Source organism: Ligilactobacillus ruminis DSM 20403 = NBRC 102161 (genome assembly GCF_900113455.1).
GTDB classification, from domain to species: domain Bacteria; phylum Bacillota; class Bacilli; order Lactobacillales; family Lactobacillaceae; genus Ligilactobacillus; species Ligilactobacillus ruminis.
Genome location: NZ_FOPI01000004.1, coordinates 26,150 through 83,820 on the forward strand (window position 1 = coordinate 26,150; position 57,671 = coordinate 83,820).

The following is a 57,671-nucleotide window of genomic DNA, read 5'->3' on the forward strand; positions in this document are numbered from 1 at the left end:
TCACTCACTCACTCACTCACTCACTCACTCACTCACTCTGATTATTTAGACCGAGTCTTATTTGTCAAGACTTTTTTTGGTAATTTAATAAAAATTAAAGAGAATTCGCTTATACAGAGGGTAAGTGGATTCTTTTTTTCATCTTTAAAAAAAGAAGGTGTTTGGGCATGAAAACGGATAATGAAAAATATAATGAATCTGTCCAGCCCAACACCTTCTTTCTTGAAAATTTGAAAAGCAAGCTGCCGGATTTTTTCAGTAAAGACGGAAAATTTGACTTGGATAAATTCAAGTCACAATTGCAGGAACACAACATTGATGAATTAAAGGACGGATATCAGCTAAACTTTATCGGTAAAGACTATGCTCGCCGACAAGCCGGGGAAATGCCTAGCACGGTAATTGTTCCTGATGAAATTCAAAATAATGGCGAGGGGAAAAACAGCAAAAACTTGTTCTTTACTGGAGACAATTTGGAAGTGTTGCGTCACTTGCAAACGAATTATGCGGGTAAAGTGGATGTTATTTATATTGATCCGCCATATAACACTGGACAAGATGACTTTGCATATCCAGATTCTTTTGAATATTCTGACGATAAATTAAAAGATATGTTTGGTTTAGATGATGAGCAGGTTGAAAGGTTAAAGAGTATTCAAGGAAAATCAAGTCATTCTGCTTGGTTGACTTTTATGTATCCACGGTTGCAACTTGCTAAGAGAATGTTAAAACGCGATGGAGTTATCTTTATTTCTGTTGACGACAACGAAGATGGCAATTTAAAAGAAATCTGTGACGAGATTTTTGGTGAAAGCAATTTCTTGGCTCAAGTAGTTTGGGAAAGAGCATATGCGCCAATTAATTTGAAAAAGAATTTTTCGCCTAGTCACGATTACATGCTGGTTTATGGACGAGATGCTAATGTAATTGAGACAAATGGTATTGCAAGAAATAATACGAGTGACGATAGGTATCAGAATCCCGATAACGATCCACGAGGTCCATGGAGTTCCAGTGATATATCTGTCGGCCCCGCAATTCAGGCTAATATTTACCCTGTCACGACTCCCTCAGGTAGGGTGGTGGAGCCTCCAGCAGGAAGAAGCTGGAGGCTCTCGCAAAAAGCGTTTTACGAGAGACTCGCAGATAATCGCATATGGTTTGGATCTGATGGTAACGGAGTACCTCGAATCAAGAGGTTTAAATCTGAATTGAAAAAGACTGGAATCACTCCAATGACTATTTGGAAGTACAAAGATGTTGGACACAGTCAGGAGGCCACCCAAAAACTACAAGAATTGATGGGTGGAAAAAAGTATTTTACTTATCCCAAGCCGGTAAAATTAGTGCAACGTGCTATTCAGCTATATTCAAATGAAGATTCGATAATTTTGGATTTCTTTGCAGGATCTGCTACGACGGCAGAAGCAGTTATGAAACAAAATATGGATGATGGGGGTCATCGCCGTTTCATCATGGTTCAATTGCCAGAGAAAACATACAAGACAAACGAAGATGGCGCTCCTAAATTGAAAGATGGTCGAATGATTCCCACTAAAGGTGGACGTAGTGCACTTGAAGATGGTTACATGGGAATCGATGAAATATCTCGTGAACGTATCAGGCGTGCAGCGGCAAAAATTCGAGAAGACAATAATCTTTCTGAAGACTTTGATGGCAGCTTTAAACACTATCGAGTAGTGGAACCAACCAGGCAAACCCTAGAAGAAATTGAAGATTTTGATATAAATAACACAGATTTGTTTAATGATATGGTTTCGTCATTTTCTAGTGATGCATTGAATGTTTTAGGGAATGCCAGTGGCGAACAAACCATCCGTACTACCTGGTTAGCAAAGGACGGTTATTCATTTGACGCGGATGTCAAGAAGGTTGATTTTGCTGGTTATGAAGCAAGTTTGGTGGAAGGCAGTCGTCTGTACTTAATTAATGACGGATGGACCAGTAAAAATACTGAAGATCTGCTAAATAAGCTTGGTACGCATCAATTGACAGTTCAAACCATTGTCTTGTTTGGATATTCCTTTAATATTGCAGAATTGAGGGAATTAGAAATTGGTTTAAAGCAGCTTGATGTAAACATCAACTTGCTGAAGAGGTACTAATATGAAAATTCAACTAGAACGATTGCCTCATCAAGTGGCTGCGATTGATGCCATTAATCAGGCATTTAAAGGTGTCGATGTCAATACTAAAAATCCGGACGCTGGCTATATATATGCTAATCCGATTTTAAATTACGCCGGCAATGAAAAGTCCTACATCGATATTAAGATGGAAACCGGGACTGGGAAGACTTTCGTTTACACTCAAATGATGTATGAAATGCACAAACAAGGAATCTTTAAGTTTGTGATTGTTGTTCCCACTCCAAGCATTAAGGAAGGAACTAAGAATTTTATTACCAGTGATTATGCTCGGCAGTATTTCTCCGGGGTTCCAGGCTATGAAAATGTCAAAATTCAGTTAAATACCATTAATGCTGGTGATTTCAAGAATAAGAGAGGGAGGAGAAACTTTCCTGCACAATTGTCTGAATTTGTCGAAGCAACCAGGCAAAATGTTAATCAAATCCAAGTTCTTTTGATTAATTCAGGGATGCTTAGTAAGAATTCCGGAATGCACAAGAGTGACTATGATCAAACTCTGCTTGGCGGTGAAACAAATCCGATTAAGGCGATTGCAGCAACGAGACCCGTTATCATCATTGATGAACCGCACCGTTTTCCACGGAATAAGGTTACTTACAAGGCTATCGAAGAAATGAAACCGCAATTGATTGTTCGTTTCGGGGCTACTTTCCCGCAGACTATGACCGGAAAAGGAAAGAATAAACGGACGATTATCGATTACTACCGTGGCGAGCCTCAATTCACTTTGAATGCCATTGACAGCTTTAACCAAGGATTGGTCAAAGCTATTGATATCAATTATCCTGAGATTACCGAAGAAGAAGCGAGTCGTTTATACAAGGTTAAGAGTGTTAAGGCTAAGCAATTGGTCTTATCACGTAATGGCAAAGACTATCCTGTAAATGTAAATGAAAACCTGGCTGATGTAGATGAAGGTTTTGCCGGAGAAATTACCTATGCTGGGGGCAAGAAGCTTTCCAACGAACTTGAACTTCAACCTGATATGAAATTGATTCCGGGAACGTTCTCGCAAAACTATCAGGATGAAATTATTCAACAAGCAATTGATCGGCATTTTGAAGCTGAAGTGCGAAACTTCATGCGGTCGGAAAGCGGAGGCAATGCCCCTAAGATTAAAACTCTTTCGCTTTTCTTTATTGACAGCATCGCTAGTTTCCGCGGACCTGAACATACCAAGGGGTGGTTGGCTAAGCACTTTGAAAAAATGCTGACTAAAAAATTAAAGCAGCTTATCAAAAAATATGAAATGTCCATTGAGTCTCGGGAAAAGGAATACTGTGAATTTTTGCAGGCAACTTTACGTGATTTGAATGCAGAACATCAACAAGTTTATGCCGGCTATTTTAGCGAGGATCGTGGCAGCGGGGATGAAGCAATTCAAGCTGAAGTTGATGATATCCTGAAAAATAAGGAAAAATTATTGAGTTTCAAAGATAAAGACGGTAATTGGATCACTCGTCGTTTCTTATTTTCCAAATGGACATTGCGTGAAGGTTGGGATAACCCTAACGTTTTTGTCATTGCCAAATTGCGGACTTCTGGATCAGAAATCAGCAAGATACAAGAAGTAGGTCGTGGGTTACGGCTGCCGGTCGATGAGACCGGGCATCGGGTACAACAAGATGAATTCGAGAGCCGCTTAGCCTTTCTGATTGGTTATGATGAACGTGACTTTGCTCAAACGTTGGTCAATCAGATTAATGAAGATGCACCAATTGAACTGAACCATGATGAATTGACGGATGCAATGATTAAGTTAATCGTTGAGGAACGCCAAAAATCAGATAAGTCATTTGACAAAGATAAGTTGCTTAAAGATTTGGATGCCCATAACGTCATTACTCGTTCCAATGAGTTTAAGCCGGATGTTGAGATAGACGGAAGTAAAATGTCAGGATATGAAGCTTTGATTTATTTTTATCCGGAAGTGGAACATCGGACTAAAGTCTCTTCTGAAAAGGTTAGAGATCATAAGCACCATCCGACTACAAAAGTCAAGTTGCGTAAGTCTAACTGGAAACAGTTGGAAGAACTATGGAAACAATTATCCAAACGACAAATGATTAAGTTTGATAATGATGTTAACGATTTGGCACAGACGGTTGCGGAAGAAATTTTCAAAGATAATGAAAATAAAATCTTTGTTCGTCAGCGTCCGCAGATGATTAAGCAAAAAGTCGTTACTAAGAATAATCAAGCTGTAATTCAGGAATCTCCAACTGATTATGAAAATAACTATTTAACGATGAAGTACGGATCATTTCTGAAAAAATTAGCAACTCAGACTGATTTGCCGGTCAACTTCTTACATCAGCAAATGATTTCAGCAATCAAACGTTTAAATGGCAATAAAGATTATATCAATGAAAAAACGCTAGGTAATCTGGTTCGTGAATTTAATAAGCGTTTCAATGAACGAATCAAAAATTCGTATAGTTATGAACCGTTGAAATTTGCTGCGTCCACATCAATTTATGATGCTAAAAAGAAGGAATTTGTTGACGAGATTTCTGCTAATGATTTGGGTGTTTACAGTGATGAGAGAGCAACTAACGATGACAAGTACCTGTATGACCGGCCGCCATTGCGTTATGACAGTGCTAATCCGGAACTCAAAATTTTAAAACGTACTTACGACAATAAAATTGTTGCCTTCGGAAAGTTGCCTAAGCGAGCTATTAAAATTCCGCGCTATGACAACGGAACAACGACACCGGACTTCATCTTCAAGATTGAACGTGAACGCAAACCAATCTATTTGGTGATTGAAACCAAGGCAGCGAATATGCGCCTGGGTGATGAAACGATTAGGGTTATTCAGAAAACTTATTTTGATAAGCTTAAGGAAAGCGGTGTTTACTACCAAATGGCCACGAGCGAACAGGAAGTACACGACTTAATTAATAAGCTTGAAAATGGAGAAGAGGACATAAATGATATCACTGATTAAACTGGCTCAAGAAGGCAAAATTGAAACGACAGGTGCTAAACCTAAACTGCCGATTAAGGTTGACGGTGTAAGTTCAGAAACTTTGGATGTATACAAGATTCCCTTGGAATACCTGTATTACAATGACCAAAATGGACGGATTACGACTGGAATTGCTGAGTATGGGGAAGAAATTCATCCAGCTTATGATAATGAAAATCCTGAATATAACGAAACCATAGCAAAGATCATTGAAAACGGCAGTGCTTCTGACTTAAAAAGAACTCAAAAGTCGATTGAAGAATCCGGTCAGCAAGTATACGGCTGGGTTTTAGATGATGGTCGTGTAATTGATGGCAATCGTCGTTTCACTGCTTTGCGCAATATTCAAAAGAAAACAGGTCAGACTATTTATTTTGAAGCTGTTTTATTACCTTTTTCATATAAGAATAAAAGTGAGCGTGTTAAGATTAAACAGCTTGAATTAGCTTTACAGATGGGGGTCGAAGAACGTGAAGATTACGATCCGGTAGACCTTGCTATTGATATTTACCAAACTACAGGCGGAAAAAATCCAATTATGACTCTGGCTGATTATGGTAAAAATTCACGGATGAGCAAAGCAAAGCTCCATGAATACTATCTTGGCGCAGTGTATGTTAAGAAGTTTTTAGAGTTTATAGGAGCACCTGAAACCAGCTATAATATTGTCAAGGAAAGCAAGACGTGGACGCAATTTCAAGTTATGGGCAAAGTCTTAAACAATGAATTTGGCGATGATGCTGAAGCACAAGTTAAGAAGAATGAAACAATGCAGTCTTACTTTGGAATTATTCTTCATCAAATGCACGTTGGAGTTACCGGCAATACGGCTAGAAATCAGGTTCGTGATTTTGGCAAGTATATTGTCAAATCATCCGGAAACAACGATTTCAACGATGAAGTGATGTACGTTGTTGATGATTTATCAGATGCAATTCAAGATGCTCATGTTAAAAATTACACGGAATTAAGCAAAGAACTTTCTAATAAAAACAACTTGATTAAAGAGTTTGGAGAAAGTTACGATGCACATATGCGGGCTGCCAAGAACGGGGAGTCAGTTGATAAGTTCATTAAATCGGTCAAGGATATTGTCAAAGAGATAAGGACAATCAACGATAATAACGGTTTAACGGGAAGTTTGCGCTATAATGAAGTGTCTAATTCCCAACTTAAGGAATTACAGTCATATATGCGTGATTTGAGTCTTACAAGCAAGGAGCTATTTGAAAAATATGGAAGTGAAGTTCGATAATCCAAAAATCATCAAAAATGAAGATGGATTTTTTCAGCTGGTTGACGATAGCCGAAAAACTTTGCAGACTAAGTATGCTCGACGCGGCTTAAAGATATTTGAACCTTATTTCCTGGATTCAGCTCAAATGATATTTAAGTCTGAATTGACTTATGTCCAGTTGGTAAATATGGTTGATAAACTAAATCATAAGCTTGCAAGAAAAGGCTTGCCAGAGGTTGAAACTAGCAATGATTTTGATGAATTTGTTGAAGAAAGGCAATATTACATCAAAGAACAGAGTGAAGCGGGTTTGACGATCAAAAATAGCGATCCTCGATGGCAAAACGAATTTGATGAATTTAGACAAGCGGTAAGCAGAGAGCTTAGTCGTCCTTTAAAAACGGAACAAGAAAAGGCAAGCTTCTTTTTGGCGACTATGAAACGGGCCGCCAACTTCTCCGTTCCTGGTGCAGGGAAGACAGCGATGATGTATGGAACCTTTGCTTATCTATCAAGTCCGGAACAGGATAAAGTTGATAAACTGTTGGTCATTTCACCATTGAACGCTTTTGCGGCTTGGAGGACTGAGTTTGAAAAGGTCTTTGGTTCTAAGCGTCAATTGCACTATATGAATTTACGGGATAACAAGTATAATAATGATCCCGGTTCTATTAAGCATGATTGGGTACGATCAGACGTGATAACAATCAACTATGAAGCATTGAAGAGCAAAATTTCAGTCTTAAATGATTTGATTGACAGCAAGACCATGTTAGTATTTGATGAAGTTCATCGAATTAAAGGTATTGGCGGTCAAAGGGCAAGGGCGGCACTGGAATTAAGTAAAGCACCGCACTATCGCTATGTTTTGACTGGAACTCCAATTCCGAATGGCTTTCGGGACATTTATAATTTTTTGCATTTGATGTATCCGGACGAATACTCGACTTTCTTTGCTTGGGATTTAAATGAGTTGAATAGTATCGATCCAGAGGATGTTAACCGCAAGATGGCACCGTTCTTTTGGAGAACCAATAAAGAAGACCTCCATGTGCCAAAACCTGATCCGGATAATATTATTAAAGTTGAACCATCAGAAAAACAAGAAATTTTGGCTGACGCTATCTATGAAAATGAAAATGGTGCTTTAGCATTGTTTATTCGTTTGTTGCAGGCGTCTACTAATCCGGAATTATTGAAGTACAATATCAACTATCGAGAATTAGGTTTGGTTGACGGTGATTCATATACATGGAGCCAAGACGAAGCTAAGATCAAAAAAGCAAATCAAAGTGATGTCAAAGCATATGAGCGCTTTTCTTTAAAAGATATCGAAACTCCTAAATTCGATCACGGGATAAATCTGATTACTGACTTGGTTGCGGAAGGCAAGAAAGTTTTAGTCTGGGGAATGTTTGTCGGGACGATGCATAAAATTAAGCGATGTCTTGAGGAAAAAGGATTAAAGACAATTCTTGTATATGGCGAAACGCCTAAGAAGGATCGCGAAGGATTGATTAATGAATTTCGCGATGGTTCTGCTCAGGTATTGATTTCAAATCCAAACACATTGGGTGAATCAATTTCCCTTCACCAAACCGTGCACGATGCTGTTTATTTTGAATACAACTTCAATTTGACTTTTATGCTGCAATCTCGTGATAGAATTAATCGTCTAGGGTTACCCGATGATCAGTACACAAGGTACCACTATTTGATGACGGAAGGTGATTCTGCTCATCAAGGATTCATTGATGAAAAGGTTTATCGCCGGTTAAAGGAAAAGGAACAAGTAATGATGGATGCTATTGAAGGACCGATGCTTGTTCCCGAATATGAAGATGACTATCTTGAGGAAGTTAAGAAAATCGTGTTAGGATAAGATTTTCAAGATTAGTAACGGTTTTTAGATTGCTTGAAATTTTTCCAAAACATGACATCATCGCGTTGTAAAGGGTGGTTGTAAAATGTAGGAAATCGGCGGTTTAAAATTGTCGGTTTTCCTGCATTTTTTTGTATACTCACTTTATTAATCTTTTGAGAAAGTGATGAGCATGCGTAAGCGGTCGTTAAATAAGCGTTCTTCATAAACCTCCGATATCTTGGTATGCTTTAGACATCAAGTATATCGGAGGTTTAAATATGAAATTGGATGACGTCGTGGAAGTCAACCTTGTTGACCGAAGCCCTAAGAAAACATATCGACCGGTCAGGGAAATGGCTGCGAAAACTATTATGGAAGATGTTGAAATTCGAATTTACAACGGAGCTTCGAGAGAGATTTTTAAAAATTTGAATAACTATCCTTGGTATCATGATCAAAATGTTTCCAAATATAATTCAATTCATGCATACGGAACGGAGGTGAACGAGATGGACGAAAAAGATAAGCGTATCAAAGAGCTGGAACAACAAGTCGCTGAACTGAATGAACGAATTGCTTTTGATTGCCGCGTTTACTCACAGTGACGGAAGTTCATCCGAGACGGCCAAACTTAATCAGTTGGATCCTGAAAAATACTTGAGAAAAGTATTAACGGAGATGACCAACATTGAGGTATTTGATCCTGAAAGGTTCCGCCATCTTATCCCATGGAACATCGAGATTGTCTCATAAATGAGAAAATAAAAACGATGCATACGCAATATCCTGAGATAATGATGCTATCTCAGGATATTTGTGTACACATCGCTGTTTTAACGACTGCTTACATCGGGATTGCACCTCTTTGGCCATAATCTTCGAAGGGACGCATAGGATATTAAGAAGTTTGCAAACTAACCTGCTGGTACGGCAAGCCAGACAAATACGATGCCAAAATGCGGTGCGCAAATCAAAGCAACCGACAGGCGGATCGCCAGGTTCACCATATTTGCATAAGGAACGGGCGCATGATTCCAAGACCACGAAGAACCCCATCGGTTGCCATTTTGATTTCCATAAAGATGTAGAAGTAACCGAGCCATCTCATATAACCCTCGGATACCTGATAAGCCAGGGCAGTTCCATCTTTGCCAAGGAACAGTGAGGAAATTTGAGTATGTAATGTTTCAATGACTATAAAGGCAAGAACTGCAAAACATACGTCTAACACCAGTGCAGCGTGATATCATTTTTTGATCCGTTCAATTTTCTTTGCACCAAGATTTTGGGAAACATATGGGGAAACCGCATTGCCGATGGATACGAAAATCAATGAAAAAACATTCTCTACCCGCATCGTTGCCGAATACATCGCAAGTGCCTGTGTACCGAAAGGATTTACGGAACGGGCGAAATGTTGGACGAAAGAAAATACGGGAAAATCAGACGTCGGCGCAATGAACTGATTTTTTGCAGCGTCACGTTTGGAGAATACGGTCATCAGTATTGGTACCTTGCAGATGAAGACATTTTTGAGCCGGGCGATTTTGTCATTATTCCAGTTGGAGAAGACAGGCATGAAGAGATTGCCAGAATCGAATCGATTGAGTATCATGTCAAAGAAGAGGCACCGTACCCGTTTGATAAGATCAAGCATATTCTGAGAAAATTCGATCGGAAGACTGATGAAGGGCTTTTGAGATAAAAAAGACAAGAAATTTAGAACGATCAATCAGATTCTCGCTGCGCTTTGACGCGGTGAGAATTTTTTGTGCTGCAATGACTCTCAAGCGAAGAGGTCGATGATGGTTGCCAAACGCTTATGAGAAAAAAGCAGTACTGGATGGAGGCTCGACTTGTACCAATCATGGTCTTTGCTGCAATCGTGACTTTCTTTGATATCCGGTTCAAGGTATGCAGCAATGAGAGCAATCAGTGCAAATATTGACAAAAACTAGTTTTTGGTATATAATATATATCGTAAATCAGATTCTTTTCGGTCTGTTGTTTTTGTGCTTGTTCCGAAAAGACCTCGATAGGATCTTGAAGAAAGAATCTGTTGCTCAGCTCAAGACTGAGCTCTGCGAAGACGACGTTGCGGAAATGCGACGATTGCAAAATCAATATCTTAAAAAAGAAGGGTTGGTGTTTATCATCGAATTACGATTAAAAGAATTAAGGCTTAAAAATCTTTACACCATTAAAGAAATCGCAGGCGTATTGGGATGTACGGCGTCTCTCGTGAGCCGATACGAAAACGGTTCGCGCATGCCAAGGGCCGATTACCTTGTAAAACTTGCGGATTTTTACGATGTTTCAGTGGATTATCTTTTAGGGCTTACCGAAGACAAAGAACGCCATTGATTAAAAGCAAAAATTACTCTGATCGGAGCAGTTGAAACGTTGCGTCTTGCACGATTTGGATGAAAGCGCGCGGAAAGGATTGTCAGAAATGTCAAAGCAAGAATGGCGAATGATTGAAGAATATGAAGGAATTTATGAAATCTCAAATGACGGTCGAATAAGAAGCATCAGAAGACTGGTCAACGGTGTTCCTCGAGGCGGGAAAGAGTTAAAGGTTTCCAAAATGAAAAGCGGAATATATTGCATCAGGCTTAAAGGACTTGACGGAAAATTGCATTTTGAACTGATTACGCGGTTGGTTGCAAAAGCGTTCATAAAAAATCGTTATCCGGATAAGGCTAAGTTTGTCACATACATCGACGATTCGCTTTCAGTTGAAGAAGGACTCAACAGTGCGGACAACCTCGCATGGGTATCGTTCAGGGCAAGATCGATCGAAAAGAGCAAGGTTCCGATATCAGCATTCGACCCCAAAGAAGGCATTCAGGAAAAGTTTGCAAATGTTGAAGACGCCAAAGAGAAATTGAAGCTTCCGGCCGTCAGAGACATCTGTGAGTGCCTTGCTCATCGGCGAGATGAAGCATACGGATATTCATGGACTTTTTTGAAAAAAGGGCCAAAGGATGTTTACGTTTTTTCAGAATTAAAAGAGGTTTGACTTTCAGCAAACATGGATATGCCAAAACCTTAGAACAAAATTTTTTTATTGCGACAGTCTCTTTTTTCTGGTCAGAACCGGCAACATAATTTGTCGTAGAGGCGCTTTTTTGAACGTAATGCCAAATTCAGAGCGGGGCGTCAATTTGCTTCCCGTCCTTCTTTTCCGTTTGTTTCATGCAAAAAGACTCGTTCCCGAAAAAATGAAGGGAACGGGTTATTTTTTCTGTGATGAAATTCTCATTTTGAGCAGCTTTTTGTTCTTCGAGATCGTCGTTCAACGGATTTGATTTACGTTTGCGAGAACAGCGTAAGAGTATTTGGTCGAAACGAATGCGATCAAAAAAGGAACGAAGGCACTGTTTGTTGGTTTAAACGTCATCGCCGAGAATAATCAGCGGCTTGATTTAGGGTGATTTACGTAAAGAATAAAGATTAATTTTTTTGCGGATTTGTGTAAACTTGACAAAAAAGTCACAAAGTTGTATAATGAAATCATAAAAATCAAAAAGGCGATGTTAAAATGCTGCCAAAAGAATACTTTGAGGACCCGCTTACCGAAGGCGTGGCATTCGGAGCATTCGAACACGTGTTGGACAACAGGTTCACGCTGCTCAAACTCCCCGTCGGCTACGGCAAGACGGTTATTGCGATGCAGGTTGCTGAGTTGATACGGTCACGAACTACATAATCAGACCCGAAAAGGAGTCTGGAACGACGAACGTTTTGGTGCCATATGCCAAAAGGCAGTACGATCGCATCATATCAAAGAACAAATGGAACAAGGTTTTTGAGGAGATTTTCGTAATGCGTTGGGGAAAATATGACGAAAGAATTTTTGAGAAGGGAAGAACAAAATGAAAGAATACAATATTACGTTCGACGAAGGCGGAAAAAATGAACGCACTATGACGTTCAGATACGTTCCAAGCAAACAGCAGGTGCAGAACATGAGCGGAAATTTTGCTTATGAAATGACGGCAAAAGAGAACTTTAAAGTAAGAATTTCAGAAGTTCAAGCCGACAATCGCCCGAATGGCGAAGGAGAGTCGGAAAGATACGTGTACGACGTGAAAACAGGACAAGCAACGAAAGCATGATAAATCAGATTCTCACTGCAATTTGGCGCAGTGAGAATTTTTTTGCGCGAATTGCTGCAAGGTGTCTTCATGCGAATAAAATAAAATTTAAGAAAATACGGCCTCAGTATTTTGAAGAGAGCATACATCCAGGAAAGAAATAACAAGCGAAAGAGCGATGAGGTGTACGTGGCATTTGATCGTGACAAGATGAGTGATAATGAAGTTGCTAAGTGCGTGAACTATGCTGAAAAAATTTGATACAAGCTCCTTTTTTCGTCGATTAGTTTTGAGGTATGGATTCTGCTGCATTTTGAGGAGGTCAACAGGCAGTACACAAATGAGCAGCTAAAAAGAAAACTCTCGGGAAAAGACTATTTTAATACGAACTACAACAAATTCAAGGGAAATAATTATGATGATTTTCTTTATGATCGAGTGGCGGATGCGAAGAATAACGGGGATAAATTGTTGAAGTCAAACAATGATATCATAAAAGATAATCCGTATATGAATATTAGCAGGGAAATCGGGAAGATATTTCGAACCGAAGTATTTTAAATATAATCCTATTGACGCCGCTCGTTTTGATTCGAACGAGCGGTTTTTTTAACGTTAGTCGAACGTGCATTCGTAATATTTGTGTGATATAATTATTGAAAATCATATTTTGAAAGAATTTAAAACAGGCAGCCTGATTTCGGTAGAAAAATCCGCTTAAGTGGGGGGATTTTGATGAACAGGGATGATTTTGAAAAGTTCGTCATCCAAAACGACGATGCAAGTTTTGATTATCCATGGAAGAAATCGCCTAAAAACGAGGTCTTCAGGCATAAAGACAGCAAAAAATGGTTTGCGTTGGTGATGAACGTTCAAAAAAAGGGTTAGGGTCAGACGAAGACGGGATGGTTGATGTTGTCAATTTCAAATGTGACAAGAAAACCGATCAACAGGAAATCTTCGAGGAAGTCATCGGCTTGCTTCATTCCTTTTCAATGCGTATGTATTCTGGCAGACGCAAGAAGATTAAGGAGGCTCTAAGTAATAATGAGGAAAGCGAGGTGGAATTGCATGGCACAAAAAACGAAAAAGAATAAGCTGCTTCGTTATCAGCGTATTCATCAAAATCTGACTGAACAGCAGTATGACTACTTGACAGAACGTCATGTGATTCGCCCGACTCACCCGAAATACGCTGTTTTAGACCATTTTAGCCACCTGGCTAACAACGTCTACAATCAAGGTTTGTATCGGGCTAGGCAGGCTTTGTTTAAGGGTTCGTGGTTGTCTTATAACAAGTTAGACGCATCATTAAAGCAATCTAAGCGCCAAAAGGACAGCATGATTTATAGCTCAATGAATAACGTGCACTTGGTCCAACAACAACTCAAGTTGGTCGCTCGCAGCATGGATTCATGGAACAAGGCTCGGAAAGCTTACGCCAAGAATCCTAGCAAGTTCACGGGTCGGCCTAAATTGCCAAAGTATCGGACAAAGGGTGGTTTGAGCACTATTATCGTTGACAATCAGACTGTCAAGTTACGGCAGAATGGTTACGTTGAGATTCCTTGCATGGACAAGTTTAAGGTTAAATTAGCGCACCCGGAAACAACGTCGATTCAAGAGGTGCGAATTGTCCCACAGAACCGCCGTTTTATCGTTGAGGTGGTCTATAAAACTAACCAGATCACTCAATACAAGCCGGACAATGGGCGTTACCTAGGAATTGATCCGGGCGTTAATAACGCTTTTACTTTGGCAACCAACGTACCGGGAATTACGCCGGTAATCGTCAACGGCAAGCCAATTAAGTCAATTAACCAGTTCTACAACAAACAGCGAGCTCGACTGACCAGCTTGCATGACCGGCTAGGTCAAAATCGTTCCAGCCATCAGCTGGCTAGTCTTGACTTTTACCGAAACCAAAAGATGAGTCGTTTTGCTCATGAAGCAAGTAAGCGTATTGTTGATTTTGCGCTAAGCCATGAGCTAAACACGATTATCATTGGAAAAAACAAGGGGCAAAAACAGCGTTCCCGCATGAGTAAGCAGAATAATCAAAACTTCATTGGAATTCCACATCAAGTCATGATCAATTTGATTAAATATAAGGCGAACTTAGCAGGCATTGTAGTTATTCAGCATAGCGAATCCTATACTAGTCAAACATCTTTCTTAGATAAGGAAGAACCCATTCGAGAGAATGGGAACAAGGCCCGACAGCGCAAAGGCTTGTCGCCAATTAAACGTCGATTAAAGCGTGGCTTGTACAAAGCAAATACTGGTCAATTAATTAACGCCGATGTTAACGGTGCTTTACAAATCATCAAGAAAGTAGTCCCGAATGCTTTTGCGGATGGGATAGAGGGCATCGGATTGTGCCCAGTCAAATGGTCTTTGCGATTTTAGGGTAGACCATTTCCGAAAGATTCCGAAACAAATTCAACTGCCGAACTGACTGTAAAGTTGTCCCGGAGAAAGGCACTGCTTGGTGCTGGACGTTCGTCTTGGCGTGGATGGGTTGGTCAAATTAGGTTGAGAATAAGGGTTGCCTAAGCCGTGAGCTGGTATTGCTTCATATGGTATGATTTAATATCAACTCAGCAGGAATCTATTATCTGATCTGGCTTCAGGAAAGTAAAACGTTTTTGAAAAAGTGACAGGAAATTCAGGAAAAGGTGCGTCAGAGCACTGCATTTTTAGGGGGAATCAGAATGGAAAATGATTTTGAAACGCATCGTCCGCTTGAAGGCAAAATCAAGAAAGTCACGCTTTATTCGAGAAAGAAGAGAAGCACGATTTTTGAGCAGATTCTGGAATTGAATGATGAAAAGGCAACGATCGAAATCGTCAATCACAATCCGCCCGGCATGGGGGACGAGTATCTTTTTCCGAATCCTGCTTTTGACGGGGTCATGGGAGATTTGAAAGACGTTTACGAAACTTTTTTTGAAAAATCAAGTCGTGACGACTGGAAGCTCGTTTTCGTAAATGAAGCAGGAGAAGAGTTCGAAACGCACGGGGCACTGCAAAAAAGCGGACGACTCTCGTCCATCTCTGATATGATTCGCTCCATGTTCAAGCGAGATGATCTGCTGGTGTTTGACGGAAATCCCGACAAAGTCGACAGAATCGAGCTTTTGTTTAACCGGTGCCTGAATTTTTCAGACGAAGAAATCGTCGATTCAAGCGAAAGAATCGTGATTGAGCGTGCATCCGAGTCAATCGTCGTGCAAAGAAACACGTTTGATCGTCTAAAGGTGAGAAGCAACGTGCAGCTTGCTGGCATCGTATCTAACTTTTTGGATGATGTTTCAGTGAATGCTTTTTCAAGGGTTGAAGGCAATCCCGCTGACGTTTGCGAAAATCCTGCCGGAGAGCAAAATTATCTGATCAGACTTGAAACAAAATTCGGCAGAAAAAAAGAGGTCAAGGGCAGTTTTGACAAGCGCGGTCTGCCCGTCGATTGGCCGAAGTTTGCTGAAAAATTGAATTATCTGCTTTATTATTACGGAGTCGCCGGCGAAATTCTCAACCCGTTCAACTATGAGAAGGTGCTGCGCTGCAAGGACGAGCTGATTTTTTGCAACGTCTGTTTTGATGACAGCGGCTCGGCAATCATGTGCCTTGCAGATGAGGATCAATACGAATTCGGTGATTGCGTTTATGTCGAAGGAATTGATGAAATCGGACAGATCGAGTCCGTCGAATACCATAAAAAAGAAGATGCACCCGTATCCTTGCAGAAAGTCAGACATATTCTCGGCAAATGTGATGATTTTTGAGAAAGCATACCTTGTTACTTTAACTAGTGTTTATGAATCATTAAATTTCGATTTCGGTAAAAGGCGAAATATGCCATAATAGTGTATAATTAGAATAGATATTTCGGATGGGGGTTTTCTGATGATTGAAGTTGCATGCAAACATGCGGGAGAGTATCCCGTTTTGGAGCTCAATGACAGCAATTTGCGAGATGAATCGCTGCCGCTCGCGTTCTTTTACCATGGTTGGGAAGGCTGCAAAGAAAAAGTTTTGACGCAAGGCTATGAAATAGCCAAACGTGGTTTCAGAGTGGTCATGCCTGATGCTCAATACCACGGAGAGCGCATGATTGGTGGCCCTGCTAAAACGCATTTTCTGGAATTCTGGCAGATTATTGCTGATTCGGTTGCTGAATTTCCAAAGATTGTCGATTATTATGAGGAAACGACCGGAATCAAAGATGATTTTATCGGTGTCAGCGGCCTTTCAATGGGAGGCATCACAACATGCGCATTAATGGCTTCTTACGATTGGATTTCTTCTGCAGTTTGCCTGATGGGATCCCCGTGTCCTGTCGAATTTGCGAAAAAGCTGATTGCTTCGATGCCGGAGGTCAAAAACGTTCCGCAGCAATACGTTGATTCGCAGCTTCAGGCTTTGCGTGCGATTGATTTGTCGCTTGCGCCTGAAAAGATTGCCGCACGCCCGTTCCATTTTTGGCACGGAACGGCCGATCAGATAGTACCGTATAAGCCGACAAAGGCTTTTTACGATCGGATCAAGGATGAAGATTACGCTCAAAAGACGACTTTTACGACGACGGAGAATGCCGTGCACAAGGTCTCATATGAAACGACGGTTGAGATGGCTGAAAAATTTGCTGAATATTACGAAAACAGATAAGCGAGGTAAATCAAATGTCAGAACGTACGAATGAACAAATCAAGGAAGAAATTTTGGATCGATTGGAAATGGTGACCGACCCGGAGCTTGGCGTCGACATCGTAAACTTGGGCCTTGTCTATGCGATAGATCTTACTGAAGACGGAATATGCGTCGTTTCCATGACTTTGACTACGATGGGGTGTCCTTTGACCGATCTTTTAGCCGATCTTGTGACGAATGCTTTAGGAGACGTTGAAGAAATTAAAAAAGTCGATGTCAAGTTCATTTGGGAACCGGCCTGGACGACGGACCGCATGACGAGTTATGCCAAAATGGCATTGGGCATCCACTAACGGAAGGATTGGCAGATTTTGTTTAAAAAGCGCATCTACGTATTTTTCTATATCTTTTTAGTCGCGTTTTTTTCGGTTTATCTGTGTTTTAAGATTCAGGAACGAGACATGATCATTCAGCTTAATAATCATAATCTTTCACCGAACACGTATCACGTGACGCTGAAGCAGAACGTGACCTTGTATGATCTTAACCAAAAAATCGAAAAAACTGATTTGTTGAACAACGTTCAGGTTCATTACCAGGATTGTGAAAACAAGAACGTGACCTATTTTTACGGCAAGGGCAGCTTCACCGCTCCACCGATGCTTTCAGGGCACTTTTTTTCGGACAGCGACTTTGAATCAAACGTAGCGACGGTGGTTGTAGGTAAAAATTGGCAAAACAAGCTGTATCGTCCAAAAGACCAGGCTTATTTGAAGTGGAACGATAAATATGTTTCCGTAATCGGCATTATGGGCGACAACTATAATTCTGAGCTCGATAACCAGGTGTTCATTTCTCTTTCGACTGCTCAGCTTCAAGATGCATATTCGAATAATTATCGCATCCTGCTCGACAGCTCGCAAGACTTGAAACCAAGCGAGATCAAGACGGCCCTTGATGCCAATTCAGTCAAGCGTCAGGTCACAAATCACTTTATCGTCTCTGATGAATCGTGGATTGCTTCGCACTGGGCACAAGCCTTAGGGATTGTTTTGGTCATCGTTTTGATGATCGGCGAAATCGTCTTTTGGATTATTTCTTCCAAGCGAAACTACGATGAAACGATGTTTTTAAAGTTTGACGTTCCTCGTTTTATTTTTGCCGAATGGAGAGCATTCAGCATCTGCATTGCACTCGGATTGATTTTGGGCGGTCTTGCCGGAACGCTCTTCTACAATCTTAATTCTTATGTTTTGGTGCTTTGCTTCCTGGGCGGACTCTTTGTTTGCTCAAGCGGCCTGTTTTACTGGATGTTGAAGTGCCAGATGAAAAAAGACTAGAAGAGGTTGTTGATCATGAATCTACCTGATGAGTTTATTGAAAAATACACGAAACTGCTTGGAGATGAGGCCGAATCCTTTTTTGAAAGTTTTGACACCGAACCTCAAAAGGGCTTTCGATTGAATCCGCTGAAATCAAATTATCAAAACGTTGCTTTGAATCTGGAACACCCGGTTGATTATTCTGCAGTCGGGTATGTCGGCTCCGTCAGCGGCAACTCGCTTGAGCATCAAACCGGATATGTCTACAGTCAGGATTTGAGCGCAATGTACGTCGGTGAAGTCTGCGGTCCAAGGCCGGGCGAAAAAATTCTTGACCTGTGTGCGGCGCCGGGCGGAAAATCCAGTCACCTGGCATCTTTGATGAACAATGAAGGCTTGTTGGTTTCAAACGAAATCAACAGGAAACGTGCGCTGATTTTAGCTGAAAACATGGAGCGAATCGGGGCAAGAAACGTTATCGTCACCAACGAAGATCCGACCGGACTTTTAAAAACGTTCGAGCAGTTTTTCGATAAAATCGTTGTCGATGCGCCATGCTCGGGCGAAGGGATGTTCAGAAAGGACCATGCTGCGACCAAATACTGGCATAAGGACTATCCAAATGAATGCGCCGCAAGGCAAAAGCTGATTTTGGCCGATGCCATGAAGATGCTGAAACAAGGCGGTACGCTTGTTTACTCGACTTGTACGTTTGCACCGGAAGAAGATGAGCAGATAATAACGTGGCTTTTGAACGAATACCCGTATCTGGAACTCGTTCCGATTAAAAAGTACTCCGGAATGGATGAGGGACGCCCTGCATTTTCTGACGGAAATGAGGAGCTCAGAGGCTGCGTAAGGCTGATGATGCACCATTTTAAGGGCGAAGGGCATTTTATTGCCAAGCTGAAGGATATGCGTCCTGTGGGTGAAAACGTTTCTAAAAAGAAGAAGGGCAAGAAAAAACACGGCAAAAAGGCTGCCATGAGTTCGGAACAAGTCGAGCTTTGGCAAAACTTTGCCAAAGAATTCGAACTGGAAGGATTTTCGCTAAGCAATCTGAAGGTCTTGGGCGATCATCTGTATCTTTATCAAGAATCTTGGCCCGACATTTCGCGTTTGAAATTCATTCGTCCGGGATTTTTGCTCGGAACGTTCAAGAAAAAGCGCTTTGAGCCTTCTTATGGACTTGCGCTTGCGCTTGATCCAACGAAATGTCAGCGAAAACTTGCCGTTGAAAAAGAAGACTGGCAAAAATACGTTGCCGGAAACGTCATTTCGTTAAAAGAACGACCTGCGCAAGGAAACGGCTGGTATTTGCTTGAATGCGAAGACAAGGCCTTTGCATTCGGAAAAGTCGTTGATTTGACGGTCAAGAATTTCTTTCCGAAAGGACTTCGAATATTTTGATTCATGACCTCGAAAACTTCACTTCAGAAATGGAGTGGAGTTTTTTTGTTCCCGTCGGTTTCTCCTGTGTTTTTTCAAATTATAGCATTGCGAAGATATTTTGTGAATACAAAAAATGGTGTTGAAAAATCATCATCAACACCATTTAGTATAGACCCCAAAACGGCCTGACCGCAGAACAGTTCCGCAATCAAGCCGTATCTTGTTAGTTAAAATTTTATATTTGAACTGTATACTTGACAGGACATAGTATAGTCTTAAGACGACCGTCCTTGTTCGGCATTTTATTTAATTCAAATTAGAAACGGGATTTTTTTACAGCTGATCCACCGTGTTTTTCAATTCAAGATCCAAAATTCTTTGGACGTCTTTCAGTTCGGAAATTTTGCGGCATCCGAGCAGCGCCATCAAAGCTCTGATACCTGTTTTGAGATCTTCGATTTTTGCAGCCAGTCCGTCCTCGCCGTCTTTTAGCAAAACGTGAAGGAACATGCCGGAGATGCCGACGTTTTCTGCTCCCAGGACCAGGCACTTGACGATGTCTTGAGCATCGCGGATGCCGCCTGAGGCCGTCAACTTAAGTCTGCCAAGCTCACTGCGATGTTTTTGAGCACCCAAAAGCGATTCGGCAGTCGTCAGGCCGAGTTCTTGCATGAAAGCGAGCGTTTCCTTGTTTTTGCGACGCTCATTTTCAATTGCGGCAAAGTTTGTTCCGCCCGCACCGGCCAGGTCGACGTAAGAAACGCCGTTTTCGGCCAGGAGTTTCAGCGTTTGCGGCGTCATGCCCGTTCCGACTTCTTTGACGAGCATGGGAACATGCAGTTTTTCGTTTAAGCGTTTGAGATTTTCAAGCCAATAAAATTCAGTATCACCTTCAGGCATTACGAGTTCCTGAGCCGCATTCAGATGAATCTCAATGATATCGGCATCAATCATGCTGCAAGCCCGCTCTGCATTTTCAAAAGGGTGGTTTGCGCCAAGATTGGCCAGCATGATTCCGTTCGGATTCAACCGGCGAAGCTTTTCAAAACCTTTGGCATAAGCCGCGTTTTTGACGGCAACGCTCTGAGATCCGACGGCCATGGCAACCCCGGTCTTGTTTGCAACCCTTGCCAGACTTTCGTTCAGCGAATCTGTCGTTTGGCTTCCGCCTGTAATGGCATTGATGAAAAAGGGAGCTTCAAGCTTTTTTCCGGCCAAAGTCGTCGAAAGACTGATCTCATCCAATGATATTTCCGGCAGATTGGCCGGAATGAGGCGAATGTGTTCCAACCCGTTTGTGCTTTTTTGGCGGTAAAGCTTTTCTGCAATCATGACGTGCTCGTCTTTTCTGTGCGAATGAAGATTCATTTTGGCCTCCTTGGACATATCAGTCGTTGTAATGGATGCTCAAATCAAGCGGGATGATGTCGTGTTTCGTCCATTCATCGAGCAGGGAAGTCGTGTCGATCGAAGAATCAATCAAAACGATGCCGCAATCGCCGCCGCCAGCACCGGACGTTTTAGCGGCACCGCCGAAACGCTCAGCGCTTTCGATCAAATACTTCAATGTCGGCGTTTCAATTTCGACGCCGGTAATTTCATGCAGATTTTCCAAAAGTTTGCGGTTTTTGCGCAGACATTGCTGAATGCCTGGCAAATCGTGTTTTTGAAATGATGCTTCCATTTGTTCAACGCATTTGCTGCTTTCATGCACGAATTCCAGGTATTTTTTGCGGCGTTCTTCTTTTGAAAGTTCGACTTTATCGACCAGATTCGAGGTTGAAGCAGGCGATCCCGTCCAGCCGATGAGTAGGTTCAGTTTGTCAAATACAGGGAGGGACATGATTTTGAGACCTGGCCAGGTTTTAGCGAGCAGTTCGCTCAAAGAATAGTTGTGACGGGCCGCTTTGAGCCACTGACGGTCAAACGAATGATATTCGAGCCAGCCGCCGAAAACGCTGGTGGCGATGTCTCCCAAGGATCCGTTCCCCTGGACTTCGAAGTGAGCAATGGCAGCAAGTTTGAAAAGCTGATCCAAGGTCACGTTCAGACCGTAGTATTGACAAAGAGCTTTAACGGTTGCAACGGTGACTGCCGCAGATGATCCGAGACCGTATTTTTTGCCGCTCTGACTGTCAAGTTCGCTGTCGATTTTCAAATCGTAGCAGCGCATTTTTTTGCCGAGTTCCTGTGCATACTGTTCAGTGATTCTGATGCCTGACAGGATATATTCAAAAGGATTGTCGCGATTGTCGATCACCATGTGTTCGCCGCGTCTTTTCCAAACGACGGTCGAATTTTCGTATTGTTTTGAAATGATCGTGCCAAAATCCTTGCTGTCTTCGATTGAAACGTAGACGTATTTGTTGAGCCCGACCAAAATTGCGGGGCATCCGGTTTCAACGACCGCATATTCGCCTGCAATATAAAGTTTTCCAGGTGCTTTGACCTTAATCAATTTTTTCAAATCCTTTCAATGATTAATGATTAAAAAGTCCCCCTTGATTCAGCGGGAACCATCGAGAAATCAGATAAGTCTTGCGCCGGGTCCGGGGTTTGCGACCAAAAGATTTTCTTTTGCGAATAATTTTGATAATTCGTCAATGATGAAAGCAACGTTTTGCTTTTCGCAGATGACTTTGACGTTTGGACCCGCATCCATCGTGTAATAGCAGGGAATGTTCTGACTTCGTAATTCTTCGATTTTTTGCATCGCAAGGATGCTTTCCGGCATAAAATATGAAAAATGCGGTTTGGCGCTCATGTTCAAAGCGTGCATCTTCATGGCGCTTGCTTCGGAAACTTCGCCGAGCAAGCTGAAATCTCTGTTTTTGATGGCCTGTTTGACCAGTTTGAGATCTTCTTCGGCCGTTTTGACCCATTCGTGGTAGTAGGGGGAAGTCTTGACGACTTGCTGCATTCCGTGTCTGGAACTGATCTTTTTTTCATGACCGTTGATGACGATGGCAATCATGCAGATTTCCCAGTCCGTTTCTTCTTCAATCGGCTCGGCAAAAGACGTCAGGTCGTCTGTGCCTTTGTGCCATTCGACGAACCCCCCAAAGATCGAGCGCGTGGCAGACCCTGATCCGCGTCTTGCGAGTCTTGAAAGGTCTTTTCTTGTCAAATTCAGTCCGGCGGCGCTGGTGGCGGAAAGCGCAAGGGCAGCATAGGCCGATGCGGAAGAGGCCAGTCCGGCAGCGGTCGGTACGTGATTGATCGAATCGATTCTTGCAAAAGTTTCTTTTTTTGCCAAGTTTCTGACCAGATTCATGAATTTGGCTACTTTGGGGTCGTGCTTTTGTTTGCCGTCAAGACAAAAAATGTCTTCCGTCAAGGCAGGATCAAATTCGACCGTCGTATCCGTATAAAAGTGATCCAGCGTTAGCGAAACGGACCCATTCATAGGGATGATCAGTTCTTCATCTGCTTTGCCCCAGTATTTGACAAGCGCAATGTTCGTGTGAGCTCTTGCTGTTTTTTTCATAAAACGTTTTTCTCCTCCTTGTCAGCGAGCGGTTCGATCCATGTTTGTCTTACCCCGGTCAAACTAAGTTTTTGAGCCAATTCGTTTGCTTGCGCTGCATTTTTCGTCAGACAGATGAAGCATCCGCCGCGTCCGCCTCCGGTCAGCTTGGCACCAAGCGCGCCGTTGTCTTTGGCGACGGAAATATACTCGTCAAGTTCGTCGCAGCTTACGCCAAGCGTCTTGAGCACGCTTTGTGCGGCATCAAACGTCTGACCCAAGCCGAGCAGATCGTTTTTTGCCAACTGTTTTTTGGCGGCAAGAGTCAGCTCTTGCAGCTTGTCAAACAGGGCATTTGTTTCTTTTGCAGCGCTTCCGAGCCGCTTTTTAACGGCAGCGATTGCTTCAGAAGTCTGTCCCTTGATGCCGGTATCGCAGATTAAAAGGCAGCCGTCCAAGTTGATCGGGATGCGCTTGATTTTGCCGGCCATCATCCAAATCGGCGTGTTTGACGCGCAGGTTGCGGCATCAAGCCCGCTCGGGTTGGTGTGCGTGGCAACTTCTTCGATATTTGCCGCCGCAAGCAGTTCTTTTTCGCTGAAATGCAGAGAAAAGAAACTGAACAACGCACGTGCCAAAGCAACGGCGACGCATGCCGAAGATCCCATTCCTCGTGCGATTGGCACCATGCTTTTAAGAGTTGCTTCAAGTCCTTTTTGGTAATTTTGTTTTCTGACAGCATCCAGAATCAATTTTTTGATTCCCGTCATATCGGACGGAGCATCAGCCAACAAACCGTCGAAACGTTCGCTGTGAATGATGATCTGCCCGTCTTCTCGAGATTTTATCGTGGATGTTGCCTTAATTGTTTTGAGCGGAATCGCAATTGCTGGTCTTCCATAGACTACGGAATGTTCACCGATTAAGATGACTTTCGCGTGGCTTTCACCGAAGCCGAAACGTGATTCTTCTTCCAAATATATTGCTTCCTTTCCGTTCCGTGTTTTTGCAATCAGACTAATTATACTAGTATTTGTTTTTGCCTACAAGTAGGGAAGTTTAATCAGGCAATAAGATGTGGTAAACTTAAAGGTAAGCAATCAGAAACGAAATGCAGAGCATCGCCTCGAATTTTTGGGCGATTCGGCAAATTTTAAAACGAAATTGGTGAAAAAAATGTCTAATTTGCAAACATATGCTGTCGTCGATCTCGAGATGACGGGCACCAATCCGAACGGCAGTGAGCGCTTGATACAGTTTTCCTGCGTTTTTACGGAAGGAAACAAAATCGTCAATACGTTCTCGACTTTAATCAATCCGCTGAGAAAAATTCCGGAAGACGTACAGAATTTAACAAACATCACGGATAAGGACGTTAAAAATGCTCCGACGTTTGATGAAGTCGCTGGGACGATTTATGCGCTTTTAAGCGACACGGTTTTTGTTGCGCACAATATTGAACTTGATTACCGTTTTTTGAACAGCGAATTTGAACGCATCGGATTTCCGAAACTTGACCTTGAAGGGATCGACACCGTCCAGCTTGCGCAAATCGCGTTCCCGACGCTTGCTTCATACCGTTTGGGAGATCTTGCACATTTTTTGGGATTCAAGCACAAGCATCCTCATCATGCGGACAGCGATGCTTTCGTAACGGCCGAACTTTTCATCCTGTTGCAAAAGAAACTTGCTTCAATGCCGGAAGCCTTGCTGAAAAGTCTGCTCAAGCTCTCTGATGCGCTCCTTTATGAAACGAAGCAGTGCATTTTGCAGGCATATGAAAATAAGCGAAAACAATATGAAATGTTGGACAAAGAGCACATCGAAGTTGAGGGAATCGTGCTCAGACGACCTCGTTTTGAGGTCAAAAAGGGCTTTAACGATAAATTTCCGAAAACTGAGGCTGAGCAGTCCCGGCTTTTTTCGGGAGTTATCGACTGGAGAAAAGAACAAGCAAAAATGATGAACGATATCTACGAGCACTTCAACGATGATGAAAAGATGCTTTTGGTTCAAGCTCCGACGGGCATGGGCAAGACGCTCGGGTATCTCGTGCCGGGCGCATATCAGGCTCAAGAAGGAGATTCAACCGTGGTTTCAACGTCGACGACTGCTTTGCTGGATCAGATTGTCAAGGAATCCGTGCCGCTGCTTAAAAAGATCGTTCCGTTCGATTTCACGTATGAAGTCATGAAAGGCAGCGGACATTATATCGATCTTGAAAAATTCAGTCATACGCTCAAGATTCCGATGAACAATCAGACGCGTTTGCTTCAGATGCGCATTTTGTCTTGGCTTTGGCAAACGACGACCGGTGATATGGATGAACTTCGTCTGACGACCTATCGAGCTCAGTTGTTTAAAATGATTAAACATGCGGGAGTCGGGTCATTGTCCGATAAAAGCGCATTTTACGGGCTTGATTTTGTGAGGCTGAGGGACGTCAGAGTCAAATTTGCGGATTTCGTCTTTACCAATCATTCTTATTTGGTGCGCCATGCCGAAGAAATCGGCAAGGAAAAGGCCAATCTGATTTTGGATGAGGCCCAAAATATTCCGAGCGTTGCAATGGAACAGAGCGGGTCCGTTTTTGATTTTGATTTGGTCAAAATTTATTCAGATACGCTGCTCGTTTCGATGGAGTCGCGCATTTCATTTTCGTTTGAAGGACTGATCAGGCAGCATTTTCTGACGAAAAACGAATATCGAACGATTTTGCGCAATATTCAGATAATCGACCATTCCGTGCCGTTCATCAGAGAGAAGTTTTGGGAACGATACGTCAGAACAAAGGGCGGATCAAAAAAAGAATTCGTTGAAACGTTGCTTTCTCCAAATAAAGTTTTAGGCCTTTTAAAAGGAAATTTTGCGATTTTTTTGAAGACGACCAAGGCGTATACCGAACTTTTAGGGCAGATGACGGAAATGAAGCAGCGCTTTTTCAGAGCACTTGATGCCGGGACGCTTGATCACGAGGCCGTAAATCTTCTGACTGATTGGTTTATTGATTGCGAAAAGCTTGTCGAATCAATGGAGAAGTGGCATTTGCTGGAATTTTCCGAACTCGAAAAAATGGACGAAACAACGCTGGTTTGGATGAAATACTCGCCAAATAATCCTAAAACGCATTTGCGCCTGTGCTTTTCAAGACTTGAAGCCGGAAAATATCTTGAAGAAAGAGTTTACGGATATTTTAAGCATATCGTGATGTGCGGGGCGCTTTTATTCACGAAGAAGACCGAAGATTATACGAAGGATCAGCTCAGGCTGGATAACGACGTTTTGACAAAACGATATCAAAGCGCATTTGACTATGCTCATCAGGCAAGAGCAGTCTTTGCGACGGACTCGCCCGATCTTTCGTCAATGCTCAGCAAGGCTGAATATCATGCATATTTAACGGATGCGTTGGCAGACATTATTGAAAAAACCTCTTTGCAAACGTTGGTTCTGTTTAATTCTTTGGAGGATATCGAAGCGGTTTACAATGGACTTTCGGTTCGCGGACTGAATAAGAAAAGAGAGATTTTGGCTCAGGGAGTGAACGGAACTCCCGAAAAATTGAAGAAACGGTTCGTTTTGACGTCTTCAAAAAGCATTTTGCTTGGAGCGGGAAGTTTCTGGGAAGGAATCGATCTTCCGGAAGAAAAGCTTGAACTGTTGGTAATTACGCGTCTGCCATTTCAGTCTCCTGATTCATTGATCAACAAGGTGCGTTATCGTAACGTTCAAGCCAAAGGACACAATCCTTTTTCGGCCGTTTCGCTTCCCGAAGCAGCTTTAAAGTTCAGGCAGGGTTTTGGAAGGCTGATCAGAACAAAAGACGATCACGGCATTTTGGCAGTGTTGGATTCGCGCATCGTCAATAAGCGTTATGCTCATGAGTTTACCGACACGTTGCCGAAAAATTTGCGAATTGATCGCGTCGAAATGAAAGACATTCCCGAAATTATTCGTGATGCCGAAAAAGATTTTGGGTTTTAGGTGCCGCTGACGAGAAAAGACTGGTATAATAAAGCATGTGTTTTATTGTCAGTCGATTCTGCACGATGCATGAAGGGAGTTTTTAATTAAATGCAAAAAAAGCAGCATGGCAAGCTGTATCTTTTTATGGGAGTTTTGCTGGCAATAGTTGCTGTTTTAGGGATTTTCTTTAAATCAGTGCAGCCAGAAAATGAAGCCCACAAAGAAGCGGTGCGCCTGGCGAAAAAATATGCGCATCTCAAAAAAGAGGATGCTTTTTATCGTTATAGCAGAGATAAGACTTTTTATACTGTTTTCGGAACGAATGCGGACAATCAAAAAATTTACGCCGTTGTTTCGAAAAACGGCAAAAAAATCAACATCTACGGTCAAGAAGACGGCATCTCTGCTGAAACAGCCAAAAAAGCAGTCAGAAAACGGCAGGACGTCAAAAAGATTACGAATGTCGGAATGGGTATGAGGGGAAAAACTCCCGTTTGGGAAGTTACCTATCTGAACGCTTACGGCAATTTGTGCTATGACATCATTGCTTTCAAAAATGGTGATGTTATCAAAACAATTCAAAACATTTGATGGAGGTTTTTTTCAAATGAAGATATCGCAACGTGCGCAAAATATTACGCCTTCGGCCACACTGGCACTCTCTGCCAAGGCAAAACAGATGAAGGCTTCCGGAATCGACGTGATCAATTTATCAATCGGAGAGCCGGATTTCAATACCCCGCGCCACGTTAAGGATGCGGCTGTTGCATCCATAAATGAAGGAAAGTCCGATTTTTACACTCCGGCAACCGGTATTTTGGAATTAAGGGAAGCAATCGCAAAATTTATCAATGATGATTGCAACACTGCATTTTCCAAGGAGAACGTCGCCGTGGCAGCCGGCGGAAAGATGGCGCTTTTTGCAATCGCGCAAACCATCCTTGATCCGGGCGACGAAGTTTTGATTCCGTTGCCGTACTGGGTGAGCTATGGGGAACAGGTCAAGCTTGTCGGCGGAGTTCCGAAGTTTGTCAAAGCAAATAACGAAACCCACAAAGTTACGGTCAAAGAACTTGAAGAGATGCGGACTGAAAAGACCGTCGCAGTCATCGTTAATTCGCCTCAGAACCCATCAGGCTTGATTTATACGAAAGAAGAACTTGAAGCAATCGGCAATTGGGCAGTCGAACACGATATTTATCTGGTTGCTGATGACATGTACAGCAAGTTAGTCTATAATGGAAATAAGTTTGTCTCATTGATGGAGCTTTCTCCTTCAATCAGACAGAATACGATTCTTGTCAACGGTTTTTCAAAGGCATATGCAATGACCGGATGGCGAATTGGCTACGTTGTTGCTGAAGAAGAGATCATTAAGAAGATCGGAGCCGTTATCGGACACGAAACAAGCAATTTGGCAGCAGTAAGTCAATATGCGGCTTTGGCTGCAGTTACTGGCGATCAGGCATGTACTGAGGAAATGCGTCAAGCATACGAAAAACGTCTGAACGAAATATATCCGCTTGTTTGCGAAATTCCTGGTTTTGAATTGAAGAACAAGCCTGAGGGGGCATTTTACATGTTTCCAAACGTCAAAAAGGCGGTTTCTCTTTGCGGATTCGAAACAACGGAAGAATTTGCGGACAAGCTGTTGGAAGAAGCACACGTTGCCGTCGTTCCGGGCTCTGCATTTGGCATGAGCGAACATGTGCGTTTGAGCTATGCGACAAGTCTTGAAGACTTGAAAAAGGCCATGAGCCGGATGAAAGAATTTGTAGAAAAACATATGTAGGAGGAATTTGGTTTGGAAACAATAAGTATTATCGATTCCAAAGATTACGTCAATCAAAAAGTAAAAATCGGAGTTTGGTTGACCAATAAGCGTTCAAGCGGCAAGATTGCCTTTTTGCAGCTTCGTGACGGAACGGCATATTTTCAAGGAGTCGTTGTAAAGAACAATGTTTCTGAAGAAACGTTTAAGCTTGCAAAGGAACTTAAGCAGGAAACGAGCATGTACGTGGTCGGAACGATTCATGAAGACACGCGCTCTCATTTCGGATATGAAATTGAGATCGAAGACATTGAAGTAGTAGGTGAAAGCGAGAACTATCCGATCACGCCAAAAGAGCACGGCACGGATTTCTTGATGGACCATCGCCATTTATGGCTTCGTTCCAAGCGTCAGTTTGCCGTGATGAAGATCAGAAACGAAGTAATTCGTGCAACGTACGAATTTTTCAACAAAGAAGGTTTCATCAAGCTTGACGCTCCGATTTTGACGGGCAGCGCACCTGAAGGAACGACGGAATTGTTCCATACTGAATATTTCGACAAGGACGCATATTTGTCTCAATCGGGGCAGTTGTACGAAGAAGCAGGGGCAATGGCATACGGAAAGGTCTTTTCGTTTGGGCCGACGTTCCGTGCCGAAAAATCAAAGACTCGTCGTCATTTGATCGAATTTTGGATGATTGAACCGGAAATGGCTTTCATGCATCAAGAAGAAAGCTTGGAGATTCAGGAACGCTACATTGCATATCTTGTTCAAAACGTTCTTGATCATTGCGACTATGAACTTGGAATTCTTGGACGCGATCGTGACGTTTTGAAACGTTATACGGAACTTCCTTATCCACGCATCTCCTATGACGAAGCAATTGACTTGCTTAAGGAAAGCGGCGAATTTCCTGACGTCAAGTGGGGCGAAGATTTTGGTTCTCCTGAAGAAACTTATCTTGCAGAACATTTCAGCAAGCCTGTTTTCGTCATGAATTATCCGAAAGCAATCAAGCCGTTTTACATGAAGCCGCACCCGACGCGCGATGATGTCGTAATTTGTGCCGACTTGCTTGCACCGGAAGGATACGGTGAAATCATCGGCGGATCTGAACGTTCAACTGATCCTGAATATTTGGAAGAACAAATAGTTAAGGCTGGTCTTAATAAGGATGATTATGAATGGTACTTGGATTTGCGGCGTTACGGCAGCGTTCCTCACTCAGGATTCGGGCTTGGACTCGAACGCTGCATCACGTGGCTGACGGGCGAAGATCATATTCGTGAAGCAATTCCGTTCCCACGTTTGCTGAACCGTATTTATCCTTGATAAAAGTCTCAGGCCAGGATGTTTCCTGGCCTTTTTTACGTGAAAGTGGTGTTTTCAATGGATGATGCAACAGTGTTTATGTTAAGGAAAGGTCAAACTTCGATTTCAAATCTGCTGCTTGAAAATTATACGGATTTGGGTCTGAATGACGGTGAATTCTTATTGCTGCTGATGCTGATGAAATTCGACCAGCAAAAAGAAGACGTTGATTTGGAAGCCTTGTCTAAGATGATGGGCAAGACGGATGCCGAAATCGGGACTCTGCTCAACAATTTGATCGTCAAAAAGGTCGTTGAGTTAAGAACAGTTATTGATGCTTCGGGCAGGCAGCGCGATTGTTACGATTTATCGTTTTTGTACGAAAAGCTTGTTCAAATCGTTAAAAATCAGTTGCGGACACGAAGTCAAAAACAAGAAACTGCAACGAAAGAACAAGTTTTTGACAGTTTTCAAAAAGAATTCGGACGACCGCTTTCAAGCATTGAGCTTGAAGAAATCAGGTGCTGGATGGAAGAAGACGGCTATTCACCGGAAATTATCCTGTTGGCATTGAAAGAAGCAGTTTTGAGTCAGGCATACAACTTCAAATATATTGACCGAATTCTTATTTCATGGGAAAAGCAAAACGTTCATTCGGCAATGGACGTTCAGCGAGTCAAGGATCAGCGCGAAGAGAAAAAAACGAATCGGAAAAAGAAAAAAGGCAATGCCAATCGTCCAAAAATCCCATTGAGTCACTGGTCTGGAGTTGACAAAGATGCTTGAGAAAAAACAGGTTTCAAAAATTCTTGATACGATGAAGGAACGCTTTCCAAAAGCGGATACGACCCTTGAAAAGACCGATCCTTTTCACTTTTTGCTGTCGATTATTTTAAGCGCACAGGCAACCGATGTTTCCGTCAATAAGGCAACACCTGCACTTTTTAAAGTATATGCGACGCCGGCTGATTTGGCTCAGGCAGATCCGAGCGAAGTTGAAAAATACATCAAAACGATCGGACTGTATCACAATAAGGCCAAGTATCTGGTCGGGTGCGCAAAAGATTTGGTCGAACGTTTCGATGGCAAAGTTCCAAAGACGCGCGAAGAGTTGATGGACTTGACCGGCGTCGGCAGAAAGACTGCCAACGTGGAACTTGCCGAATGTTTTGGAATTCCTGCATTTGCCGTTGACACCCATGTCAGTCGCGTTGCCAACAGGCTTGCTTTGGTCGAGCCGACAAAAAACGTTTTAGAAATTGAACGTCAGTTGATGGAACAAGTCGATGAGAGTCGCTGGATCGAAGCTCATCATTTGCTGATTGCATGGGGAAGGAATCAGTGTCTTGCGCGAAAACCGAAGTGCGAAACGTGTCCGTTGAGTTTTGAGTGCAAATATTTCAAAGAAATAAACGGCTGATAGCAGCAAAAAAGCAGCATCCGGGTTTGGATGCTGCTTTTTGTTGCCTTCATTTTTGTTATTAAGGATTTGTTTTTCCCGCGTCAGAATTGTCGGGGTTTCCGTTTTGTTCGGTGTTTGTCTTCCCGGTTGATGACGTGCTGCTAGTCGGAGACGAATTGGTTGCCGAAGATGATGATGACGACGTGCTGACGTTGTCAGAAGAAGATTCACTGGAGGATGCCGGCGTTTCTTCTGAAGCCGAAGATGATGATGTTGATGAAAGAACGCTTGAAGTCGTTTCAAGAGAACTGATTGAAGAAGAATCACCGTCTTCGTCCTTGACCGTCTGACTTGAAGAGCCTGCAAGATAAAGTTCACGGACACCGTTAACTTCTTTGACATAGACGCTGCTTGGACGCGACCAGTCAGTATTTGTTTTTCCTTGTGAGAGGTAAGTCATGGCAGCTTTGTAAAAAAGCGATGCCAATGATTGAGAATAGCGGTCAAGATAATTGCCGTTTTCGTATTGATGATCATATCCGACCCAAACGGAAACGGAATAATGCTTGGTGTAACCGTTAAACCATGAATCCATGGAAGCACTCGAAGGGAACTTCGAAGCGATGTCAGACGGATAGGCGTTCGTCCCGGTTTTTCCGGCTTGATAAAGTCCGCTGATAGAAGCTCTCGTGCCGGTGCCCTCCGTGATTACCTGTTTCAGCATATCTGTAATCATATAGGCGGTCGAAGGCTGCATCGCTTGTTTGCCAGAGCTTGCAAATTTTTTCGATTCGCCGTCAGCCGTAATGATCGTATTGATATATTGCGGCTTATGGTAGATTCCCTCGTTGGCAAATGCAGCATAGGCGGCAGCATTTTGCAAGGTCGAAGAAGGCATTCCAATGCCGTTTTGGAATTCAAGCGTCTTCTTATATTTAAACCCGAGTTTTTCGATGAAAGCTTGAGACTTGGTGATGCCGACTGCTTCCAAAGCACGAATGGCCGGAATGTTTCGCGATTGAATCAAAGCATTGCGCATCGTCATCGTGCCTTTTTCTTTATGATCGAAGTCATATAACTGGATGTTTGTCCCTGGATAAATGTACTTTGTATCTTTGATGGGTTTGTACGTTGCCCATGAAAGATACTCGATTGCAGGACCATAGTCCATCAAAGGCTTGGCCGTGGAGCCGTTTGTTCGATTGGTTTGAACGGCACGGTTCAAGCCAAAAGTAACGTTGCCGTTCTTACGACCGCCAATCATCGCAACGACGTTTCCGTTTTTGGGATCGATAACGGTCGATGCGACTTGCAGCTCGTCATCTGGATAACTCAGATATGAGTCGGTGTTCGCGATTTCGTAGAGTCGTTTTTGAACGTTCATGTCCAGGTTCGTATAAATCTGCAAGCTTCCTTTGTATGGATCGTACCCTTTATCTTTGACTTCCTCGATGACTTGTTTGATATAAGGGTCGGCAATTTTTTCGTTTTCAGTAGTCCCTTGCTTCTGATGAGACTGAAGCAATCCGTTTTTGACATCTTCGTTTTTGGCTGAAGCTGCTTCTTGCGATGAAATCTTGTCATTTGTGACCATTGCGTTTAGGACTTCATCGCGTCTTGCTTTGGCATACGTCGGATTCGAATACGGATTATATTGGGAAGGGGCATTCGGAATTCCGGCAATCAGAGCCGTCTGTGCAATATCAAGCTGGTCGAGCGTTTTGCCGTAATAATACTTGGCGGCCGTCTGCATTCCGTAGCAGCCGTATCCCATGAAGACTTTGTTGACATAATAGGTTAAAATCTGATCTTTGCTGTATGTCTTGTCAAGTTTCAAAGCGAGCCAAGCTTCCTGAGCCTTGCGTTTAAAAGTTTGGTCTGAGCGTTTGGTTGAAAAGAACGAAAGTTTGATCAACTGTTGGTCAAGCGTGCTTCCTCCTTGAAGACCGGCCGAAGATTCGCTGACGTTGGAGAGCGCGGCGGCCACGATTCGGAACGGGTCAACGCCCATATGTTTGTAAAAACGCCTGTCTTCAATAGAGATAACGGCATCCTTCAGTTTTTGAGGGATATCTTTGCCGTTGACATAGGAACGGTTTTCGGTTCCGAGCGACATGATCTTGTTTCCGTCGAAATCATAGATCATGGTTGAGCCTGCACTGGCGAGGCGCTGTTCTGACAACGTTGGTGAATCTTTTGCCCACATGAAGAACAACGTTGCCCCGGAACAGATGCAGACAAGTGCCGTCAATGCAAGTCCTAAGAGAATTTTTGAAAAAAGAGACATCTTTTTCTTAGGGCGTCTGACTGGACGTTTGCGTGGACCGTTATGATTTTTCGAACTGTGGTGCTGTTCATGTTTTTTAGCGGTACGCGAATATTTTGGATTATTGTTTCCCATATATTCTCTCATATCCTCCTTGATACGTGTTAAAACTTATGATTTGAAATCAAGCAATCGACGCCTTCCAAGTAAGGAATGCGAGGTTCCAATCCGTAGTCGAGCTCAATGCCTTTGTCCTTGATGACTTTTTTGGGAATCGACTTTCGTCCGCTTTCCTGATTGTCCCAATACTCAAATATAATATCGGCAGGAAGCAAAAAAAGTTCAGAGCTTAAAACGAATCTGACAATCGTAAAACATATCCCGCCTTGTTTTTGACAGGCACGCATATGTTCAACTTGGTGCTTATGGAAGTTGCTTAGCGGAAAAGAAACTTTATTTTTTGTTTCTTTTGCTTCGAAATCGATGTATTTTCCATGATAGACGCCATTGTAATCAGTCGTCGATGCTTGTTTGAAATATGCTTCGCGGATAACCGCGGCGCTTCGTTTCGGATAAGAAACGTCAACGATTTGGATTGGAATCGGTTTTTTATGAATAACGGCGATTCCGTGTTCGAGGTAGTACTCGTTGCTTTCGTTGATCTCGTCTTCAAGCGACATGCCACGGTTTCCGTAAATAGTATTTTGGGTCCGCGTCTTCTTTAAAGCCGAATGACTTTCCTTAAAAGGCTGGCCGTTGGGATAATTAATTACCACAGAGTATCAACTCCCATCTGATTAATTATAACAAGTTATGCGCAAATTAGCAAAGAAGGTAGTACAATCAGATAGGGGGGTGAAAAGATGAGACTTTGGATAACCGGTTATCGCAGCTACGAGCTCGGAATCTTTAATGATAACGATCCGAAAGTCGCCGTAATCAAGTACTGTTTGGAAAACAACCTGAATTCCTTATTGGAAAAGGGACTCGAGTGGGTCATCACGGGCGGGCAGCTGGGAACTGAGCAGTGGGCATTGGAAGTTGCCGAAAAGATTGCAATGACTAATTTTGAGCTGAAAACGTCATTGATGTACCCGTTCTCTGAATTTGGCAGCAACTGGAAAGAAGACAAAAAAATCAAGCTCAAAGAATTGGAAGAAAATTGCGATTTTAGCGCAAAGGTCAGTTCAAGGCCTTACGAATCGCCGCAGCAGCTGAGAAATTATCAACGATTCATGCTTGAGCATACCGAAGGCTGTCTGCTTTTGTACGACAAAGAAAATGAAGGAAAATCGCGCTATGATTATGAAGCGATTTTGCGTCATCAGGAGAACAACGATTATTTTCTTCAAACGATCGACATGTTCGATTTGCAGGATGCGAGCGAACAATATCAAGAAACTCAAAGTTATGGTTTACATTCTGACGATAGCTTGCTATAATAAAATGTGTTGTGAGTTAAGTTCCTGTATAGTAAATGAGGTGCAGTTTCTATGGAAAATGTAAATCTTACCCCTAAGGACATCGTGAACAAAAACTTCAAACCGAAGATGCGTGGCTATGATCCGACAGAGGTCGATGAATTTTTGGATGCCGTCATTCAAGATTATGAAGTTTTTACATCTGAGATTCAGAAACTTCAGGCTGACAATGAGAAGTTGCGCAGTCGCGTCGATGAGTTGACCAAGCAGGTCAGCGTCGGCGGGAATTCGCAAACTGCACGTCCTCAGACGAACATGACCAACATGGATGTGTTGAAACGTCTTTCCAATTTGGAACGTCATGTGTTTGGTGCGCAGCTCAACGATAATGGCGATCAAGGTAATCGCTTCTAAAATATGTTAATATAGCAATACAGTTTTCGGGTAATCGCGGTCTATTTTATATAGGCTGAGGAAAGTCCAAGCTTGCACAGGCTGAGATGCCTGTAGTGATCGTGCTTGCTGAAAAAATAAGGCAAGGTACCTTTTATGGTAACGGCAGATGAACTGGCTAAGGTTTCGGCTAAGCTTAAGTAGTCTTGAAAAGTGCCACAGAGACGAACGGATGCGGAAACGCATCTGGTGGAACGAGGTAAACCCCGCGAGCAGGTAACCCAAACTTTGGTAGGGGCGCTTCATGACGGAAATGAACTAATCATGGGGGCGAGTCTTTGACTCGGAGATAGATGATTACCACCGATTTCGGATTCCTGAACCGAATGACGTACGGAACGTGGCTTATAGAGGACTGTATTCCAGGATTGACCAGGGTGTTATCCCTGGTCTTTTTTCGTAGAAAACAAATTTTTAAACAAATCTGTGAGGGATAACATGGAAAAATTCAATTTAATTGCAACTTGTGCAGCCGGAATTGAAGCAATTACTGCAAACGAACTGAAACATCTTGGATATGACGTTCAGACTGAAAACGGCAGAGTTCGTTTTTCGGGGACGATGAAAGATGTTTTTGAAACAAACTTATGGTTAAGAACGGCTGACAGAATCAAAATTGTTGTGGCGGAGTTTGAGGCGAGGACTTTCGACGAGCTGTTCGAAAAAACCAAGGCATTGCCGTGGGATGAGTTTCTTCCGCTTGACGCAGAGTTTCCGGTTTCAGGAAAATCTCAAAAATCAAAATTGCACAATGTTCCGAGCGTACAGTCTATCGTCAAGAAGGCGATTGTTGATAAAATGTGTACCGTTTATTTTAGACGGACGCAGCTTCCTGAAACGGGGGCGCTTTATCCGATTGAATGCGCAATCAACAAGGATAATGTCATGCTTACGCTTGATACGACCGGAAGCAGCCTGTTCAAGCGCGGATATCGGACCGAAAAGGGCGGGGCGCCGCTTAAGGAAAACATGGCTGCAGCGTTGGTTCTGATTTCTCACTGGTATCCTGAACAGACCTTCGTCGATCCTGTCTGTGGGTCTGGGACGATTCCAATCGAGGCAGCTTTGATTGGTCATAACATTGCGCCCGGCTTGAATCGACAATTTGCTTGCGGAAAATGGGAACTTGCCGAAACGGGTATTGAAGAAAAAATTCGCGAAGAAGCACGGTCAAGGGCTGATATGTCACGCGAACTCGACATTTGGGGCTATGACATTGACGGACGAATGGTCGAAATTGCCAGAAGGAATTCTGCTGCAGCCGGAGTTCGTTCAAGCATTAATTTAAAGCAGATGGCTCTGAAAGATTTTAAAACCGATAAGGAATATGGCGTAATCGTTGCCAACCCTCCGTACGGGGAACGTTTGAGCAGCAGAGACGAAGTTCACAAGCTTTATCGGCAAATGGGAGAGATTTATCGCCCGCTTGAAACGTGGGGCAAGTACATTTTGACGAGCGACCTTAAATTTGAAGAATGGTATGGTCAAAAAGCGACAAAGAAACGCAAGCTTTATAACGGGTCATTGAGAACTGATTTGTTTCAGTATTGGGGCAAGCGCAAACCGCGCGCCTAATGCAGAGCTTGCAGCGCAAGCTCATGAGCTCCGCGGTTTTCCTTATCCGAAATCTGGTTCGGAATCATCAAAGAAAACGGACGAATCGTTTCTTCCAAACGGGTAAGCTGTTCTTGGTAGGATTTGCTGTAATGCTTGCTCAAACTGTCAAAAACGATTTTGCTGTCGGTATAAAAAAAGATTGCTTCGTCTTCTTGAGCAATCTTTTTTATTTGCTCAAAACCTTTGGCTGCAGCGGCAAATTCGGCTGCGTGATTGTCTTTTTCATTCAACGCAAACTTTTGCTGGAACTGCTGTCCGTTTTTGACGATAAGGATTCCTGCCGCGCTTTTTCCGTTTTTGAATGCGGCATCGGTATACAGTTTGATCATTTTGGACCTCTTCTTAACTTATTATTAAATATACTATAGCATATCGCCGTTGTTTTTTTGATATAATGTAACCGACAGTTATTATTGAAAGGATGTTTTTTTGTGGAAAAACGTTTTTATTATCAACCTGATTTGCCGACCTCAATTACGTGTTGGTCGTACACTGGGATGGCTTTCTTATTCAGTATGCTTTTGTGGCTTGAAATCACCGTCTTCCAAGTCTACACTGCCATTGTTTTTGTGATTTTTTTGATTGCCGCAATTTTGCAGATTGCGCGAAGAAAAATTGTGCTTGAGAATGACGGTGTGGCCATAAAGACTGTATTTTCCATGAATGCAAAAAAGATTTCATATGACGACATTTTAAATGTTGAAGTTGAAAAACATGGCCTTGCTTTCACGACCAAATATCAGAAATTATCGGTCATGATGAAATGCAAGAATGCCAAAAAACTGTACAAAATTTTAAATAATCCCGAAAAAGTTCGTGTTTAAGACGTTTTAAATGCAAAAATAATTATAAAATGACTAAAAAAAGAAGATTTTGCTGACAATTGCCGTCATATGAGATATACTTAAATCATTCATGACAAGGAAGGAAGTTCAGCGTTGAAAGATATTGAAATTGCACAAAAATGCACGATGGAACCGATTGGCGAGGTTGCAAAACGTGCCGGTCTGACGGAGGACGAAATTGATCAATACGGCAAGTACAAGGCAAAAATTTCATTGCCGCTTAAAGATCACGAACCGACCAAACGCAAACTTGTTTTGGTGACGGCAATCAACCCGACTCCTGCCGGCGAAGGCAAGTCGACGGTCACGGTCGGATTGGCGGATGCGATGCAGCTCAGGAATAAGAAAACGATGATTGCCTTGCGCGAGCCGTCGCTTGGACCCGTGATGGGCATGAAGGGCGGTGCAACCGGCGGCGGATATTCTCAAGTCGTTCCGATGGAAGACATCAATCTTCATTTTACCGGCGACATGCATGCCTTGACGGCTGCCAACAACACTTTGGCTGCTTTGATCGATAATCATATTCATCAAGGCAATCAGCTTGGCATTGATCAAAGACGTGTTATTTGGAAACGCGTGGTTGACATCAATGATCGTGCCCTGCGCCATGTCGTTGTCGGTCTTGGCGGCCCGACTTCGGGGGTTCCGAGAGAAGACGGTTTCGACATTACGGTGGCATCCGAACTGATGGCCATCATCTGTCTTGCAAAAGACATTGCCGATCTTAAAAATCGCATTGGACGCATCGTCATCGGATATACTTTTGACAGGCAGCCGGTTACGGTTGACCAGCTTGGAGTGACCGGTGCGATTGCCGTTCTTTTGAAGGACGCAATCAAGCCGAACCTCGTTCAGACGTTGGCACATACGCCAGCTGTCATTCATGGCGGCCCGTTTGCCAATATCGCTCATGGATGCAACAGCGTATTTGCAACGAAGACTTGCCTTGATCTGGCAGATTATACGATTACCGAGGCCGGGTTCGGTGCCGACTTAGGGGCAGAAAAATTCTTGGACATCAAAGCACCAGTTTTGGGCAAGACGCCAGATGCCGTAGTAATCGTTGCGACGGTCCGTGCGCTTAAGATGAACGGTGGGGTTTCAAAAAAAGAGCTGGATGCTGAAAACGTTGCAGCAGTCGAGCAAGGCTATGCAAATCTTAGAAAGCACGTGCAAAACATGCAGCGCTACGGCTTGCCGGTTCTCGTTGCGCTCAACCGTTTCGTTCAAGATACTGACGCTGAACTTCAAAAAATTCAAGAGCTTTGCGAACAAGACGGAACCAAAGCTTTTGTTTGCGACGTTTGGGCCAAAGGCGGAAACGGGGCTTTGGAACTTGCGGACGCCGTTGTCGAAGCATGCGACAAGAAAACGGAATTCAAGCCTTTGTACGGTTCAGATGATGAGGTTGAAGTCAAGATTGAAAAAATCGTTAGGGAAATTTATGGTGGAGACGGAGTCGAATTCGGACCAAAAGCGAAAAAACAGCTTGTGCAGTTCCGCAAATTAGGTTGGGACAAGTTGCCTGTCTGCATGGCCAAAACCCAATTCTCATTGTCGGATGATGCCAGCCTTCTTGGAGCACCGACAGGATTTACGATTCATGTTCGCGAGTTCGTGCCGAAGCTCGGAGCGGGATTTTTGGTTGCGTTGACAGGCAATGTTTTAACGATGCCTGGCCTGCCTAAAGTTCCGGCCGCCATGGGGATAAATCTGACGGACGAAGGCGTAATTGAAGGCTTATATTGATAGGGCCTGACAAAAGTAAAAATTTCTATTGAAGAGGCTTGGGGGGAAAATTCTCCTTTTCCTCTTGAAATAAATGAAAAGTCGGACAAAGGCGGTCGATTTGCGATTGAATTTGTCCGGCTTTTCTTTGATTTTTATATATGAAAAAACTATCTTTTTAAAGAGAAGCGCTGCTCAACTATTTCAGCCAATATCTCATTCAAATTTGCCGACAGACTTTTTTCGGCTTTATTTCCATCATTGCAGGCGGTTGTTATTCATACGAAAAAATCCGTTTTTTTAATGCGCCAGTCGGTGGTGTTTGACTCTAAAGCAGATTATTTTCGGTCTTTTTTTGCTGCCGAATCCGTCTTAAGAAATTATATTATGTTACTTTAACTTAAATGAAAAAACACTTAACAAACAGGGGGATTTAATTCCCCGTTTTTTTAGTGTATACTGTGTTAAGTGACATTCAACAGAAAGGTAAGAAAAAGATGCCTCTATATTTTGTAATAATAGCAGCAATCGTCATATTGGATCAGACGGTCAAACATCTGATTGTCGGATCGATCAAACTTAATGCCAGCATCAGCATAGTAGACGGAATTTTATCGCTTGCTCACATCAGAAATTATGGTGCGGCTTGGAGCATGCTGCTTGGACAAATTTGGTTTTTCGTAATCATTTCGATCGTTTCTTTGGCAGTGATGGCTTTCTTTTTTTGGAAGTTTCGTAACAGGCCTCTGTATTTAACGGGACTGTCCTTAATGATTGGCGGGACAATTGGAAATTTTATCGATCGTTTGCGTTTAGGATACGTCGTCGACATGTTCCAGCTTGACTTTATCAATTTTCCGGTTTTCAACGTCGCCGATTGCGCATTGACAATCGGCGTGGCAGTGATTTTGATTGCAATGCTGAAGGATGATGAATTATGAAGGAAACAGTTGTTGAAATGCAAAACGGACGCCTGGACAAGGCCTGCAGCGAAATCTTTTCGGATTATTCGCGTTCGCAAATCAAGCAGCTGATCGATGGTGGAAACATTACCGTTAACGGCAAAACCGAAAAAGCAAAGTACAAGGTTAAGTCAGGCGATGTGATCAGACTTGAAGAACCTGAAACTAAGACGCTTGAATTAAGACCAGAAAATATTCCGTTAGATATCGTCTACGAAGATGACGACGTAATCGTCATCAACAAGCCTCAAGGTATGGTTATTCATCCGGCTCCGGGACACGATGAGCATACGTTGGTCAACGCTTTGTTATATCATTGTCCGTTGTCGACAATCAACGGAACCTTTCGACCAGGAATCGTCCACCGAATCGACAAGGACACTTCAGGTTTGCTGATGGTTGCTAAAAATGACAAGGCGCATCGATCTCTTGCAAAACAGCTTAAGGATAAAACGAATATTCGCGAGTACGTTGCTTTGGTGCACGGAAGAATTGCTGAAGACGAGGGAACGATAAATGCTCCAATCGGCAGAAGTTTAAAAGATCGAAAGAAACAGGCCGTTGTCAAAGATGGGCGAAATGCAGTGACGCACTTTGAGGTTTTGAAAAGATATCGCGATTATACGTTTGTAAAGTGCATTCTTGAAACTGGCAGAACCCATCAGATCAGGGTTCATATGAAATACATCGGCCATCCGCTTGTCGGTGATCCACTATATGGTCCGAAAAAGACCATTAAGGGAAACGGTCAGTTCCTTCACGCGGGAAAGCTCGGTTTCGTTCATCCGACGACTGGAAAATTGTTGGTATTTGAAGCTCCTTTGCCGAAAATTTTTCAAGAATGCCTGGAAAAACTTGACAAAAACAATCGTTTAGTGTAACTTGTATGTTAATGATAAGTCCTTTAAAATTAGTCCAGAGAGGCTAAGAAGGTGCGGATTGAGCAATGGAATCAGTGTGTCGGTACTGATGAAATTCGTTTACCACTTAGCCTTAAACAGTACGTTTTAGGCTGAGTGGTTTTTTATTGGACTGAAATCTTAAGGAGGATCCTGACATGACAAAAGAGATCTGCGATGCAATGGCAATGAAGCGTGCCTTGACGCGCATGACATATGAAATTATTGAAAAAAACAAGGGAATTGAAGGAATCGTCCTTGTCGGCATCAAGACAAGAGGCGTTTATCTTGCGCAACGCATCGCTTCACGATTGAAACAGCTTGAAGGTGCCGATATTCCTGTCGGTGCAATTGATATTTCCTTATATCGTGATGATGTCAGCCATAAAGACGGGCATCTCAAAGAACCTGTCGTTAACGACAGCGAACTTGGCCAAGACATTGCGGGCAAACACGTGATCTTGGTTGACGACGTTTTGTTTACAGGACGCACGATCAGAGCGGCTCTTGATGCTTTGATGGATCAAGGACGTCCTAAAACGATTAACTTGGCGGTGCTCGTTGACCGCGGTCATCGCGAACTTCCTATTCGTGCAGATTTTGTCGGCAAGAACATTCCGACTTCGCTTGATGAAGAAATCGCAGTTTATGTTGAGGAAATCGACGGAAAAGACGGCATTGAATTGCGTGATACTCAGAATAGTTAAGCAGCAACCATTTAACTGACTCCAGAGAGGGCAAAAAGGTTGAAACACTTGGTGTATGCACAAGTGCGTATGTTTTGACGAACCTTTGCAGATCTGGATCTGATTGCGGATTCAGGTCTTTTTTTAAATTAAATTAAAGATAAAGGACAGACAAGAATGAATATCGAAAAGAAAGCTGTTAGATTACCGCATTTTGTAACGATTGAAAATTTGAGCAACGATGATGTTTCAGCATTGATCGAAAGAGCTGAATATTTCAAGCACGGCGGAACTCCTGAGACGTTGACGAATCCGGTGTATTCGGTCAATATGTTTTTTGAAGATTCGACAAGAACTCATACGAGTTTTGAGATGGCCGAAAGAAAACTTGGCTTAACCGTTATTCCTTTTGATCCGGCACACAGTTCGGTCAAGAAGGGAGAAACGCTTTACGATACGCTTTTGACAATGGACGCGATTGGATTGGACTTAGCAGTTATTCGCCATAAGGAAAATAATTATTACAACGATTTGGTTGAAACATCCGATAATCAAACGCTTGATATCGGAATCGTAAACGCTGGTGACGGAAGCGGACAGCATCCTTCTCAATGTCTGCTCGATATGATGACCATTCATGACCATTTTGGAAGAATTGAAGGATTGAAAGTTGCGATTATCGGCGACTTGACAAATTCCCGTGTTGCAAGAAGCAATATGGAGCTTTTGACGCAGCTTGGCGCAGAAGTGTATTTTTCAGGCCCTGAATACTGGTATTCTGATGAATTCGGAAAATATGGCAAATATCTTCCTGTCGATGAATTAGTTGAAAAAATGGACGTGATGATGCTTCTTAGAGTTCAGCATGAACGTCATGACGGAGATTCAAACGAGGGTTCCTTTAATCCTGAAGAATATCATAAGAAATACGGCATTAACGAAGAACGTTATGAAAAAATGAAAGACGATGCAATTATCATGCATCCCGGTCCAATCAACCGTGGCGTCGAACTTGCGTCAGAACTTGTCGAATCAGATAAGTCTCGTTTCAAAGTTCAGATGCAAAACGGCGTTTTTATGAGAATGGCAATGATTGAGGCAGTGATGCGCGGACGCAAGCTGGGAGGTTTGGAATAATGAAAATGCTTATTAAGAACGGTACGGTTTATCAAGCCGGCAAATTTACTGATGAGGATATTTTGATTGAAAACGGCAAGATCAAAGCTCTTGGTAAAGATTTGGCAGATTTGACGGATAACATCGATGAAACTGTTGATGCATCAGGACTTTTGGTTGCCCCAGGTTTGGTAGACGTTCACGTTCATTATCGCGAACCTGGTTTCACGTACAAGGAAACGATTAAAACGGGCAGCATGGCAGCTGCGCATGGCGGATATACGACTGTTTGCGCAATGCCAAACCTCGATCCCGTTCCGGATACGCCCGAAAAGCTTCAGCACATGCTGGATTTGAACGAAAAAGACGGTGCGGTTCATGTTTTGCAATACGCTTCAATCACAAAAGGATTGAAATCAGAAGAACGCGTTGATTATGAAGCTTTGAAAGAAACCGGCGCATTCGGCTTCAGCAATGACGGATGCGGCGTTCAAACGGCTGTCACGATGTATCTTGCGATGAAAGCTGCCGCTGAAATCGACATGCCGATCGTTGCGCACGTTGAGGACAACTCATTGTTGTTCGGTGGCGTGATGAATGCCGGCAAACGTGCCGAAGAACTTGGCTTGCCCGGAATTTTGGGGATCAGTGAATCATCGCAGATCGCGCGCGACCTTTTGTTGGCAAAAGAAACCGGTGTTCATTATCACGTCTGTCACGTTTCGACCGTCGAAAGCGTCGAGCTCGTTCGCTTGGCAAAACAGCATGGAATCAATGTGACTTGCGAAGTCGCACCGCACCACTTGCTCTTAAATGAAGAGGACATCCCCGGAAATGACGGCTACTACAAGATGAATCCTCCGCTTAGAACAAAAAATGATCAGCAGGCTTTGATTAATGGCCTTTTGGACGGAACAATCGACGTTATTGCTACGGATCATGCTCCGCACAGCGTTGACGAAAAAACAGGCGACATGCGTAATGCTTCATTTGGCATTACAGGGAGCGAAACAGCTTTCAGCATGCTGTATACACGTTATGTCAGAACCGGCGTATTTACGTTGGAACAGCTGCTTAATTGGATGAGCATCAATCCGGCTGAAATTTTCAAGATTGAAAAAGCCGGCGAAATTCTGCCCGGCAAGCCAGCCGATCTGGCTTTGTTCGATCTTAATCACGAAACGACGATCAAAGAATCAGAATATTTATCCAAAGGAATCAATACTCCGTTTACGGGAGAAACCGTTCATGCTTCGACCGCAATGACCTTGGTTGACGGCAAAATTGCTTACAAGAGGGGGAATTAACCGATGAAACGTTATTTGGTTCTAGAAGACGGCACGGTCTATAAAGGCGAGGCATTTGGAGCCGATTGCCAAACGACAGGCGAAGTCGTATTTACGACCGGGATGACCGGTTATCAAGAAGCAGTGACGGATCAATCGTTTGCAAACCAGATTTTGGTTTTCACTAATCCACTGATTGGAAACTACGGCGTCAACCTTGATGATTACGAATCGCTTCAGCCCAACTGTCGCGGCGTTGTTTGTCGCGAAGTCGCACGCGTTTCCGATAGCTGGCGCAAGCAGGATACGTTCGATAATTTCTTGAAACAGATGAATATCCCTGGAATAAAAGGAATCGATACGCGCGCATTGACCAAAAAGCTGCGTGTTCATGGGACAATGAAGGGCAGTTTGATTGATCCTGTTGATGATTTGAAGCATGCATTCGACCAGCTTCATGCTACCGTAATCAGCGATCGGGTCGTGGCACAGGTTTCGACCAAGCGTCCTTATCCAAACCCTGGCAGCAAGCGCAACATCGTTTTGGTAGATTTTGGCGCAAAGCACAGCATTTTGCGCGAACTTGCAAAACGTGACTGCAATACGATCGTCGTTCCTTACAATACGACGGCAGAACAAATTTTGGCTCTCAAGCCGGATGGCGTGATGCTGTCTAACGGGCCTGGAGATCCGAAGAGCGTGCCTTCTGCAATCGAAATGGTCAAAGAAATCGAAAAGCACCTGCCTCTTTTTGGCATTTGTCTCGGACATCAGATTTTTGCTTTGGCAAACGGTGCCGATACCTACAAGATGAAATTCGGTCATCGCGGATTCAACCATCCGGTAAGAGAAATTGCGACCGGCCGCATCAATTTCACTTCGCAAAACCATGGTTATGCGGTCAAGCCTGAATCAGTCGATACGAATGAACTCATCATTACTCACCGTGAAATCAACGACAATACGGTCGAAGGTCTGCGTCACAAGCGCTACCCGGCATTTACCGTTCAGTTTCACCCGGATGCGGCTCCTGGTCCGCATGATGCAGACGATTTGTTTGACGATTTCATGCATATGATTGACCATAGAAAGGAAGGAAAGAGCAATGCCTAAGAGAACAGATATTCATAAAATCATGGTGATCGGATCCGGCCCAATCATCATCGGACAAGCTGCCGAATTTGATTATTCCGGAACGCAGGCTTGCATGGCATTGCGTGAAGAAGGCTATGAAGTCGTTTTGGTCAATTCCAACCCGGCAACGATCATGACGGATACGAAGATTGCGGACAAAGTCTACATTGAGCCCTTGACGACGGAATCCGTTTCACGGATTTTGCGTCAAGAATATCCGGATGCCCTGCTTCCGACTCTCGGAGGACAAATCGGACTCAACTTGGCGATTGCACTTGCCAAGACAGGCATCTTGGATGAACTGCATATTGAACTTTTAGGCACGAAGCTTGAAGCAATCGATCAGGCTGAAGATCGCGAAAAATTCAAAGAGCTGATGCAGGATTTAAACGAGCCGATTCCAGCCTCAAAAACTGTCAATACCGTTGAAGAGGCTTTGGAATTTGCCGATGAGATCGGCTATCCTGTAATCGTGCGCCCTGCATTTACCATGGGCGGAACAGGCGGCGGCATGTGCGACAACAAGCAGCAGCTGCAAGAAATTTGTGCAAACGGACTTGACCTTTCTCCCGCAACGCAATGTCTGATTGAAAAATCAATCAAAGGCTATAAAGAAGTCGAATATGAAGTCATGCGCGATTCAGCAAACAACGCAATGGTTGTCTGCTCAATGGAAAACTTCGATCCTGTCGGGATTCATACCGGAGACTCGATCGTGCTCGCACCAACGCAGACTCTGACCGATCGCGAATATCAAATGCTGCGCGATTGTGCGCTGAAACTGATTCGTGCTTTGAAGATCGAAGGCGGCTGCAACGTTCAATTGGCACTTGATCCGAACAGTTATGAATACAACGTTATTGAAGTCAATCCACGCGTTTCGCGTTCCAGTGCGCTTGCTTCAAAGGCTACCGGATATCCGATTGCAAAGATGGCTGCCAAAATTGCCGTTGGTTTGACTTTGGATGAAATCATCAACCCGGTTACCGGAACGACATATGCGGAATTTGAACCGGCACTTGACTATGTGGTTGCCAAAATTCCGCGCTGGCCGTTTGACAAGTTTCCGCGTGCCGATCGTCGCTTAGGAACACAGATGAAGGCTACAGGCGAAGTCATGGCAATCGGTCGTAATGCCGAAGAGGCAATTCAAAAGGCCGTTCGTTCACTTGAAATCGATGAAAAGGATCTTATCAGCCAAGAAGCGCGTGATGCCAGTGACGATGAGGTTGAAGACAAGCTTTTCCACGTGCAGGATGATCGCATTTTCTACATTGCAGAAGCGTTCAGAAGAGGATTTACGTTGGAAGAAGTCAACGAACTGACAAAGATTAACGTTTATTTTCTTGACATCATCAAACACATTGTTGAACTTGAAGCGGAACTTGCGCACAACGTTGGAGACATCGAAATCTTGAAAACGGCCAAATACTACGGATACAGCGATCATACGATCGGCAAGCTGTGGGACATGGATGAAGACGAGGTTCGTTCATTGCGCCATGAAAATAAGATTTTGCCGGTTTATAAAATGGTCGACACTTGCGCTGCCGAATTCGAATCACACACTCCGTACTTCTACAGCTCATATGATGAAGAAAACGAAAGCATTAAATCAGACAAGCCTTCAGTCCTCGTCATCGGTTCTGGTCCGATTAGAATCGGACAGGGCGTTGAATTCGACTATGCGACGGTTCACAGCGTCAAGGCCATTCAAAAGGCCGGTTATGAAGCAATTGTCATGAATTCTAACCCTGAGACGGTTTCGACCGATTTTTCGATTTCAGACAAGCTTTATTTCGAACCTTTGACTTTGGAAGACGTTTTAAACGTCATCGAACTGGAACAGCCGTTCGGGGTTATCGTCCAATTCGGCGGACAAACCGCGATCAACCTTGCTGCTGGACTTGAAGCACATGGTGTCAAGGTTCTCGGAACAACGGTCGAAGACCTTGATCGGGCAGAAGATCGCGAATTATTTGATCAGGTTATCAATAATCTTGGCTTGAAACAACCAATCGGCAAAACGGCAACGACTCAAGAACAGGTTATGGAATGTGCTCATGAAATCGGATATCCGGTTCTCGTTCGCCCAAGCTACGTTCTTGGCGGGCGCGCAATGGAAATCGTCAACAATGATGCAGAACTTGAGGAATATCTTTCACATAATGCCAAAGCAGAAATTGACCATCCGATTTTGGTCGATGCATATCTTGAAGGGTATGAATGTGAAGTTGATGCAATCTGTGACGGAAAAGACGTTTTGTTGCCGGGAATCATGGAACACATTGAACATGCCGGAGTACACTCTGGCGACTCAATGGCTGTTTATCCGCCGCAAAGCTTCTCGAAAGACGTCAAGGATCAGATCGTTGAAGCAACGAAGAAGCTTGCCGTTGCTTTGAAGTGCATCGGCATCATGAATATTCAGTTCATTATTCACAAGGGTGAAGCATACGTCCTTGAAGTCAATCCGCGAGCAAGTCGCACGGTGCCGTTTTTAAGCAAGATTACCGGAATCGAAATGACGCAGGTGGCAACCCAGGTCATTTTGGGCAAGTCGCTTAAAGAGCTCGGATTCGAGTCCGGACTTTATCAAGAATCAAAACAGGTTCACGTCAAAGCACCTGTCTTTTCATTCAGCAAGCTGGCTGACGTTGACAGCTTCCTTGGGCCGGAAATGAAGTCTACGGGTGAAGTCATGGGCAGCGACTTTACTTTTGAAAAAGCTTTGTATAAGGCATTTGCCGGCGCCAATATGCTGCTTCCAGAATGCGGACGCGTCTTGTTCACGATTGAAGATAAGGACAAAAATGTTGTTCTTCCGCTTGCGGAAAGATTTGCAAAAATCGGGTATCGTATTTTTGCAACCAAGGGCACGGCCGAATTCTTGCGTCAAAACGGGCTGCATGCGACGAAAGTTTCCAAGATCGGTGAAGAAGATTCAAATAATCCGGCAATTATCAAACTTTTGATGAACAATGAAGTTGATCTCGTAATCAATACAATGAGTCACGATCAGGAGATGTCTTCTGACGGTTTCGTCATCCGTCAGACCGCAATTGAACACAACATTGCATTGCTGACGTCTTTGAATACCGCGGATGCTTTATTGCGCGCGCTTGAAAATCGTTCGTTTGCAACGGAGTCATTATAAAATCTTTGGAGGTAGTTTCATGTCTGATGAACGTCTAGCAGTCAAGCTCCCAGGACTTGACTTGAAGAACCCGGTTATGCCGGCCAGCGGTACTTTTGGCTTTGGCGAAAATCCGAAATATGATTTGAATGAATTGGGCGCAATCGTTGTCAAGACAACGACGGTTGAAGCCAGGACAGGGAATCCCAATCCTAAGATAGCTTTGATGGATAATGGGGTTTTGAATGCCGTCGGTTTGCAAAATCCAGGGCTTGAAGCGGTTATTGCTGAAAAGCTGCCTTCATTGAAGCAATCGTATCCTTCTTTGCCAATTGTCGGAAGCGTCGGTGGCTCTTCTGAGGAAGATTACGTCGAAGTCGCATCCCGCTTGTCTCAAAGCGGCTACGTTGATGCTTTGGAACTCAACATTTCTTGCCCGAACGTCAAAAAAGGCGGCATGGCTTTCGGAACTGTTCCGGAAGTTGCCAAGAAGCTGACAGAAGAAGTCAAAAAAGCTTCCAGCGTGCCGGTATACGTCAAGCTTTCTCCGAACGTCACGGATATTTGCGCAATTGCCAAGGCAGTTGAAGAAGGCGGGGCTGACGGATTGACGATGATCAATACTTTGCTCGGGATGCACATCGACCTCAAGACGAGAAAGTCCGTTTTGGGCAATCTGACAGGCGGATTTTCCGGTCACGGAGTTCTTCCCGTTGCGATTCGCATGATTTATCAAGTTGCCCATGTTTGCGATTTGCCGATTATTGGCGTTGGCGGAATCGAACGGCCTGAAGATATCATTGAAATGTTTCTTGCGGGTGCTTCCGCCGTGCAGGTAGGATCGGCACATTTCGATGATCCGCTGATTTGCCCGCATTTGATTGAAAAGCTTCCCGATTTGATGGACGAGCTTCAAATTTCATCATTGGAAGAACTGCGAAAAGAAGTCAAGGAGGCATTTGCAAATGAAAATTGAGCGTCCAATCATAGCTCTGGATTTTCCTGACAGAGAGGCATGTCGAAATTTCTTAAAAAAATTTCCTGAAGAAGAAAAGCTGTTCGTCAAAATCGGAATGGAACTTTACTATTCCGAAGGGCAGGACATGGTCAAAGAAATTATGGATCTGGGGCACGATGTCTTCTTGGATCTGAAATGCCACGACATTCCGCATACGGTCGAATCAGCAATGCGCGTGCTTGGAAAACTCGGCGTCTCATTGACGACCTTGCACGCAAGTGGCGGCAGCGAAATGATGAAAGCCGCAAAAAACGGTTTGTTGGAAGGTGCTCAAAGCAATGGCAAAAAAGCCCCGAAACTTTTGGCGATTACGCAATTGACATCGACGAGTCCTGAAATGGCAAAAAAAGAACAGCACATTGCCTGCAATTTGGCCGAAAGCGTCAAAAGCTACGCAGAACTGGCACAGCAAAGCGGGATGGACGGCGTTGTCTGTTCAGCTTGGGAAGCTCAGATGATTGCCGATGCAACCAATGACGATTTTTTGCGCGTCACGCCTGGAATTCGTTTAAAAGGCGGAGCTATCGGCGACCAAAAACGCGTGATGACGCCTGACGAAGCTGAAATGAACGGCTCTTCAGCAATCGTTGTCGGACGAGCAATTACCCAGGCTCAAAATCCTGTTGAAGCGTATCGCTTAGTCTCAAACTTATGGAGGAATCAACAATGAAACAAACAGCAAAGGACCTGCTTAAGATAAATGCAGTGAAACTCTCGCCAAAAGAACCTTTTACGTGGGCCAGCGGCATCAAAAGTCCGATTTATTGCGACAATCGTTTAACAATCAGCTATCCTGAAATCAGAACCAGGATTGCAAAAGGCATTGCCGAGATAATCAAGGAGAAGTTTCCGGAAACGGAAATGATTGCCGGAACGGCCACGGCGGGAATTCCTCATGCCGCATGGATTGCTCAGGAATTGAATCTTCCAATGGTGTACGTTCGTTCCAAGCCAAAGGATCATGGGCGCGGCAAACAGATTGAAGGCGTGCTTGAAAAAGGACAAAAGACAATCGTCATTGATGATCTGCTCTCAACCGGAGGCAGCGTTTTAAAAGCTGTCAAAGCTGCGGAAAACGAAGGCGCAGACGTTATCGGCGTATGTGCAATCTTTTCCTACCAGCTTCCTAGCGTCAACGGCAATTTTGAAAAAGCCGGCGTTCCGTTTGCAACGTTGACGAACTATACGGAACTGCTTGAAGCAGCAGTTGAAGAATCATACATCACGAAAGAAGAACAGGAATTGCTTCACAGATGGCGTGAAGATCCTGAAAACTGGCTAGACTGATTAAATCAAGACCTCGCTCTGCTTTTGAATGAGCGAGGTTTTAGTTTATGTTTTGGACTATATGTTACAGTTTTATGAAAAAATAAAGCTTTTTAATGCAATTGATGATTTTATTGCTATAATTACATTGTCGTATAAATAATTTGCAATCTAAGGTTGCAAAGGAAGCAGGTGTTTTACATGAGTAATCATCATCACCATCACAGGAAACACGTTTGGTGGAAGTGGCTGTTGGGAATCGTTTGTGTCTTCTTGCTTGTTGACGGAGTTGTTTTGGCGAAGTTTTATTTTTCTGCCAAAGATGCAGTCGATCGTTCTTTCAAGAAAGTAAACTATAAAAAGAAGCGTGAAAAATCAGTCGACATGTCTAAGAAACAACCGTTTTCCGTCCTTCTTCTGGGCAGCGATACCGGCGAATACGGACGTACATATCGCGGACGAACCGATACCATCATGGTAGCGGCCGTAACATCGAGTCAAACGACGCTCGTATCGATTCCGCGTGATACTTTGGTTCATATTGAAGGACATCCCGGCAACAACAAGATCAATGCCGCATATTCATATGACGGCATGACGGGGGCGTTGAACACGATCCAATCCTATCTTGACATTCCGATTGATCATTATGTCGAATTGAACATGAAAGGGTTGGAGCAGCTTTCAAATGCGATCGGACCCGTTCAGGTCGACAATGACCTTGAGTTTACGAATCTCGGCAAGCATTTCAGCAAGGGAACCGTAACGATTGATTCAAGCAATATTTTGGCATATACGCGAATGCGTTATGAAGATACTCGCGGAGATTACGGACGGCAGATGCGTCAGCGTTTGGTAGTTCAGGCCATGGTAGAAAAAATTGCTTCTCTTGGCAGCTTGTTCAAGTATCAAAAGATTCTCAACGTAATTTCATCAAACATGAAGACCGACTTGACGTTTGATGACGTTAAAGAAATTGCAACGGGGTATTCGGGAGCGAAGAATATCAAGCAAGTTCAGCTGCAAGGCAAGGGCGATATGATTGACGGCGTTTCATATGAAGTCGTCAGTCAATCGGAATTGCAAAGCGTTCAAAAGGCGCTGAAAGATGCATTAAACTTTAAATAAGAAGAAGCCTGGATTTTATCCGGGCTTTTTGTTATTTAAAAATCGGAAGATTATTCATGTTCATGGAATTGTTAATTAACAATTGAGTAAATTTGATGTATTATAATTTATATATTGATAAGTTTTTAGGAATGTCAAATAAATTAATTATTAACAAACCTGAAAGGAAAATGTTATGAAAACAAAACAAGATACGATTTTTTCCTCCAAGACGCTCAGTTATTTTTTGCAGCTTGCCGAAACGATGAGCTATACGCAAGCAGCGCAGATTTTGGGGATTACGCAACCGGCTTTGACCCAACAGATCAAAAAGCTTGAACGGACGGTCGGTGCGCCGTTGTTTTATTCAGTCGGGAAAAAATTGCACTTATCTGATGCGGGTTACACGATGCTTGATGCCACGCATCAGATATACGAAACCTTAAACAAGGCTGCCGATGAGATTCAGCAAACGACAAGCGCGACTCAAGGTTCAATCAGCATCGGAATTTTGGCTTCCATCGAAAGCAGCGTTTTTGCAAGTTTCATTACGGAGTATTATGAGCATAATCATGGGATTAAGTTGACGCTACATTCATTGACGCGCAAAGAGATTTGGGAGCGACTCGAAAACAATACCATTGATCTTGCTGTTACATATCTTCCAGATGAAAGCATTAAGAATTGGAAACCGTACGAATCAAAGAAAATCATTACGGAGGATTTGTTGTTTATTCACAATAACGAGGAATTAAGCAAGCGTAAGCGAATCCGATTGAAGGATACGCTGACGAACGATTGGGTGACTTATCCTCCGCAGTATTATGTCAACGACGTGATTCGCGAAGCCTATAAAAATGCTCTGATCGACAAACCGACAAGCGTTGCTCACTTTGCGACGCCTGCACAGCTGTTTTCTTTTGCAAATAAGACTGACGTCTATACGGCTTTGCCGATGTCATTTGTTGAGGCTCATAACAACGGACGACTGATGACGGCCTTGTTTGAGCCGGAAATCAAGTTTGATTTATCTTTTGTTTTCAGAAAAGGCAAAAATCAAATTCCGAGAATTGCTAATTTTTTAAATGCATTTGACGAATATCTGAGCGAAGCCGACTATATTGAACACCTTAAGAAAATCAATACTGAGAACTAACTCATAATTGTATTTTTATATTATGGGGGTTATAATTAACGTATATTATTCAAAAGGAGAATCAGCCTAATGAAAGAACTCGTTTTTGGCCACAAAAACCCTGATACGGACGCAATTTGCGCCGCAAAAGCATATTCATATCTTCAAAATCAACGCGGCTTTGAAACTGACGCCGTTGCCTTGGGCGAACCTAACGAAGAGACAAAGTTTGTTTTGGATTATTTCAAAGAACCAGCACCTCGCGTAATTGAAAAAGCTTCCGATGAAGTCGAAGCAGTCATGCTCGTCGATCACAACGAACCGCAGCAAAGCGTCGATGACATTAAAGATCTTACGGTGACTCACGTTGTTGATCATCACAGGATTGCAAACTTTGATACGGCGGCACCTTTGTATTATCATGCAGAACCGCTCGGATGCTGCAGCACGATCGTTTATAAGGAATATAAGGCTTCAGGCGTTGAAGTTCCTGAAAAGATCGCCGGATTGATGCTTTCGGCAATCATTTCCGATACGCTTTTGTTCAAGTCTCCGACGACAACGGATGAAGATAAGCAAGCTGTTGAAGAACTTGCTCAAATCGTCGGCGTTGATTACGAAAAGTATGGTCTGGAAATGCTCAAAGCAGGCACGAACCTTGCTTCAAAGACTGAAGAAGAACTCATCACGGCTGACGCAAAGTCCTTTGAAATGGGTGGAAAGACTGTTCGCGTCGATCAGGTGAATACGGTCGATCTTGATGAAGTGTTTGCACGCGAAAGTGCTTTAAGAGCTGCAATCGAGAAGCAAAACCAAGAAGAAGGCTATGATCTCTTTTTGCTGATGGTTACGAACATTCTTGATTCCGATACTCGCCTGCTCGTTGTCGGTGAACCTCAAGACGTTGTCGAAAAGGCCTTTGGCAAAAAGCTTGTCGATAACAAAGTCGATCTTCCGGGCGTTGTTTCTCGCAAGAAGCAAATCGTTCCGCAAATGCAGAAAGCATTCGAAAACTGATAACGGTGAAGTCCCCGCTTTTGAAGAAAAGCGGGGACTTTTTGCTTTGTATTTCACTTACAATTGCTTAAACGATTTTACTAAACAACTATTTTTCGGATTTTTTTCGGTTAAAATATCGTTAAATACGCATTATTTTCTAAAAAGTAATTAAAGTTGCTTTAAATTACTGATTCAAGCCTGTATAATCAAGTAGAGAATATTTTTAAGTCGAGGTGTGAATCATGAGTCAGGAAAAAAGAATCGAACTCATTAAACAACTTCTCGAAGAACGTCAGGAACTTTCTACCAAAGACATTATGGAGGAATTCGGCGTTTCGCAGGATACTGCGCGTCGGGACATAGTGCTTTTAACGAAGCGAGGTGAGGTCAAGCGAACTCATGGTGGCATTTTGCCTCTGGATTTTGGCAAGAGCGTACCCAATTTTCAAAGTCGATTGTCACAATTTACTAAACAAAAAACGCAAATTGCAAATGAAGCAGCCAAATATTTCAAGCCGCACAACGTCTACTTTGTCGATGCGTCAACAATTCTTTTAAAAACTTGTCAGACGATTAATATGCCTTTAACGGTCATTACTCATTCGCTTGACAATTGCATCGCGTTGTCTGAGCACAACAAAGTAACGGTCAAAGTTTTAAGCGGAACTCTGAATCATGAAAATCGTTACTTTTATTCTAACTTGGCCGTGGAAGAGCTAGCCGATGTCGTGTTTGATACGGCCTTCATTGCAGCATCCGGGATTGATGAGACCGGTGCATATCTGCTCGATCAAGGCGATGCTCAGATTGTCGGAACGGCAGTCAAGCGTGCCAGAAAGGTAATTTTGGTTGCTGAGCACCAAAAATTCATCAACAAGTCTTATTATCGAATTTGTCCGTTGGATAAAATTTCGATGTTTATCACGGACAAGCAGCTGACAAAAGAGCAGCTTGCGATGTTTTCGCCTTATACGGAGATTAAAGTTGCAAAATAAGTCACTCATGATGAATATAATTCACATTCAGTGGATATTTCTTTTTTTAGATTAAAATGATATAATTGATTTCATATCGTATTATAATGATAGTGCTATGAGGAGAGTCGCTATGGAAAACAAATTCAACCACAAAATCGAAAAAATTGCCGTTTCTTCAATTCGTCAATTTGACGCTGAAGCAAGCGCAATTCCTGGAATTATCAAATTGACGCTGGGGGAACCCGACTTCAATACGCCGGAGCATATCAAAGAAGCTGCTAAAAAGGCGATCGATGACAATCTTTCGCATTATACGCCAAATGCAGGGATTCCTGAACTGCGCGAAGCAACGGCAGCATATTTTAATGAAAAATACAATCTTCACTACAAGCCAAGTCAAGTGATTACGACGATAGGCGCAACGGAAGGGATTGCCACGGCCTTGCAGACAATTATGAATCCGGGCGATACGATCATTATGCCGACGCCCGTCTTTCCGATTTATGCTCCAATCAGCGAAATTAACGATGGCAACGTCGTAACGGTCGATACGAGTGCCGACGGATTCGTTTTGACGCCGGAACGTCTGCGTCGAGTATTTGACGAAAACAAAGACAAGCATTTCAAGGTATTGGTGCTTGTCTTCCCAAGCAATCCTACAGGCGTCACGTATTCAAGGGAGCAGCTGCAGGCTATTGCTGATGTCTGTGTCGAAAAGGACATCTGGGTTCTTTGCGATGAGATTTATGCAGAACTGACCTATTCCGTCACGCATACTTCAATGGCAGAAATCATCCCTGAAAGAACGCTTCTTTTAAGCGGACTTTCCAAGTCACATGCAATGACCGGTTGGAGAATCGGTTATCTCTTCGGACCGCAGGATTTTGTCGATCAAGCAGTCAAATCTCATCAGTACATGGTTACCGCACCGGTGACGAATGCTCAATATGCTGCTTTGGAAGCCATGAAGAACGGAAAGCATGACAGTGATGTGATGAAAGCCGAATACCTTAAACGTCGCGATTTTGTCAAAAAAGAACTGGAAGAAGCAGGTTTTGAGATGGCAAGTCCTGACGGCGCATTCTACTTGTTTGCCAAAATTCCTGCAAAGTGCGGCACTGATTCATGGAAATTTGTCAGAGATCTCGCCAAGGGAGCTCGCGTTGCCTTGATTCCTGGAGCATCTTTTGGACCTGGCGGCGAAGGATACGTTCGTTTGAGCTATGCTGCTTCGATGGAAAGCCTTCAAGAAGCAGTCAAACGCATCAAAGAATACGTCAACAGTTTGTAAGATCACAGCAATATTGTCAGCCGGCGGTGCCGGTTGGCTTTTTTGTTTGTGCTCCTTGTGACAATAGAATATAATTAATAAAGTGGTTTAAGAGGTGAGTAAATGAAAAACGAAAAAAAACATCCTGTCGCTCTTTTGATAACGGGACTGTTGCTGGTTCTTTCGACAATGATGCTTTTGCTCAGTCTGACCGTTAAGCAAGTGATTTCAGAATCGGTCAAGGAAACTGAAATCGTTTCGGAAATGTCTGACAGAATGTATTCATTGATGTTTGAGAATACAGTGCTTAAAAACTCAGCAGGAAACAATGACTTGAAGGCATCCTTCCAAGCCGATGAACACGCAAGCAATGCTGTTTCGATGATTGTTGCTCAGACTTTGACCAATCTTGAAGAAGGAAAATCTTATGCCTCCTGCGACATTTCCGGAGAGCTTGATCAAGCGGTCGGCGATGTCATCAATCAGCTGAAGAAAAACGGGACCTTGAGCAATCAGGAAGCGTCTATGGCTGAGCAAGGTTTAAAATCCCAAACTGATATGATTTCTGAAGAATTGAATCGTTATGCCAAAAACATCTATGAAGGACTGACGGCTGAAAATACGCCGGTTGCCAAGATTCTTTCTTATTATCGAATCTTTGTCTCGATTGGCTTCAGAATCGTGATGATGCTTTTGATCTTGTTTTTGATGCTTCTGA

At 43.3% G+C, this 57,671-nt stretch carries 53 protein-coding genes, 1 other RNA gene and 3 pseudogenes (1 of these 57 cut by a window edge); 49 read left to right on the plus strand and 8 right to left on the minus strand.

All coding sequences use genetic code 11. The annotated features are described in order from the left end of the window. Positions 1 to 167: 167 nt before the first annotated feature. The 6 genes and pseudogenes from BMZ95_RS00920 (at position 168) to BMZ95_RS00945 (ending at position 8,999) form a co-directional block, all read left to right on the plus strand. Positions 168 to 2,126, plus strand: a complete 1,959-nt coding sequence (locus BMZ95_RS00920; protein ID WP_174519781.1) for a site-specific DNA-methyltransferase — start codon at positions 168 to 170, stop codon at positions 2,124 to 2,126. 1 nt (position 2,127) lies between these two features. Continuing rightward, complete coding sequence (locus BMZ95_RS00925) at positions 2,128 to 5,124, plus strand: type III restriction-modification system endonuclease (RefSeq protein WP_046922482.1); 2,997 nt, start codon at positions 2,128 to 2,130, stop codon at positions 5,122 to 5,124. Next, positions 5,108 to 6,400, plus strand: a complete 1,293-nt coding sequence (locus BMZ95_RS00930; protein ID WP_046922481.1) for a hypothetical protein — start codon at positions 5,108 to 5,110, stop codon at positions 6,398 to 6,400. Before BMZ95_RS00925 ends, BMZ95_RS00930 begins: the two co-directional genes overlap by 17 nt. Beyond that, the gene (locus BMZ95_RS00935; protein WP_046922485.1) at positions 6,381 to 8,264 is read left to right on the plus strand and encodes a DEAD/DEAH box helicase; all 1,884 of its coding nucleotides are present in this window, start codon (positions 6,381 to 6,383) and stop codon (positions 8,262 to 8,264) included. Before BMZ95_RS00930 ends, BMZ95_RS00935 begins: the two co-directional genes overlap by 20 nt. Before the next feature lie 260 nt (positions 8,265 to 8,524). Further along, a pseudogene (locus BMZ95_RS11640) lies at positions 8,525 to 8,719 on the plus strand (hypothetical protein); the annotation flags it as partial. A 91-nt stretch (positions 8,720 to 8,810) separates the two neighbouring features. Further along, on the plus strand, positions 8,811 to 8,999 hold the full coding sequence (locus BMZ95_RS00945; protein ID WP_074786356.1) for a transposase domain-containing protein: 189 nt from the start codon (positions 8,811 to 8,813) through the stop codon (positions 8,997 to 8,999). 247 nt (positions 9,000 to 9,246) lie between these two features. Here BMZ95_RS00945 and BMZ95_RS00950 read toward each other — a convergent pair. Then, positions 9,247 to 9,747, minus strand: a pseudogene (locus BMZ95_RS00950) (MATE family efflux transporter). Between BMZ95_RS00950 and BMZ95_RS00955 the strand changes: the two are divergent. The 15 genes and pseudogenes from BMZ95_RS00955 to BMZ95_RS01015 all read left to right on the plus strand — a co-directional run bounded on the left by BMZ95_RS00955 (position 9,664) and on the right by BMZ95_RS01015 (position 19,728). After that, entirely contained in the window at positions 9,664 to 9,951 is a 288-nt protein-coding gene (locus BMZ95_RS00955; RefSeq protein ID WP_225354934.1) for a hypothetical protein, read from the plus strand. The pseudogene BMZ95_RS00950 and the gene BMZ95_RS00955 sit on opposite strands and share 84 nt — an antisense overlap. Before the next feature lie 338 nt (positions 9,952 to 10,289). Next, a complete protein-coding gene (locus BMZ95_RS00960) occupies positions 10,290 to 10,610 on the plus strand; it encodes a helix-turn-helix domain-containing protein (protein WP_225354933.1) in 321 nt (106 codons plus the stop codon). A gap of 88 nt (positions 10,611 to 10,698) precedes the next feature. Further along, positions 10,699 to 11,268 (plus strand): NUMOD4 domain-containing protein, encoded by a 570-nt coding sequence (locus BMZ95_RS00965; protein ID WP_046922479.1) that lies wholly within the window; start codon positions 10,699 to 10,701, stop codon positions 11,266 to 11,268. Positions 11,269 to 11,790: 522 nt separating this feature from the next. After that, positions 11,791 to 11,958 (plus strand): DEAD/DEAH box helicase family protein, encoded by a 168-nt coding sequence (locus BMZ95_RS11230; protein ID WP_164477220.1) that lies wholly within the window; start codon positions 11,791 to 11,793, stop codon positions 11,956 to 11,958. A 166-nt stretch (positions 11,959 to 12,124) separates the two neighbouring features. Continuing rightward, positions 12,125 to 12,367, plus strand: coding sequence for a hypothetical protein (locus BMZ95_RS00975; RefSeq protein ID WP_046922477.1), 243 nt, complete (start codon positions 12,125 to 12,127; stop codon positions 12,365 to 12,367). A 111-nt stretch (positions 12,368 to 12,478) separates the two neighbouring features. Further along, positions 12,479 to 12,607, plus strand: a complete 129-nt coding sequence (locus tag BMZ95_RS11565; protein ID WP_004563527.1) for a hypothetical protein — start codon at positions 12,479 to 12,481, stop codon at positions 12,605 to 12,607. Between the two features lie 12 nt (positions 12,608 to 12,619). Beyond that, a pseudogene (locus BMZ95_RS00980) lies at positions 12,620 to 12,907 on the plus strand (RloB domain-containing protein); the annotation flags it as partial. Positions 12,908 to 13,081: 174 nt separating this feature from the next. Next, on the plus strand, positions 13,082 to 13,234 hold the full coding sequence (locus BMZ95_RS11090; RefSeq protein ID WP_022280952.1) for an MmcQ/YjbR family DNA-binding protein: 153 nt from the start codon (positions 13,082 to 13,084) through the stop codon (positions 13,232 to 13,234). Beyond that, positions 13,195 to 13,443: a recombinase family protein gene (locus tag BMZ95_RS00985; protein ID WP_003698391.1), complete on the plus strand. Its 249-nt coding sequence runs from the start codon at positions 13,195 to 13,197 to the stop codon at positions 13,441 to 13,443. Before BMZ95_RS11090 ends, BMZ95_RS00985 begins: the two co-directional genes overlap by 40 nt. Then, positions 13,418 to 14,755, plus strand: a complete 1,338-nt coding sequence (locus BMZ95_RS00990) for an RNA-guided endonuclease InsQ/TnpB family protein (RefSeq protein ID WP_046922476.1) — start codon at positions 13,418 to 13,420, stop codon at positions 14,753 to 14,755. The genes BMZ95_RS00985 and BMZ95_RS00990 overlap by 26 nt, the downstream gene beginning before the upstream one ends. 305 nt (positions 14,756 to 15,060) lie before the next feature. Then, complete coding sequence (locus BMZ95_RS00995; RefSeq protein WP_046922475.1) at positions 15,061 to 16,131, plus strand: hypothetical protein; 1,071 nt, start codon at positions 15,061 to 15,063, stop codon at positions 16,129 to 16,131. A gap of 121 nt (positions 16,132 to 16,252) precedes the next feature. Then, positions 16,253 to 17,014, plus strand: coding sequence for an alpha/beta hydrolase family protein (locus BMZ95_RS01000; RefSeq protein WP_046922474.1), 762 nt, complete (start codon positions 16,253 to 16,255; stop codon positions 17,012 to 17,014). Positions 17,015 to 17,028: 14 nt separating this feature from the next. After that, positions 17,029 to 17,349, plus strand: coding sequence for a metal-sulfur cluster assembly factor (locus BMZ95_RS01005; protein WP_003693995.1), 321 nt, complete (start codon positions 17,029 to 17,031; stop codon positions 17,347 to 17,349). An 18-nt stretch (positions 17,350 to 17,367) separates the two neighbouring features. Further along, positions 17,368 to 18,336, plus strand: coding sequence for an ABC transporter permease (locus BMZ95_RS01010; protein ID WP_046922473.1), 969 nt, complete (start codon positions 17,368 to 17,370; stop codon positions 18,334 to 18,336). Positions 18,337 to 18,351: 15 nt separating this feature from the next. Continuing rightward, entirely contained in the window at positions 18,352 to 19,728 is a 1,377-nt protein-coding gene (locus BMZ95_RS01015) for an RsmB/NOP family class I SAM-dependent RNA methyltransferase (RefSeq protein ID WP_046922472.1), read from the plus strand. A gap of 315 nt (positions 19,729 to 20,043) precedes the next feature. Here the strand turns inward: BMZ95_RS01015 and fni are convergent, their stop codons facing one another. From fni to mvk, 4 genes are all read right to left on the minus strand, one after another. Beyond that, a complete protein-coding gene (fni, locus tag BMZ95_RS01020) occupies positions 20,044 to 21,078 on the minus strand; it encodes a type 2 isopentenyl-diphosphate Delta-isomerase (RefSeq protein WP_046922471.1) in 1,035 nt (344 codons plus the stop codon). A 19-nt stretch (positions 21,079 to 21,097) separates the two neighbouring features. Next, positions 21,098 to 22,168 carry a phosphomevalonate kinase gene (locus BMZ95_RS01025; RefSeq protein WP_046922470.1) on the minus strand — a complete coding sequence of 357 codons (1,071 nt, stop codon included), beginning with the start codon at positions 22,166 to 22,168 and terminating at the stop codon, positions 21,098 to 21,100. Between the two features lie 69 nt (positions 22,169 to 22,237). After that, the gene (mvaD, locus tag BMZ95_RS01030) at positions 22,238 to 23,197 is read right to left on the minus strand and encodes a diphosphomevalonate decarboxylase (protein ID WP_014073395.1); all 960 of its coding nucleotides are present in this window, start codon (positions 23,195 to 23,197) and stop codon (positions 22,238 to 22,240) included. Then, a complete protein-coding gene (mvk, locus tag BMZ95_RS01035) occupies positions 23,194 to 24,153 on the minus strand; it encodes a mevalonate kinase (RefSeq protein ID WP_014073396.1) in 960 nt (319 codons plus the stop codon). Before mvk ends, mvaD begins: the two co-directional genes overlap by 4 nt. Positions 24,154 to 24,352: 199 nt before the next feature. On the opposite strand from mvk, the gene BMZ95_RS01040 reads away from it, so the two are divergent. The 6 genes from BMZ95_RS01040 (at position 24,353) to nth (ending at position 31,647) form a co-directional block, all read left to right on the plus strand. Next, positions 24,353 to 27,160, plus strand: a complete 2,808-nt coding sequence (locus BMZ95_RS01040; RefSeq protein ID WP_225354874.1) for a helicase C-terminal domain-containing protein — start codon at positions 24,353 to 24,355, stop codon at positions 27,158 to 27,160. Positions 27,161 to 27,250: 90 nt separating this feature from the next. Next, on the plus strand, positions 27,251 to 27,733 hold the full coding sequence (locus tag BMZ95_RS01045; protein ID WP_014073398.1) for a cell wall elongation regulator TseB-like domain-containing protein: 483 nt from the start codon (positions 27,251 to 27,253) through the stop codon (positions 27,731 to 27,733). Positions 27,734 to 27,749: 16 nt separating this feature from the next. Beyond that, on the plus strand, positions 27,750 to 28,934 hold the full coding sequence (locus BMZ95_RS01050; protein ID WP_046922468.1) for a pyridoxal phosphate-dependent aminotransferase: 1,185 nt from the start codon (positions 27,750 to 27,752) through the stop codon (positions 28,932 to 28,934). Between the two features lie 12 nt (positions 28,935 to 28,946). Further along, positions 28,947 to 30,248, plus strand: a complete 1,302-nt coding sequence (gene asnS / locus BMZ95_RS01055) for an asparagine--tRNA ligase (protein ID WP_014073400.1) — start codon at positions 28,947 to 28,949, stop codon at positions 30,246 to 30,248. Positions 30,249 to 30,305: 57 nt separating this feature from the next. After that, positions 30,306 to 31,013 (plus strand): DnaD domain-containing protein, encoded by a 708-nt coding sequence (locus BMZ95_RS01060; protein ID WP_046922467.1) that lies wholly within the window; start codon positions 30,306 to 30,308, stop codon positions 31,011 to 31,013. After that, entirely contained in the window at positions 31,006 to 31,647 is a 642-nt protein-coding gene (nth, locus tag BMZ95_RS01065; RefSeq protein ID WP_046922466.1) for an endonuclease III, read from the plus strand. The genes BMZ95_RS01060 and nth overlap by 8 nt, the downstream gene beginning before the upstream one ends. A 61-nt stretch (positions 31,648 to 31,708) precedes the next feature. On the opposite strand, the gene BMZ95_RS01070 is transcribed toward nth, so the two are convergent. Both BMZ95_RS01070 and recU read right to left on the minus strand, forming a co-directional pair. After that, entirely contained in the window at positions 31,709 to 34,042 is a 2,334-nt protein-coding gene (locus tag BMZ95_RS01070) for a transglycosylase domain-containing protein (protein WP_080927172.1), read from the minus strand. Between the two features lie 17 nt (positions 34,043 to 34,059). Further along, positions 34,060 to 34,671: a Holliday junction resolvase RecU gene (recU, locus tag BMZ95_RS01075; RefSeq protein WP_046922464.1), complete on the minus strand. Its 612-nt coding sequence runs from the start codon at positions 34,669 to 34,671 to the stop codon at positions 34,060 to 34,062. Positions 34,672 to 34,758: 87 nt separating this feature from the next. Here recU and BMZ95_RS01080 point away from each other — a divergent pair, with 87 nt between their 5' ends. From BMZ95_RS01080 to BMZ95_RS01095, 4 genes are all read left to right on the plus strand, one after another. Continuing rightward, on the plus strand, positions 34,759 to 35,337 hold the full coding sequence (locus BMZ95_RS01080) for an SLOG family protein (protein WP_046922463.1): 579 nt from the start codon (positions 34,759 to 34,761) through the stop codon (positions 35,335 to 35,337). A gap of 51 nt (positions 35,338 to 35,388) precedes the next feature. After that, positions 35,389 to 35,730, plus strand: coding sequence for a cell division regulator GpsB (gpsB, locus tag BMZ95_RS01085; protein ID WP_003693975.1), 342 nt, complete (start codon positions 35,389 to 35,391; stop codon positions 35,728 to 35,730). A gap of 22 nt (positions 35,731 to 35,752) precedes the next feature. Next, positions 35,753 to 36,122, plus strand: an RNA gene (rnpB, locus tag BMZ95_RS01090) — RNase P RNA component class B. An 85-nt stretch (positions 36,123 to 36,207) separates the two neighbouring features. Further along, a complete protein-coding gene (locus BMZ95_RS01095; RefSeq protein ID WP_046922462.1) occupies positions 36,208 to 37,344 on the plus strand; it encodes a THUMP domain-containing class I SAM-dependent RNA methyltransferase in 1,137 nt (378 codons plus the stop codon). On the opposite strand, the gene BMZ95_RS01100 is transcribed toward BMZ95_RS01095, so the two are convergent. Then, on the minus strand, positions 37,341 to 37,715 hold the full coding sequence (locus tag BMZ95_RS01100) for an RNase H family protein (protein WP_014073407.1): 375 nt from the start codon (positions 37,713 to 37,715) through the stop codon (positions 37,341 to 37,343). The two genes, BMZ95_RS01095 and BMZ95_RS01100, sit on opposite strands and share 4 nt — an antisense overlap. Before the next feature lie 102 nt (positions 37,716 to 37,817). On the opposite strand from BMZ95_RS01100, the gene BMZ95_RS01105 reads away from it, so the two are divergent. The 18 genes from BMZ95_RS01105 to BMZ95_RS01190 form a co-directional block, all read left to right on the plus strand. Then, entirely contained in the window at positions 37,818 to 38,210 is a 393-nt protein-coding gene (locus BMZ95_RS01105; RefSeq protein ID WP_041819968.1) for an EbsA family protein, read from the plus strand. Positions 38,211 to 38,324: 114 nt separating this feature from the next. Continuing rightward, complete coding sequence (locus tag BMZ95_RS01110; RefSeq protein ID WP_046922461.1) at positions 38,325 to 39,983, plus strand: formate--tetrahydrofolate ligase; 1,659 nt, start codon at positions 38,325 to 38,327, stop codon at positions 39,981 to 39,983. Positions 39,984 to 40,435: 452 nt separating this feature from the next. Continuing rightward, positions 40,436 to 40,903, plus strand: coding sequence for a signal peptidase II (gene lspA, locus BMZ95_RS01115; RefSeq protein ID WP_305775243.1), 468 nt, complete (start codon positions 40,436 to 40,438; stop codon positions 40,901 to 40,903). Beyond that, a complete protein-coding gene (locus tag BMZ95_RS01120) occupies positions 40,900 to 41,805 on the plus strand; it encodes an RluA family pseudouridine synthase (protein ID WP_046922460.1) in 906 nt (301 codons plus the stop codon). The genes lspA and BMZ95_RS01120 overlap by 4 nt, the downstream gene beginning before the upstream one ends. Positions 41,806 to 41,981: 176 nt before the next feature. Then, positions 41,982 to 42,530 carry a bifunctional pyr operon transcriptional regulator/uracil phosphoribosyltransferase PyrR gene (pyrR, locus tag BMZ95_RS01125; protein ID WP_014073413.1) on the plus strand — a complete coding sequence of 183 codons (549 nt, stop codon included), beginning with the start codon at positions 41,982 to 41,984 and terminating at the stop codon, positions 42,528 to 42,530. Between the two features lie 156 nt (positions 42,531 to 42,686). Further along, positions 42,687 to 43,646, plus strand: a complete 960-nt coding sequence (locus tag BMZ95_RS01130; RefSeq protein WP_014073414.1) for an aspartate carbamoyltransferase catalytic subunit — start codon at positions 42,687 to 42,689, stop codon at positions 43,644 to 43,646. Continuing rightward, complete coding sequence (locus tag BMZ95_RS01135; RefSeq protein ID WP_046922459.1) at positions 43,646 to 44,932, plus strand: dihydroorotase; 1,287 nt, start codon at positions 43,646 to 43,648, stop codon at positions 44,930 to 44,932. The genes BMZ95_RS01130 and BMZ95_RS01135 overlap by 1 nt, the downstream gene beginning before the upstream one ends. Positions 44,933 to 44,935: 3 nt before the next feature. Next, on the plus strand, positions 44,936 to 46,024 hold the full coding sequence (locus BMZ95_RS01140; RefSeq protein ID WP_046922458.1) for a carbamoyl phosphate synthase small subunit: 1,089 nt from the start codon (positions 44,936 to 44,938) through the stop codon (positions 46,022 to 46,024). After that, positions 46,017 to 49,202, plus strand: a complete 3,186-nt coding sequence (gene carB / locus BMZ95_RS01145) for a carbamoyl-phosphate synthase large subunit (RefSeq protein ID WP_046922457.1) — start codon at positions 46,017 to 46,019, stop codon at positions 49,200 to 49,202. Before BMZ95_RS01140 ends, carB begins: the two co-directional genes overlap by 8 nt. Before the next feature lie 19 nt (positions 49,203 to 49,221). Continuing rightward, the gene (locus BMZ95_RS01150; protein ID WP_014073418.1) at positions 49,222 to 50,157 is read left to right on the plus strand and encodes a dihydroorotate dehydrogenase; all 936 of its coding nucleotides are present in this window, start codon (positions 49,222 to 49,224) and stop codon (positions 50,155 to 50,157) included. Next, complete coding sequence (gene pyrF / locus BMZ95_RS01155; RefSeq protein WP_046922456.1) at positions 50,147 to 50,869, plus strand: orotidine-5'-phosphate decarboxylase; 723 nt, start codon at positions 50,147 to 50,149, stop codon at positions 50,867 to 50,869. Before BMZ95_RS01150 ends, pyrF begins: the two co-directional genes overlap by 11 nt. Further along, a complete protein-coding gene (gene pyrE / locus BMZ95_RS01160) occupies positions 50,866 to 51,486 on the plus strand; it encodes an orotate phosphoribosyltransferase (protein WP_003698353.1) in 621 nt (206 codons plus the stop codon). The genes pyrF and pyrE overlap by 4 nt, the downstream gene beginning before the upstream one ends. Positions 51,487 to 51,666: 180 nt before the next feature. Beyond that, positions 51,667 to 52,593 (plus strand): LCP family glycopolymer transferase, encoded by a 927-nt coding sequence (locus tag BMZ95_RS01165; RefSeq protein ID WP_046922455.1) that lies wholly within the window; start codon positions 51,667 to 51,669, stop codon positions 52,591 to 52,593. Positions 52,594 to 52,768: 175 nt separating this feature from the next. Further along, on the plus strand, positions 52,769 to 53,728 hold the full coding sequence (locus BMZ95_RS01170) for a LysR family transcriptional regulator (protein ID WP_014073421.1): 960 nt from the start codon (positions 52,769 to 52,771) through the stop codon (positions 53,726 to 53,728). Positions 53,729 to 53,797: 69 nt separating this feature from the next. Continuing rightward, positions 53,798 to 54,724 (plus strand): manganese-dependent inorganic pyrophosphatase, encoded by a 927-nt coding sequence (locus BMZ95_RS01175; protein ID WP_046922454.1) that lies wholly within the window; start codon positions 53,798 to 53,800, stop codon positions 54,722 to 54,724. A gap of 224 nt (positions 54,725 to 54,948) precedes the next feature. Continuing rightward, entirely contained in the window at positions 54,949 to 55,701 is a 753-nt protein-coding gene (locus tag BMZ95_RS01180; RefSeq protein ID WP_046922453.1) for a DeoR/GlpR family DNA-binding transcription regulator, read from the plus strand. A gap of 112 nt (positions 55,702 to 55,813) precedes the next feature. Beyond that, positions 55,814 to 56,974, plus strand: coding sequence for a pyridoxal phosphate-dependent aminotransferase (locus tag BMZ95_RS01185; RefSeq protein WP_046922452.1), 1,161 nt, complete (start codon positions 55,814 to 55,816; stop codon positions 56,972 to 56,974). Between the two features lie 102 nt (positions 56,975 to 57,076). Then, positions 57,077 to 57,671, plus strand: partial view of a hypothetical protein gene (locus BMZ95_RS01190; RefSeq protein ID WP_014073424.1) — the 5' portion only. Its footprint extends 287 nt past the window's final position; only the first 595 of its 882 coding nucleotides appear in the window; it begins with the start codon at positions 57,077 to 57,079; its stop codon lies off the right edge, out of view.

Bases quoted from the DNA above. Each gene is read 5' to 3' on its own strand.
- BMZ95_RS00920 (WP_174519781.1), top strand. From the start codon at position 168: ATGAAAACGGATAATGAAAAATATAATGAATCTGTCCAGCCCAACACC.
- BMZ95_RS00925 (WP_046922482.1), top strand. From the start codon at position 2,128: ATGAAAATTCAACTAGAACGATTGCCTCATCAAGTGGCTGCGATTGAT.
- BMZ95_RS00930 (WP_046922481.1), top strand. From the start codon at position 5,108: ATGATATCACTGATTAAACTGGCTCAAGAAGGCAAAATTGAAACGACA.
- BMZ95_RS00935 (WP_046922485.1), top strand. From the start codon at position 6,381: ATGGAAGTGAAGTTCGATAATCCAAAAATCATCAAAAATGAAGATGGA.
- BMZ95_RS00945 (WP_074786356.1), top strand. From the start codon at position 8,811: ATGAACGAATTGCTTTTGATTGCCGCGTTTACTCACAGTGACGGAAGT.
- BMZ95_RS00965 (WP_046922479.1), top strand. From the start codon at position 10,699: ATGTCAAAGCAAGAATGGCGAATGATTGAAGAATATGAAGGAATTTAT.
- BMZ95_RS11230 (WP_164477220.1), top strand. From the start codon at position 11,791: ATGCTGCCAAAAGAATACTTTGAGGACCCGCTTACCGAAGGCGTGGCA.
- BMZ95_RS00975 (WP_046922477.1), top strand. From the start codon at position 12,125: ATGAAAGAATACAATATTACGTTCGACGAAGGCGGAAAAAATGAACGC.
- BMZ95_RS11090 (WP_022280952.1), top strand. From the start codon at position 13,082: ATGAACAGGGATGATTTTGAAAAGTTCGTCATCCAAAACGACGATGCA.
- BMZ95_RS00985 (WP_003698391.1), top strand. From the start codon at position 13,195: ATGGTTTGCGTTGGTGATGAACGTTCAAAAAAAGGGTTAGGGTCAGAC.
- BMZ95_RS00990 (WP_046922476.1), top strand. From the start codon at position 13,418: ATGGCACAAAAAACGAAAAAGAATAAGCTGCTTCGTTATCAGCGTATT.
- BMZ95_RS00995 (WP_046922475.1), top strand. From the start codon at position 15,061: ATGGAAAATGATTTTGAAACGCATCGTCCGCTTGAAGGCAAAATCAAG.
- BMZ95_RS01000 (WP_046922474.1), top strand. From the start codon at position 16,253: ATGATTGAAGTTGCATGCAAACATGCGGGAGAGTATCCCGTTTTGGAG.
- BMZ95_RS01005 (WP_003693995.1), top strand. From the start codon at position 17,029: ATGTCAGAACGTACGAATGAACAAATCAAGGAAGAAATTTTGGATCGA.
- BMZ95_RS01015 (WP_046922472.1), top strand. From the start codon at position 18,352: ATGAATCTACCTGATGAGTTTATTGAAAAATACACGAAACTGCTTGGA.
- fni (WP_046922471.1), bottom strand. From the start codon at position 21,078: ATGAATCTTCATTCGCACAGAAAAGACGAGCACGTCATGATTGCAGAA.
- mvaD (WP_014073395.1), bottom strand. From the start codon at position 23,197: ATGAAAAAAACAGCAAGAGCTCACACGAACATTGCGCTTGTCAAATAC.
- BMZ95_RS01040 (WP_225354874.1), top strand. From the start codon at position 24,353: ATGTCTAATTTGCAAACATATGCTGTCGTCGATCTCGAGATGACGGGC.
- BMZ95_RS01045 (WP_014073398.1), top strand. From the start codon at position 27,251: ATGCAAAAAAAGCAGCATGGCAAGCTGTATCTTTTTATGGGAGTTTTG.
- BMZ95_RS01050 (WP_046922468.1), top strand. From the start codon at position 27,750: ATGAAGATATCGCAACGTGCGCAAAATATTACGCCTTCGGCCACACTG.
- BMZ95_RS01060 (WP_046922467.1), top strand. From the start codon at position 30,306: ATGGATGATGCAACAGTGTTTATGTTAAGGAAAGGTCAAACTTCGATT.
- nth (WP_046922466.1), top strand. From the start codon at position 31,006: ATGCTTGAGAAAAAACAGGTTTCAAAAATTCTTGATACGATGAAGGAA.
- BMZ95_RS01070 (WP_080927172.1), bottom strand. From the start codon at position 34,042: ATGAGAGAATATATGGGAAACAATAATCCAAAATATTCGCGTACCGCT.
- BMZ95_RS01080 (WP_046922463.1), top strand. From the start codon at position 34,759: ATGAGACTTTGGATAACCGGTTATCGCAGCTACGAGCTCGGAATCTTT.
- gpsB (WP_003693975.1), top strand. From the start codon at position 35,389: ATGGAAAATGTAAATCTTACCCCTAAGGACATCGTGAACAAAAACTTC.
- BMZ95_RS01095 (WP_046922462.1), top strand. From the start codon at position 36,208: ATGGAAAAATTCAATTTAATTGCAACTTGTGCAGCCGGAATTGAAGCA.
- BMZ95_RS01100 (WP_014073407.1), bottom strand. From the start codon at position 37,715: ATGATCAAACTGTATACCGATGCCGCATTCAAAAACGGAAAAAGCGCG.
- BMZ95_RS01120 (WP_046922460.1), top strand. From the start codon at position 40,900: ATGAAGGAAACAGTTGTTGAAATGCAAAACGGACGCCTGGACAAGGCC.
- pyrR (WP_014073413.1), top strand. From the start codon at position 41,982: ATGACAAAAGAGATCTGCGATGCAATGGCAATGAAGCGTGCCTTGACG.
- BMZ95_RS01130 (WP_014073414.1), top strand. From the start codon at position 42,687: ATGAATATCGAAAAGAAAGCTGTTAGATTACCGCATTTTGTAACGATT.
- BMZ95_RS01135 (WP_046922459.1), top strand. From the start codon at position 43,646: ATGAAAATGCTTATTAAGAACGGTACGGTTTATCAAGCCGGCAAATTT.
- BMZ95_RS01140 (WP_046922458.1), top strand. From the start codon at position 44,936: ATGAAACGTTATTTGGTTCTAGAAGACGGCACGGTCTATAAAGGCGAG.
- carB (WP_046922457.1), top strand. From the start codon at position 46,017: ATGCCTAAGAGAACAGATATTCATAAAATCATGGTGATCGGATCCGGC.
- BMZ95_RS01150 (WP_014073418.1), top strand. From the start codon at position 49,222: ATGTCTGATGAACGTCTAGCAGTCAAGCTCCCAGGACTTGACTTGAAG.
- pyrF (WP_046922456.1), top strand. From the start codon at position 50,147: ATGAAAATTGAGCGTCCAATCATAGCTCTGGATTTTCCTGACAGAGAG.
- pyrE (WP_003698353.1), top strand. From the start codon at position 50,866: ATGAAACAAACAGCAAAGGACCTGCTTAAGATAAATGCAGTGAAACTC.
- BMZ95_RS01165 (WP_046922455.1), top strand. From the start codon at position 51,667: ATGAGTAATCATCATCACCATCACAGGAAACACGTTTGGTGGAAGTGG.
- BMZ95_RS01170 (WP_014073421.1), top strand. From the start codon at position 52,769: ATGAAAACAAAACAAGATACGATTTTTTCCTCCAAGACGCTCAGTTAT.
- BMZ95_RS01175 (WP_046922454.1), top strand. From the start codon at position 53,798: ATGAAAGAACTCGTTTTTGGCCACAAAAACCCTGATACGGACGCAATT.
- BMZ95_RS01180 (WP_046922453.1), top strand. From the start codon at position 54,949: ATGAGTCAGGAAAAAAGAATCGAACTCATTAAACAACTTCTCGAAGAA.
- BMZ95_RS01185 (WP_046922452.1), top strand. From the start codon at position 55,814: ATGGAAAACAAATTCAACCACAAAATCGAAAAAATTGCCGTTTCTTCA.